45 protein-coding genes are annotated in these 57,671 nt (G+C 70.5%); 13 read left to right on the top strand and 32 right to left on the bottom strand.

From position 1 onward, the window contains the following. Positions 1–52: 52 nt before the first annotated feature. The 6 genes from leuA to CIK81_RS00200 all read right to left on the bottom strand — a co-directional run bounded on the left by leuA (position 53) and on the right by CIK81_RS00200 (position 6,355). Positions 53–1,867: a 2-isopropylmalate synthase gene (leuA, locus tag CIK81_RS00225; RefSeq protein ID WP_096166103.1), complete on the bottom strand. Its 1,815-nt coding sequence runs from the start codon at positions 1,865–1,867 to the stop codon at positions 53–55. 196 nt (positions 1,868–2,063) lie between these two features. Continuing rightward, complete coding sequence (gene era / locus CIK81_RS00220) at positions 2,064–3,077, bottom strand: GTPase Era (protein ID WP_158541862.1); 1,014 nt, start codon at positions 3,075–3,077, stop codon at positions 2,064–2,066. Continuing rightward, entirely contained in the window at positions 3,067–4,425 is a 1,359-nt protein-coding gene (locus CIK81_RS00215; protein WP_096166102.1) for a hemolysin family protein, read from the bottom strand. Before CIK81_RS00215 ends, era begins: the two co-directional genes overlap by 11 nt. 46 nt (positions 4,426–4,471) lie before the next feature. Continuing rightward, positions 4,472–4,933, bottom strand: a complete 462-nt coding sequence (ybeY, locus tag CIK81_RS00210; protein ID WP_096166101.1) for an rRNA maturation RNase YbeY — start codon at positions 4,931–4,933, stop codon at positions 4,472–4,474. 3 nt (positions 4,934–4,936) lie between these two features. Beyond that, on the bottom strand, positions 4,937–5,986 hold the full coding sequence (locus CIK81_RS00205; RefSeq protein ID WP_096166100.1) for a PhoH family protein: 1,050 nt from the start codon (positions 5,984–5,986) through the stop codon (positions 4,937–4,939). A 6-nt stretch (positions 5,987–5,992) separates the two neighbouring features. Continuing rightward, a complete protein-coding gene (locus tag CIK81_RS00200) occupies positions 5,993–6,355 on the bottom strand; it encodes a histidine triad nucleotide-binding protein (protein ID WP_096166099.1) in 363 nt (120 codons plus the stop codon). A gap of 78 nt (positions 6,356–6,433) precedes the next feature. On the opposite strand from CIK81_RS00200, the gene CIK81_RS00195 reads away from it, so the two are divergent. After that, on the top strand, positions 6,434–6,976 hold the full coding sequence (locus CIK81_RS00195; RefSeq protein ID WP_096166098.1) for an NADPH-dependent FMN reductase: 543 nt from the start codon (positions 6,434–6,436) through the stop codon (positions 6,974–6,976). Between the two features lie 104 nt (positions 6,977–7,080). On the opposite strand, the gene CIK81_RS00190 is transcribed toward CIK81_RS00195, so the two are convergent. From CIK81_RS00190 to hrcA, 6 genes are all read right to left on the bottom strand, one after another. Continuing rightward, positions 7,081–7,950, bottom strand: coding sequence for an ABC transporter permease (locus tag CIK81_RS00190; RefSeq protein ID WP_096166097.1), 870 nt, complete (start codon positions 7,948–7,950; stop codon positions 7,081–7,083). Beyond that, positions 7,943–8,770 (bottom strand): ABC-2 family transporter protein, encoded by an 828-nt coding sequence (locus CIK81_RS00185; RefSeq protein WP_096166096.1) that lies wholly within the window; start codon positions 8,768–8,770, stop codon positions 7,943–7,945. Before CIK81_RS00185 ends, CIK81_RS00190 begins: the two co-directional genes overlap by 8 nt. Then, positions 8,767–9,762 (bottom strand): ATP-binding cassette domain-containing protein, encoded by a 996-nt coding sequence (locus CIK81_RS00180; RefSeq protein WP_096166095.1) that lies wholly within the window; start codon positions 9,760–9,762, stop codon positions 8,767–8,769. The genes CIK81_RS00185 and CIK81_RS00180 overlap by 4 nt, the downstream gene beginning before the upstream one ends. A 328-nt stretch (positions 9,763–10,090) precedes the next feature. Continuing rightward, on the bottom strand, positions 10,091–10,879 hold the full coding sequence (locus CIK81_RS00175) for a 16S rRNA (uracil(1498)-N(3))-methyltransferase (protein WP_096197632.1): 789 nt from the start codon (positions 10,877–10,879) through the stop codon (positions 10,091–10,093). 37 nt (positions 10,880–10,916) lie between these two features. Then, complete coding sequence (gene dnaJ, locus CIK81_RS00170) at positions 10,917–12,047, bottom strand: molecular chaperone DnaJ (RefSeq protein WP_096166093.1); 1,131 nt, start codon at positions 12,045–12,047, stop codon at positions 10,917–10,919. A gap of 140 nt (positions 12,048–12,187) precedes the next feature. Further along, positions 12,188–13,198: a heat-inducible transcriptional repressor HrcA gene (hrcA, locus tag CIK81_RS00165; protein ID WP_096166092.1), complete on the bottom strand. Its 1,011-nt coding sequence runs from the start codon at positions 13,196–13,198 to the stop codon at positions 12,188–12,190. Positions 13,199–13,304: 106 nt separating this feature from the next. Between hrcA and CIK81_RS00160 the strand changes: the two genes are divergently transcribed. Next, entirely contained in the window at positions 13,305–14,195 is an 891-nt protein-coding gene (locus tag CIK81_RS00160) for a DUF3097 domain-containing protein (protein WP_241963852.1), read from the top strand. A 208-nt stretch (positions 14,196–14,403) separates the two neighbouring features. Further along, positions 14,404–15,420, top strand: a complete 1,017-nt coding sequence (locus tag CIK81_RS00155) for a DUF4870 domain-containing protein (protein WP_096166090.1) — start codon at positions 14,404–14,406, stop codon at positions 15,418–15,420. 328 nt (positions 15,421–15,748) lie between these two features. Here CIK81_RS00155 and hemW read toward each other — a convergent pair whose 3' ends face one another. The 6 genes from hemW to CIK81_RS00125 all read right to left on the bottom strand — a co-directional run bounded on the left by hemW (position 15,749) and on the right by CIK81_RS00125 (position 23,284). Then, positions 15,749–16,897 carry a radical SAM family heme chaperone HemW gene (gene hemW, locus CIK81_RS00150; protein WP_096166089.1) on the bottom strand — a complete coding sequence of 383 codons (1,149 nt, stop codon included), beginning with the start codon at positions 16,895–16,897 and terminating at the stop codon, positions 15,749–15,751. Continuing rightward, the gene (locus CIK81_RS00145) at positions 16,894–17,646 is read right to left on the bottom strand and encodes an MOSC domain-containing protein (RefSeq protein WP_096166088.1); all 753 of its coding nucleotides are present in this window, start codon (positions 17,644–17,646) and stop codon (positions 16,894–16,896) included. Before CIK81_RS00145 ends, hemW begins: the two co-directional genes overlap by 4 nt. Positions 17,647–17,712: 66 nt before the next feature. Continuing rightward, positions 17,713–19,587 (bottom strand): translation elongation factor 4, encoded by a 1,875-nt coding sequence (gene lepA, locus CIK81_RS00140; RefSeq protein ID WP_096166087.1) that lies wholly within the window; start codon positions 19,585–19,587, stop codon positions 17,713–17,715. Positions 19,588–19,713: 126 nt separating this feature from the next. Then, entirely contained in the window at positions 19,714–20,358 is a 645-nt protein-coding gene (locus CIK81_RS00135) for a M23 family metallopeptidase (protein ID WP_241963851.1), read from the bottom strand. 342 nt (positions 20,359–20,700) lie between these two features. Continuing rightward, entirely contained in the window at positions 20,701–21,618 is a 918-nt protein-coding gene (locus CIK81_RS00130; protein ID WP_241963850.1) for an alpha-E domain-containing protein, read from the bottom strand. After that, on the bottom strand, positions 21,596–23,284 hold the full coding sequence (locus CIK81_RS00125) for a circularly permuted type 2 ATP-grasp protein (RefSeq protein WP_158541879.1): 1,689 nt from the start codon (positions 23,282–23,284) through the stop codon (positions 21,596–21,598). The genes CIK81_RS00130 and CIK81_RS00125 overlap by 23 nt, the downstream gene beginning before the upstream one ends. A gap of 62 nt (positions 23,285–23,346) precedes the next feature. Here CIK81_RS00125 and CIK81_RS00120 point away from each other — a divergent pair, with 62 nt between their 5' ends. After that, positions 23,347–23,997 carry a type II toxin-antitoxin system PemK/MazF family toxin gene (locus CIK81_RS00120; RefSeq protein ID WP_114307289.1) on the top strand — a complete coding sequence of 217 codons (651 nt, stop codon included), beginning with the start codon at positions 23,347–23,349 and terminating at the stop codon, positions 23,995–23,997. Positions 23,998–24,414: 417 nt separating this feature from the next. Next, on the top strand, positions 24,415–24,681 hold the full coding sequence (gene rpsT, locus CIK81_RS00115) for a 30S ribosomal protein S20 (protein ID WP_096166083.1): 267 nt from the start codon (positions 24,415–24,417) through the stop codon (positions 24,679–24,681). Between the two features lie 98 nt (positions 24,682–24,779). Here the strand turns inward: rpsT and holA are convergent, their stop codons facing one another. The 8 genes from holA to CIK81_RS00075 all read right to left on the bottom strand — a co-directional run bounded on the left by holA (position 24,780) and on the right by CIK81_RS00075 (position 36,139). Beyond that, complete coding sequence (gene holA, locus CIK81_RS00110) at positions 24,780–25,766, bottom strand: DNA polymerase III subunit delta (protein ID WP_114307290.1); 987 nt, start codon at positions 25,764–25,766, stop codon at positions 24,780–24,782. A gap of 34 nt (positions 25,767–25,800) precedes the next feature. Further along, the gene (locus CIK81_RS00105) at positions 25,801–28,161 is read right to left on the bottom strand and encodes a ComEC/Rec2 family competence protein (RefSeq protein ID WP_114355258.1); all 2,361 of its coding nucleotides are present in this window, start codon (positions 28,159–28,161) and stop codon (positions 25,801–25,803) included. 36 nt (positions 28,162–28,197) lie between these two features. Continuing rightward, on the bottom strand, positions 28,198–29,106 hold the full coding sequence (locus CIK81_RS00100; protein ID WP_096166080.1) for a ComEA family DNA-binding protein: 909 nt from the start codon (positions 29,104–29,106) through the stop codon (positions 28,198–28,200). Positions 29,107–29,200: 94 nt separating this feature from the next. Then, entirely contained in the window at positions 29,201–30,031 is an 831-nt protein-coding gene (locus CIK81_RS00095) for a vitamin K epoxide reductase family protein (protein ID WP_114306322.1), read from the bottom strand. A gap of 51 nt (positions 30,032–30,082) precedes the next feature. After that, on the bottom strand, positions 30,083–31,078 hold the full coding sequence (locus tag CIK81_RS00090; protein ID WP_096166079.1) for an NAD(P)-dependent oxidoreductase: 996 nt from the start codon (positions 31,076–31,078) through the stop codon (positions 30,083–30,085). Then, positions 31,075–33,717 (bottom strand): alpha/beta fold hydrolase, encoded by a 2,643-nt coding sequence (locus tag CIK81_RS00085; protein WP_096166223.1) that lies wholly within the window; start codon positions 33,715–33,717, stop codon positions 31,075–31,077. Before CIK81_RS00085 ends, CIK81_RS00090 begins: the two co-directional genes overlap by 4 nt. Before the next feature lie 50 nt (positions 33,718–33,767). Continuing rightward, positions 33,768–34,805 carry a 3-oxoacyl-ACP synthase III gene (locus CIK81_RS00080; protein WP_096166078.1) on the bottom strand — a complete coding sequence of 346 codons (1,038 nt, stop codon included), beginning with the start codon at positions 34,803–34,805 and terminating at the stop codon, positions 33,768–33,770. 203 nt (positions 34,806–35,008) lie between these two features. Continuing rightward, a complete protein-coding gene (locus CIK81_RS00075; protein ID WP_096166077.1) occupies positions 35,009–36,139 on the bottom strand; it encodes a sugar phosphate isomerase/epimerase in 1,131 nt (376 codons plus the stop codon). 64 nt (positions 36,140–36,203) lie between these two features. Between CIK81_RS00075 and eis the strand changes: the two genes are divergently transcribed. Together eis and CIK81_RS00065 are read left to right on the top strand one after the other, a co-directional pair. Continuing rightward, positions 36,204–37,493: an enhanced intracellular survival protein Eis gene (gene eis / locus CIK81_RS00070; protein ID WP_096166076.1), complete on the top strand. Its 1,290-nt coding sequence runs from the start codon at positions 36,204–36,206 to the stop codon at positions 37,491–37,493. A gap of 222 nt (positions 37,494–37,715) precedes the next feature. After that, positions 37,716–38,327: a thymidine kinase gene (locus CIK81_RS00065; RefSeq protein WP_096166075.1), complete on the top strand. Its 612-nt coding sequence runs from the start codon at positions 37,716–37,718 to the stop codon at positions 38,325–38,327. Positions 38,328–38,503: 176 nt separating this feature from the next. On the opposite strand, the gene CIK81_RS00060 is transcribed toward CIK81_RS00065, so the two are convergent. Next, positions 38,504–38,887: a hypothetical protein gene (locus CIK81_RS00060; protein ID WP_096166074.1), complete on the bottom strand. Its 384-nt coding sequence runs from the start codon at positions 38,885–38,887 to the stop codon at positions 38,504–38,506. 329 nt (positions 38,888–39,216) lie between these two features. Between CIK81_RS00060 and CIK81_RS00055 the strand changes: the two genes are divergently transcribed. The 3 genes from CIK81_RS00055 (at position 39,217) to CIK81_RS00045 (ending at position 45,264) form a co-directional block, all read left to right on the top strand. Beyond that, positions 39,217–42,657: a bifunctional proline dehydrogenase/L-glutamate gamma-semialdehyde dehydrogenase gene (locus CIK81_RS00055; RefSeq protein ID WP_114355320.1), complete on the top strand. Its 3,441-nt coding sequence runs from the start codon at positions 39,217–39,219 to the stop codon at positions 42,655–42,657. 67 nt (positions 42,658–42,724) lie between these two features. Further along, positions 42,725–43,900, top strand: coding sequence for an acyltransferase family protein (locus tag CIK81_RS00050; protein ID WP_114355257.1), 1,176 nt, complete (start codon positions 42,725–42,727; stop codon positions 43,898–43,900). Between the two features lie 86 nt (positions 43,901–43,986). Further along, positions 43,987–45,264, top strand: coding sequence for a glycoside hydrolase family 76 protein (locus CIK81_RS00045; RefSeq protein WP_114355256.1), 1,278 nt, complete (start codon positions 43,987–43,989; stop codon positions 45,262–45,264). A gap of 196 nt (positions 45,265–45,460) precedes the next feature. On the opposite strand, the gene CIK81_RS00040 is transcribed toward CIK81_RS00045, so the two are convergent. Both CIK81_RS00040 and CIK81_RS00035 read right to left on the bottom strand, forming a co-directional pair. Beyond that, positions 45,461–46,846 (bottom strand): UTP--glucose-1-phosphate uridylyltransferase, encoded by a 1,386-nt coding sequence (locus tag CIK81_RS00040; RefSeq protein WP_096166071.1) that lies wholly within the window; start codon positions 46,844–46,846, stop codon positions 45,461–45,463. A gap of 62 nt (positions 46,847–46,908) precedes the next feature. Continuing rightward, positions 46,909–48,438 (bottom strand): ATP-binding cassette domain-containing protein, encoded by a 1,530-nt coding sequence (locus CIK81_RS00035; RefSeq protein ID WP_096166070.1) that lies wholly within the window; start codon positions 48,436–48,438, stop codon positions 46,909–46,911. Between the two features lie 277 nt (positions 48,439–48,715). Here CIK81_RS00035 and CIK81_RS00030 point away from each other — a divergent pair, with 277 nt between their 5' ends. The 3 genes from CIK81_RS00030 (at position 48,716) to CIK81_RS00020 (ending at position 53,148) form a co-directional block, all read left to right on the top strand. After that, entirely contained in the window at positions 48,716–49,363 is a 648-nt protein-coding gene (locus CIK81_RS00030) for an HAD family hydrolase (protein ID WP_096166069.1), read from the top strand. A 58-nt stretch (positions 49,364–49,421) separates the two neighbouring features. Then, positions 49,422–51,260 carry a methionine--tRNA ligase gene (gene metG / locus CIK81_RS00025; RefSeq protein WP_096166068.1) on the top strand — a complete coding sequence of 613 codons (1,839 nt, stop codon included), beginning with the start codon at positions 49,422–49,424 and terminating at the stop codon, positions 51,258–51,260. Between the two features lie 397 nt (positions 51,261–51,657). Next, entirely contained in the window at positions 51,658–53,148 is a 1,491-nt protein-coding gene (locus CIK81_RS00020; protein ID WP_096166067.1) for a sugar porter family MFS transporter, read from the top strand. 299 nt (positions 53,149–53,447) lie between these two features. Here CIK81_RS00020 and CIK81_RS00015 read toward each other — a convergent pair whose 3' ends face one another. From CIK81_RS00015 to CIK81_RS00005, 3 genes are all read right to left on the bottom strand, one after another. Then, positions 53,448–55,316: a transketolase gene (locus CIK81_RS00015; protein WP_096166066.1), complete on the bottom strand. Its 1,869-nt coding sequence runs from the start codon at positions 55,314–55,316 to the stop codon at positions 53,448–53,450. Between the two features lie 206 nt (positions 55,317–55,522). Further along, positions 55,523–56,311: a PIG-L deacetylase family protein gene (locus CIK81_RS00010; RefSeq protein WP_096166065.1), complete on the bottom strand. Its 789-nt coding sequence runs from the start codon at positions 56,309–56,311 to the stop codon at positions 55,523–55,525. A 34-nt stretch (positions 56,312–56,345) separates the two neighbouring features. Next, complete coding sequence (locus CIK81_RS00005; RefSeq protein WP_114355319.1) at positions 56,346–57,530, bottom strand: FAD-dependent oxidoreductase; 1,185 nt, start codon at positions 57,528–57,530, stop codon at positions 56,346–56,348. Positions 57,531–57,671: the final 141 nt, after the last annotated feature.

The raw sequence follows: 57,671 nt of genomic DNA, 5'->3' as shown, positions 1-57,671 counted from the left end.
CACCCCTGCACCCCCTGCACGGCAGCCTGCTGGCCAGGTGCGGGATCGCTGATCAGATCCGGGCGCGCTGCTCCCGATTCAGGGCCGAGATGATCGCCTCGAGCGAGGCCCGGGTGATCGAGCCGTCGATGCCGACGCCCCAGAAGATCCGGTCGCCGATCTCGCACTCGATGTACGAGGCGGCCAGAGAGTCATCGCCCTCGGTGAGGGCATGCTCGGCGTAGTCGAGGATCCGCACGTCGATCTTGCGCTCGGCCAGGGCCTTGACGAAGCCGTCCAGCGGCCCGTTGCCGATGCCCGTGACGATGTGCTGCTCGCCGTCGACCACGAGGGTCACGGTGATGCGGTCCGCACCCTCACCGGTGGACTCCTGATGGATGTCGGTGATCGCGAACCGACCCCACCGCCGGGAGTCGTCGGTGGCGGGCAGGTATTCGTCGGTGAAGGCGTCCCACAGCTTCTCGGGGCTGACCTCCCCGCCGTCGGCGTCCGTCTTCTGCTGGACGATGCCCGAGAACTCGATCTGCAGGCGACGCGGGAGATCCAGGCCGTGCTCGGTGCGCAGCAGGTAGGCCATGCCGCCCTTGCCGGACTGCGAGTTCACCCGGATCACCGCCTCGTAGGAGCGGCCGAGGTCCCTCGGGTCCACGGGCAGGTACGGAACCCGCCACACCAGATCATCGACGTCCTTGCCGACCTTCTCGGCGTCGGACTCCATCCGCTCCAGGCCCTTCTTGATGGCGTCCTGGTGGGATCCGGAGAAGGCGGTGAAGACGAGGTCGCCTCCGTAGGGGCTGCGCTCGGGCACCGGCATCTGATTGCAGTGCTCGACGGTGCGGCGCACCTCGTCGAGATCGGAGAAGTCGATCTGCGGGTCGATGCCCTGGCTGAACAGGTTCAGGCCCAGGGTCACCAGGTCCACGTTGCCGGTGCGCTCACCGTTGCCGAACAGGCAGCCCTCGATGCGGTCCGCGCCGGCGAGGTAGCCGAGCTCTGCCGCGGCCACGCCGGTGCCCCGGTCGTTGTGGGGGTGCAGCGAGAGCACCACGGAGTCCCGGCGATCCAGATTCCGGTGCATCCACTCGATCGAGTCGGCGTAGACGTTCGGGGTCGCCATCTCGACCGTGGCCGGGAGGTTGATGATCATCTTGTCCGTGGGCGTGGGCTTCACGACGTCGATGACCGCGTTGCACACGCGCACGGCGTACTCGAGCTCGGTGCCCGTGTAGGACTCGGGCGAGTACTGGTAGGTGACGCGCGTCTCCGGGATCGTCTCCTCGTACTTCTTGCACAGCAGAGCCCCCTGGACGGCGATGTCGAGCACCGCGTCCTCGTCGGCGCGGAAGACGACATCGCGCTGGACGACCGAGGTGGAGTTGTACAGGTGCACGACGGCGCGCTCTGCGCCGGCGATCGCCTGATACGTGCGCTCGATCAGATGCTCGCGGGACTGGGTGAGGACCTGGATGGAGACGTCGCTCGGGATCCGGTCCTCGTCGATCAGGGTGCGTACGAAGTCGTAGTCCGTGCCGGAGGCGGCCGGGAAGCCGACCTCGATCTCCTTGTAGCCCATCGCGACGAGCAGTTCGAACATCCGCAGCTTGCGCTCGGAGTTCATCGGGTCGATGAGGGCCTGGTTGCCGTCTCGCAGGTCCACCGCGCACCAGCGCGGGGCGCGGGTGATGCGGCGAGCGGGCCAGGTGCGATCCGGGAGATCCACGGTGATCTGCTGATCGAAGGGCAGGTACTTGTGGATCGGCATGCCGGAGGGCTGCTGCGGGGCGTCGCCGCTCGTGCCGACGACGGGCTCCGACGGGTCGCGCACGGCGGCGATGTCAGAAGCGGAGGTGATCGTGGAATCAGTCATCAGGGGAAATCCTTCTCGCTGGGGTACCGGTCGCCGGACACAACGTCAGCCGCGGCGGGGTCCCGGCGTTCAGGTCCCGTCGCGGCGGCTAAGCAGGAGCAGCGATCCACGCATGCCGCAACGTTAACACCGTCGCTCCGGCTCCTCGGGGCCGCTCACGATGCGAACAGTCCGGCCAGGAGACGCAGCTCGGCGCTCAGAAGCCGAGGCGGCCCAGCTGCTTGGGATCGCGCTGCCACTCCTTGGCGACCTTGACGCGCAGGTCGAGGTGCACCTTGCGGCCGATCAGGTGATTGATCTCGGCACGGGCCCGCGACCCGACCTCCTTGAGGCGGGAACCGCCCTTGCCGATGATGATGCCCTTCTGGCTGTCGCGTTCGACGAACAGCGTCGCCCGCACCACGAGCCGCCCTTCGCCGGGGGCGACGTCGGCGAACGGGTCGTCGGGATCCGTCTCCACGACCTCCTCGACGACCACGGCGATCGAGTGCGGGAGCTCCTCGCGGACGCCCTCGAGCGCGGCCTCCCGGATGAGCTCCGAGATCCGATCGTCGCGGGACTCCTCGGTCAGCTGGTCATCGGGGTACAGCTGCGGACCCTCGGGCAGCTGCTTCGCGATCACCTCGAGCAGCACGTCGATCTGGTCCCCGCGTACGGCGGAGATCGGCACGATCTCGTCGAAGTCCATCATCTGATCCACGGCCATCAGGTGCTCGGCCAGGCGATCACGGCTCACCAGGTCCGTCTTGGTGACGATCGCGACCACGCGGGGGCCGCGGCGGCCGGTGCGCATCTCGACCAGGTCCTCGCAGATGAAGCGGTCGCCGGGGCCGACCTTCTGGTCCGCCGGGAGGCAGAATCCCACCACGTCGACCTCGCCGAGGGTCTCTCGCACCAGGTCGTTCAGCCGCTCGCCGAGCAGCGTGCGCGGACGGTGCACTCCCGGGGTGTCCACGAGGATGATCTGGGAGTCCTCACCGGTGACGATGCCGCGGATCGCCCGACGGGTGGTCTGCGGCTTGCTCGAGGTGATCGCGACCTTCTCCCCCACCAGTGCATTGGTCAGCGTCGACTTGCCGACGTTGGGCCGGCCCACCAGGGCCACGAAGCCCGAGCGGTGGGCGGGGCGCTCGGCGCCTTCGCCGCCCCCCGCGGCTCCGGTCGACGGGTCGGGTGCGGCGGCGGTGGTGGGGTCGAGGTCATCGGTCATCGCGGGTCTCCTGGTCAGTGTCCTGCATGTCGTCGTGCTCATCCTGCGCGTCGTGTGCGTCCTGGACCCGCGACACGATCACGGTGGACAGTCGTCTGCGGCGCCCCGAGGTCGCCTCGCCCTCGAGCACCAGTCCGAACGCCTCGGCCCGGGATCCGACGATCGGCACGTGGCCGGTCACCTTGCCCAGCAGGCCTCCGACGCTGTCGATGTCGTCGTCCTCGAGGTCGAGGTCGAACAGCTCGCCCACCTCCGAGAGGCCTGCTCGGGCGGGTACCCGGAAGCGTCCGTCGCCGAGGTCCTCGGGTTCGGGCTCGACGGGATCGTGCTCGTCGGCGATCTCGCCGACGATCTCCTCGAGGATGTCCTCGATCGTGACGATCCCGGAGACCCCTCCGTATTCGTCGACCACCACGGTGATGTGCACGTGGCTGGTCTGCATCTGGCGCAGCACCTCGTCGGCCGTGACGAACTCCGGCACGAAACGAGCGGGACGGAGGATCTCGCCGACGGGGCGGTCCGGTCGCGGATCCCAGGGCGAGTGGATCGCCTTCATGAGGTCCTTCACGTACAGCATGCCGCGCAGGTCGTCGACGCTCTCCCCGATCACCGGGACCCGGGAGAAGCCGGAGCGGACGAACAGCTGGACCGCGTCGGCGGCGGTGGACTCCGCCGAGATCGCCACCATGTCGGTGCGGGGCACCATCAGCTCGCGCACCATCGTGCCGCGCAGATCGAAGACCCCCTGGATCATGTCCCGCTCGCCGTCGTGGACGTGCTCGTCCTCCAGGGCCCGGTCCACGTTCTGACGGGCCTTCTCCGCACCGTCATCGGTGCCGTCCTGGGACCCCGGGCGGGCCGCGAGATTCGCACCCACGCTGGTCAGCGCCGTCGTCGGCAGCCAGAGCACCACACGCACCGCGCCCACCAGGGCACGGCACGAGATCAGCACCGATTCGGGTCGGCTGAGCCCCATGGTGCGCGGAGAGATCACGAGGATCACCAGCAGCAGCAGGGCGGCGCCGACGACCGTCACCACGGTCGGGGCCAGCCAGCTGGCGCCGATGCCCAGCTGATCGGCGGCCATGAAGGCGACGCCGGCGATCGAGGTGACGGTCACCGCTTCGGCGAGCATGCGGCCCAGCGAGACGGACAGCAGCGTGCGAGCGGCGTCCGAGTGCTGGGCGAGCACCTGGGAGCGGACCGCCTCGGGCTGCTCGGCGAGGACCTTCTCGAGGGAGCCGCGGGAGACGGAGAGGTAGGCGCCGTCGACGGCCATCAGCACGCCCGCGACGACGAGCGCCACGAGGCCCAGCGGCACCAGGACGATCAGGGCTGTGCTCAGCATGATCGACCGTTCCGGTCAGGCCGCGCCGCAGGCATGGCGAGGGCGCTCAGCTCTTCCCCCGGGAGGCGAGGAAGGTCAGCAGCAGGGTGCGCTGGAGGTCGAACATGACCTTCCGCTCATCCTCCTCCATGTGGTCGTAGCCCAGGAGGTGGAGGATCGAATGGCAGGTCAGCAGCAGCATCTCCTCGATGGCGCTGTGACCGGCCTCGGCCGCCTGCTTCGCCGCGACGCTCGGGCACAGCACGACGTCGCCGAGCAGCCCCTCCGGCGCCGGGTGCTCGGCCGTGCCGGGGATGAGCTCGTCCATCGGGAAGCTCATGACATCGGTCGGGCCGGGCAGATCCAGCCACTGCACGTGCAGCTTCTCCATCGCGTCCTCGTCGACGAAGAGGATCGACATCTCGGTCGCAGGGTGCAGGTGCATCGCCTCGAACACGGAGCGCGCGCAGTCGACGAACTCGGTCTCGTCGACGGTGTAGGTGGTCTCGTTGCGGATCTCGATGGTCATGTGTCAGTTCCCCGTGGTGGTGGTGCGGTGGCGGGAGTCCCGGCTGCCTCCCGGGCGGATCTCCCAGCGTCCGTAGGCCTCGACGATGTCGGTGACCAGGCTGTGGCGCACGACGTCGCGGGAGGACAGGCGGCAGAACGAGATGTCGTCGATGCCCGAGAGCACCTGTTCGACGACCCGCAGTCCGCTCTTCTGGGAGCCCGGCAGGTCGACCTGGGTGACATCGCCCGTGACCACCATGGTGGAGTTGAAGCCGAGACGGGTGAGGAACATCTTCATCTGCTCGGGCGTGGTGTTCTGCGCCTCGTCGAGGATCACGAAAGCATCGTTCAGGGTGCGACCGCGCATGTAGGCGAGCGGCGCCACCTCGATGGTGCCGGCGCTCATCAGGCGCGGGATCGACTCGGGATCGAGCATGTCGTGCAGCGCGTCGTAGAGCGGTCGCAGGTACGGATCGATCTTGTCGTTGAGCGTTCCCGGGAGGAAGCCGAGCCGCTCCCCCGCTTCCACGGCGGGGCGCGTGAGGATGATCCGGTTCACCTCCTTGCTCAGCAGCTGCTGAACCGCCATCGCCACCGCGAGATACGTCTTGCCGGTGCCGGCGGGTCCGATCCCGAAGGTGATGGTCGAGGAATCGATCGCTTCGATGTACTTCTGCTGGCCGAGGGTCTTGGCCCGGATGCTGCGGCCGCGGGCGGACAGCACCGTGCGGGTGAGCACCTGTTCGAGCTTCTCGCCGGAGGCTCGCTCGTCACCATACAGGTTCGCGGCGCGCTGGACCGCCTCGGTGGTGACCGCCTGGCCGCTCCCGGCGAGCTCGATGAGGCTGCGCATGATGTGCACGCTGCGACGCAGAGCATCCTCGGTGCCGCGCAGGGTCACCTCGTGGCCCCGCACATGAACGTCTGTGTCCGGCACTGCATCCTCGAGCGCGGCCAGTGCCTGATCGTTCTCGCCGAGCACCTGGAAGGGGCTCAGATGCTCCGGGATCGCCAGCTTCCGCTCGAGCACCTGGGGGGCGCGTCCGGGCGGCGGGGTGAGGGCATCAGCCAAGATCAGTCACATTTCTCCTTCTGCGAGCGGCCCGCCCGCCAGGACGTGCGCATGCACGTGGAACACGGTCTGTCCGGCGCTCTCGCCGGTGTTGAAGATCAAACGGAAGTCACCATCGCCCAGATCAGAGGCGATGTCTCCGGCGACGGACGCGACATGGCCGAGCAGCTCCGGCCGCTCGGCGAGCTCGCGCACGTCCCGCCGGTGCTCCCGCGGCACCACGAGCACGTGGACCGCGGCCTGCGGATGCAGGTCCTTGAAGGCGATCACCTGGTCGTCCTCGTGGACGCGCTCGGAGGGGATCTCTCCCGCGACGATCCTGCAGAAGAGGCAGTCCGGGTCGCGGCTGTCGGTGGCGGTGTCTCCCATGCTCCGAAGTCTACGGGAGCGAGACTCGGCACAAGAGGGTTGGGAACTCCCCCAGAAGTATGAGAAGTTTCAGCCATCATGACAAAGCTTGGAATCATCCTCAGCAGTGCCCGCCCGAACCGCGTCGGCGAGAAGGTGGCCCGGTGGGTCGCCGCCTCCGCCTCGGACCAGTTCGAGATCGATCTCATCGACCTCCGCGAGGTCGCTCTGCCCAGCTTCGACGAGCCCAGCAGCCCGAAGTCCGGTGCGGACAAGACCACTGATCACGGTCGGACCTGGGGGGAGCGCATCGGCGCCCTGGACGCCGTGGTGATCCTGACCCCGCAGTACAACGGCGCCTACCCCGGCGCGCTCAAGAACGCGATCGACTTCCTCTACGCCGAATGGCAGAACCTGCCCACTGTGCTGGTCGGCTACGGCTGGGGCGCCGCGAACGAGGTGCTGCCGATGCTGGAACGTCTGATGCTGCGCCTGGATGCCGATGTGGTGGGCAGCGTGGGGCTCGGCTTCCGCGACGACCTCTCGGTCGAGGGCGAGCTGTTCGTCACCGAGGAGAAGGTCGCCGCGCTGCAGACCGCTCTGAAGACGATCGAGCAGAAGGTGCTCACCCCCGCCGCGTGACCACCCGATCCGGCGGACCTGCTGGTCCGTCCGTTGCCCGTGCGCTCCTCCAGGCGCTCTGGCCCGTGGTCCCCGCCGGCGAGCTGCCGACGGGGCCCACGCCGTCAGTGCCCCGGGCTCGCGTACCAGCGCGAGAGGTACCGGAACACGGCCACGCCGGCGACCAGGATCACGGGTCCTGCGAGCGGTGAGAGCTGAGCGAGCCACAACGGCACGACCAGGCCCTCGGTGTGTCCGAGCACGACGGTGGCCGGCAGGTAGGCCATGAAGGCCAACGGCAGCAGGAACGTGAGGAGCCAGGTGCCGACCGTCCCGAAGATCGTCATCGGATAGGCACCGAAATCGGTCAGCACGCGGTCGATGGTGTCCTTCACGCGGGTGGTGGGTCCCATCCGGAAGTCGAGCCCGGAGACCCCGATCTGCAGGCCTGCCTCGACCAATCCTCCGCCGATCGCCGCAAGCGCCACGTAGACCACGGACCACGCCGACCAGGTGATGTCCACCCGGGACGCGGCGGCGAGCAGGATCGCCGCACCGAGCACCAGATCGCCCAGGGTGCCGGGGTTGAAGAACCTGGTCAGCAGCTGCATCAACGGAGGTGCCGGGCGCAGCAGGTAGCGGTCCCAGTCCCCGTTGCGCACCGCGAGCGCGCTCGCGCGATGCTGGCCGAAGTTGATCGTGCACACCCCGTGGGCAGTGAGGCGCAGTCCGTACAGGAAGGCGACCTCTGCCACGTCCCAGCCGGCGATGGTGCCGAAAGCGTTCAGCAGCACGCCGATGAAGGCGAGCTGCGTGCCCTGGAGCGCGGCGCTGCCGAGGAAGGTGAGCACGAGATTCATCCGGTGCACGCGCATGCTCCGCCAGGTCGCCCCGAGCAGGATCGCGTAGGTGCGCCAGGACGGGACGGGCCGGGCGAGGGTGCCCTGCCGCGGGCTCCCCTGCGGGGCGGACGAGGGGGCGGAAGAGTCAGCCACCGAAGATCACCAGCCTCCGGATCGCCCGATGCCATACGAGCGTCGCGAGGGCGACCAGAACCGCGACCCACATGGCCTGCAGGCCGAGGGCCCTGACGGTGTGCCAGCCGGGATCCTGATCCACGTAGATCGACAGCGGCACGAACACCTGCGCGGAGAAGGGCAGCAGCGTCAGGGAATCCTGGAGCCAGGCGGGCATGAACCACAGCGGGATCAGCGCTCCTGACGAGAACTGGGCGAGCATCCGGTAGATGAGGAACGCTCCGCCCGTCTCGAGGGTCCAGAAGCCCACCAGGCCCACGGTGAAGTTCACGATCAGGGCGATGGTGAAGCCCAGCATGAGCGAGAGCAAGCAGGCGGCTCCCGAGAGCCAGGACCCCGGCTGAGAGATCGCCCCGAGCGCGAGACCCACCACCAGCGCTGCCCCGGCCGCCGGCAGCTGGGCGAGCGTGCCGCCCAGCTGGCGGGCCAGCGCCACCGGCACTGCGGAGATCGGCCGCATCACGTCGAACGCGATCGCTCCGGTGCGGAGCCTGCCCAACAGCGAATCGAAGATGAACGGTTGAAAGATCGTGGTGGTGAGCACGCCGAGCACCGCGTAGGTGACCGCATCGCCCTGGGCCACCCCGGAGACGACCGTCCGCTCCCCGTAGACGGCGGTCCACACGAGATGCACGAGAATCACCTGGAGCACGCAGCCGACGATCCCCGTCCAGGTCGACGCACGGAAAGCGAACTGGGAGCGTGCGGCGTGCCGCACAGAGGCCCGCAGCCCGGCGCGTACCCGCCGGGCGGGCAGCCGCGCCGTGGCGGTGCTCATGCCACCACGCCGCGGTCGGTGTAGATCTGGCGGATCACGTCCTCGACGTCGGGTTCCCGCGAGGAGAGGTCGGTGATCGCGAGTGACGAGGTCAGACGGCCGATCGCTGCGGGCGCCGAGAGGTCGGCGGGATCGAAGCGGAACGTCGCGCGCACCTCGTCCCCGGCGGCGACGGTGCGCGTCAGGGTCAGCCCGGGGACATCGGTGGAGTCCGGAATGCGCGGAGCGCTCACCACGATCTCGCGGAAGGGTGCATAGCGGTCGCGGAGACTCTCCAGGCCGCCGTCGTAGAGGATCCGCCCGTCGTCGATGATCACCACCCGCCGCGCGAGCTGCTCGATGTCGGAGATGTCGTGCGTGGTCAGCAGCACGGTGGTGCCCTCGGTGCGGTTCTGCTCCGCGATGAAGTCCCGAATCCGCGCCTTGGCGACCACGTCGAGGCCGACGGTCGGCTCGTCGAGGTACAGCACCGGCGGGCGGTAGAGCATCGCCGCGACGATGTCCCCGCGCATCCGCTGTCCGAGCGACAGTGAGCGCACGGCGGTGTCCAGGAAGGGGCCCATCTCCAACAGGTCCACGAATCCGTCGAGGGAACGCCGGTAGTCGACGGGATCCAGGCCGTACAGCGAGGCGATGAGGTCGAACGACTCCCGCAGCGGCAGATCGGTCCACAACTGGCTGCGCTGGCCGAAGACCGCACCGATGTTGCGCGCGTTGGCGCGGCGATCCTTCCAGGGGACGATCCCTTCGACCTCGACGTGCCCGGAGGTCGGCACGAGGACGCCCGTGAGCATCTTGATCGTGGTCGACTTGCCCGCGCCGTTGGGGCCCAGATAGCCGACGATCTCGCCGTCGTCGATGCGCAGGGAGACGTCATCGACGGCCCGTGTGGTGACGGTCCTGGTGCTGAGGAAGGAGCGCAGCCCGGAGAAGCGTCCCTGCACGCGCTGCGGGCGCGTGAACTCCTTGACGAGGGTCTCGGCCCGGATCATCGCCGCATCCCGACGCCGGGGCCCGCCAGTCCGAGAACGGGCAGGAAGGAGTCGGAGATCATGGTGGACGACTCTACAAGCAGGAGTGCCGCCGGTCACACGCTTTCACCGAGACAGTGCATCGCAGGGTGCCAGCCGGACTCGACGACTGGTCGGACCGCATCGTCCGTCAGCGGCCCGTCTCCGTCAGCGACCTCTGTCCGTCAGTCGCACGTCCCGCGGGGCCCGTGCCCCCACCCGAACCAGGTCCTGGTCAGCACGAGCGGCCGACCGACGGCCGACGCCGGAGGCCAGGCAGCCTCCAGGGCCGGTCAGCCTTCGGGGCCGGTCAACCCCAACGGCCGATCAGCGAGCTCAGCACCGCGATCGTGGCGGGTCCCGCGGTCGAGGTGCGCAGCACCTCCGGGCCCAGCAGCACGGAGCGCGCGCCCGCCCCTTGCAGGGCGGCGAGCTCGTCGGGGCTGATGCCGCCTTCGGGGCCGACGACCACGATGATCTCGGCGACATCGTCCGCGCTGGCTGTGCGCAGCTCGTCGCTGAGACTCATGAGGCCCACGTGCTCCTGCTCGTGCAGGACCAGCACGAGTGCGCCGTCGGCTGCGGCCTCCGCAAGCGCCCCGACGAGCTGCTTGCTCGTCGCTGCCGGGTCGACGGACGGGATGCCGGGCCGGCGGCACTGCTTCACGGCGGCGCGCACGGTGCCCTCCCAGCGGGCACGGCCCTTGGTGAGCTTCTCCCCGCGCCAGACGGAGACGGAGCGCTCGGCGATCCACGGCACCACGCGGTCCACCCCGAGCTCGGTCGCCGACTCCACGGCCTGCTCGTCGCGACCGCCGGTCGCCAGCGCCTGCACCAGCGTGAGCTTCGGCAGCCGCTGGATCGCCGCAGACGGGTCCGCCAGCAGCCGCAGGTCCAGCGCCTCCTTGCGGGCAGTGACCACCTCGGTGAGCACCTGGCGCCCGGGAGCGTCGGTGAGCTGGAGGTTCTCCCCCACACCGATCCGGGCGACCTTCGCCGCGTGGCGGCCCTCCTCCCCGTCCAGGGTGAGCAGATCGCCCTCGCGCGCCAAGCTCAGAGAATCGTCGAGGATCAGGAACCCGGGCGGGGTGGTGGGCATGTCGGCTCCAGTGCGGTCAGGGGATGCGGACGTCGGCTCAGAGGTCTCGCAGGCGGTCACGCAGCTTGGAGAACGGACCGTGACCCTTGCGGCGGGTGCTCTCGTCGCCGCGCAGGGCGGCGAACTGCTCGAGCAGCTCGCGCTCCTCGTCCGTCAGCGAGCTCGGCACGGCGACGTCGAGGACGACGCGGATGTCGCCCCGGCGCTCGCGGCGCAGCGGGGTCACACCGAGGCCCTTGAGAGTGATCTCGTCGCCGGGCTGGGCGCCCGGCTTCACGTCGATCTCCTGGGCGCCGTCGAAGGTCTCCAGCGGGATGGTCGCGCCGAGCGCAGCGGAGGTCATCGGGACCGCCATGGTCATCACCAGGTCGTCGCCGTCGCGCACGTAGACGTCGTGGTCGGCCACGGCCAGCTCGACGAACAGGTCGCCGGAGGGGCCGCCGGCCTCGCCGGTCTCGCCCTCGCCGCGCAGCTGGATGCGCGTGCCGTTCTCCACGCCGGAGGGGATGCGGACGGTGACGGAGCGGTCCGACGGGGTGCGGCCGTGGCCGGCGCAGCTCGTGCAGGGCGTCTCGATGACGTCGCCGTGGCCCTCGCAGGTGGGGCACGGCGCCATGGTCACCATCTGGCCCAGCAGCGACTGGGCGACGCGCTGGACGTGGCCGCTGCCGTTGCAGGCGGTGCAGCGCGTGGGGCTGGTGCCGGGCTCGGCGCAGGCGCCGCCGCAATGCTCGCACAGCACTGCGGTGCGGAAGTTGACCTCCTGCTCGGTGCCGAAGACGACGTCGCGCAGGTCGATCTTCACGCGACGCAGGACGTCCCCGCCGCGGCGCTGGCGGGGCACGGGGCCCTGGTTGCGCCCGCGCATCCCGGCGGCGCCGGCGAACATGTCGAAGATGTCGTTGACGTCGAAACCGGCGCCGCCGCTGAAGCCGCCGAAGCCGCCCCCGCCCATGCCGGGGCCGCCGCCCATGTCGTACTGACGGCGCTTGTCGGCATTGGAGAGCGTCTCGTAGGCCTGGGAGACCTTCTTGAACCGCTCCGCGGCTTCGGGGTCGGGGTTGACGTCCGGGTGGAGGCTGCGGGCGAGCTTCCGGTACGCCTTCTTGATCTCCTCGGTGGAGGCCTCTCGGGAGACGCCGAGGAGTTCGTAGTAGTCGTCGTTCACGGTGGAGGATCCTTACCGGTGAGTCGGGGCGTCAGGAGCCGTGGCGGGCGGACGCGGTGTGATGCTGACGGATGGGTGGGACGGTCCGAGAGGACCTGACGGTGCGGGCGCATGCGCGCAGCGGCGCGGTGCCCGCGGTGTCATTCGAGATATCGCGACACGTAGCGCGCGATGGCCTGCACGGTCGAGATGCCGGAGACGTAGTCCATGCGGCTGGGGCCGAGGATCGCCAGGTGCGATCCCGCACCGTACCCGGCGCCGACGAGCGCCGCCTGATGCAGCGCCTGATCCTGCAGCTCGGCGCCGATGCGCACCTCGACCGCGCCCGGGGAGGCATGCATCTCGGTGAACAGGCGCATGAGCACCAGCTGCTCCTCGAGCACGTCCAGCAGCGGCTCGACGTCGCGTGCGAAATCCTGCGCGGCGCGGGCGATGTTGGCGGTGCCGGCCAGCATGATCCGGTCCTCGGTGCGGGTCGCAGCGAGCGCGGAGAGAGCATCGACCACCTCGACGGCGGCCGGGCGCTCCGACAGCGGCAGGGTCTCGCAGAGATCCGCGAGAGGACGCCGCAGATCGGTGACCTCGCGGCCGGCGACAGCGCGGTTGAGCTGATCGCGCAGATCTGCGTAGAACTCGACCGGCTGGCCGGAGATCACCGGGACGGTGCGCTGGTCGACCCGACCCGATTCGGTGATCAGGACGACCAGGAGCAGGGACTCGGCGACCTTGACCAGTTCCACGTGGCGGATGCGCGCCTGCCGACGGGCCGGATACTGCACCATCGCGACCTGCTGGGTGAGCTGCGCCGTGAGACGCACGGTCCGGCCTAGCAGCTCCTCGACGTCACCGGAGTCCTCCAGCAGGGTCTGGATGGCGCGACGTTCGGGTGCCGACAGCGGTTTGACCGTCGCGACGTGGTCCACGAAGGCGCGGTAGCCCTTGTCCGTCGGGATGCGCCCGGCCGAGGTGTGGGGCTGATGGATCAGCCCTTCCTCCTCGAGCGAGGACATGTCGTTGCGAACGGTAGCGGCCGAGACGCCGAGCTCATGGCGATCCAGCAGCGATTTGGAGCCGACGGGCTCACGGGTGGAGACATAGTCCTCGACGATCGCACCGAGGATCTGCAGTTTCCGGGCGTCCGTGTCCCTCACCTCCTGCGTTGCGTGCGGCTGGCACTTACCCGTGCCGAGTGCCAATCCTACGCGCCCCCGGCGATGCTCGCAGGGAGGCGTTCGCCACGAGGGTATGGTGTCGCGCGTGCCTGCAGCATCCGGAAGCTTCCCCGACCGGTACGGCCATGACGTGCTGTCCTCCGGTCCTCCCGCCCATCACCGTCGCCGTCCCGCGGCCCGTGAGGTCCCCGCCCAGCGGGACCTGGTCGTCGAGGAGGCCTCCACCGGCTTCACCGGCGCCATCACGCGCGTGGAGAAGATCGCCGGAGAGCTGATCGTCGAGCTCGAGGACGGGCGCGGCAGGCGCCGCACCTTCCCGCTCGGCCCCGGCTACATGATCGACGGCAAGCCCGTGGTGCTCGTCCGCGCCACCGCCCCGGCTCCGCAGACGCCGGTGCGCAGACGCTCCGCGAGCGGATCGGTCTATGTCGAGGGCGCGAAAGCACGCACCGCCCGCGCCTCCCGCATCTGGGTGGAGGGCACCCACGATGCCGAGCTGGTCCAGAAGGTGTGGGGCCATGATCTGCGTATCGAGGGCATCGTGGTCGAGCAGCTGGAGGGCGCCGACAATCTCGTCGAACGCGTCCAGGACTTCTCCCCCGCCCCCGGCAGGCGGCTCGGAATCCTCGTGGACCACCTCGTCCCCGGTTCGAAGGAGTCCCGCATCGCGGCGGACGTGATGCGGCTGCCCGGCGCCCGCGGCAACGTGACCGTGCTCGGCCACCCGTACGTCGATGTCTGGCAGGCCGTGCGCCCGGCCCGGGTGGGCCTCGAGGCATGGCCGCACATCCCCAAGGGCACCGACATCAAGGTCGGCTCCCTCGCCGCGCTCGGCTGGCCTCACGAGGACCAGGCCGACATCGGGCTGGGATGGAAGCGGATCCTGTCGACCGTGCGCTCATATGCCGACGTCGAGCCCTCCCTCTCCGGCCGGATCGAGGAGCTCATCGACTTCGTGACCATGGACCCCGCCTGACCCTGCCCTGGACCTGCTCCGTCGCTTCCTCGTTCTCTCGCATCACTTGTCGCGTGCCCCCTGCGACGCTCCTGCACCGGACGGGCATGGGGGTAATCCCCCGCTCGAGTCTGCGGTTCCCCCTGGGGACCCGGCACGCCGGGCTGACTAGGCTGGTTGCATCAGCTGTCGTCGGCCCCTGCGGTCGGCCCGACCCGAAAGAGGAATCATGAGCCAGATCCCGCACCCGAACGATCCGTACGGCACCGAGCCGGGACACGGCGTCCCCGAGCAGCCGTCGGTCCCCGAGGCCCCTGCGGGCTCCATGCCCGCCGCCGGCGACCAGAACGCCGCGGCCGGCCAGAACCCCGTCGACCCCTATGGGCAGGATGCGTCCCGCGAGGGCTTCACCGCCTCTGCCGCGGACGAGGACCAGGCCAGCCCGACCTCCGATCCGGCCCTGCACCCGCATGATCCCTTCGCCTATTCCGCGAGCGCCCAGCCCGCCGGTGCGTCGGCCGATCCCGAGCAGGTCTCCGCTGCGTCCCCGTACGGCGCCTCCGCGGCGTCCGCCAGCGGGGCTGAGGACCCGTATGCGGCGAGCTCCGGTGCCGGCGCGGCGTGGCAGGCGCAGCCCGGCTCCTACGACCAGTCGGGCCAGGCGGGCCAGGCGGGCCAGGCGGGCCAGGCGGGCCAGGGTCAGTACAGCCAGCCCGTTCTGGCAGGCCCGCAGGGGCAGCACCAGCAGGGTCAGCCCGGGCAGCAGGGGCCGTACGCCCAGCAGCAGGCTCCCTATCCCGGCCCGGCCGGGGTCGATGCGCCGCCGCCCGGCACCGAGGGCGTGTATGAAGGCCCCCTGACCGGTCAGCCGGTCAACGACTCCGACGCTCGCCTCTGGGGAATGCTCTCCCAGCTCAGCGTGACCCTCGGCCACGTCATGACCTGGGGCTTCCTCGGCTGGGTGGGACCGCTGATCATCTTCCTGGTCTACAAGGACCGCAACCGCTTCGTGCGCTTCCACGCGGCGGAGGCCCTCAACGGAGCGATCAGCGTCGCGATCGCCACCGTCGTCCTTTGGGTCGCGATCGGCATATTCGGTATCCTGACTCTTAGTCTCGGATGGGCACTGTTCCCGCTCGCCGGTGTTCCAGTACTGGTTCAGCTGGTGTTCTCGATCATCGGCGCCGTCAAGGCGAACCAGGGTCAGTGGTGGAGCTACCCGCTGAACATCCGTCTGGTGAAGTGATCTGAGCTCCCCCGGGAGCACCTGGTCGACGAGGGCCCTGCGATCCGTGGATCGCAGGGCCCTCGTCCGTCCCCCTCCGGCGTTCGACGAGCCTCGATGCCGTCAGCGCCTCAGCTCCTCTCGACGCCGTCCGCTCCCTCGGGGGTGCACCTCTCCTCGGGAGCGCAGGGACGACAGCTGCCCGTGGCATCCACGTCACGCCGTCGTCCTCGCACTGCCGGATCCGGGGAGCGATCCTCCGCGGCAGCAGCTCGGTAGGGACCTCGATCCCCAGGGCAGCGTCACGCTGCCCTGGTCGGCCTCGGACGAGGCGAGCTCGTCGACGGGCTCAGGGCACGAGGTCGCGAATGACCGCATCAGCCAAGAGCCGGCCTTCCCGGGTCAGCACCGCGCGCCCGGCGTCCAGGGCGACCGCGTCCAGGTGGCCACGCTCGCGGTGCACGGCGAGCATCGAGCGGGTCTCCTCGGGCACCTCGTGCACGGGCAGACCGTCGGCGATGCGCAGCTCGAGCATGATCCTCTCGAGCAGACGGTCCTGAGCGCTCAGCCGCTCGGAATCTGCGACCGGGAGGCTGCCGTCGGTCATCGCGGCCGCGTACCGGCTGGGGTGCTTCACGTTCCAGGAGCGCAGGCCGTCGCGGTGACGGTGCGCCCCGGGTCCGATCCCCCACCAGTCGCCCCCGCGCCAATAGGCGAGGTTGTGCCGCGAGCGATGCTCCTCGGTGCGCGCCCAGTTGGAGACCTCGTACCAGGAGAGTCCGTCGGCCGCTGCGAGATCGTCGACCAGCTCGTACTTGTCTGCCATGTCGTCCGGGTCGGGAGCCTCGAGCTCGCCCCGACGCAACTGACGGGCCATCGCAGTGTTGCCCTCGATGATCAGGGAGTACGCGGACATATGGTCGACGCCGCAGGCCAGCGCGGCCTTCACCGAGGTCTCGACATCGGCGAGGGTCTCCCCCGGCGTGCCGTAGATCAGGTCCAGGCTCACCGCGAGTCCCGCCTCACGCGCCCAGGCGACGGCCTGTGGGACCCGCTCGGGATCATGAGTGCGATCCAGAGTGCGCAGGACCGAGCGCACTGCGGACTGCATGCCGAAGGAGACGCGGGTGATCCCGCCGTCTGCCAGCTGCTGCAGCGAGTCCTTCGTCACGGAGTCCGGGTTCGCCTCGGTGGTGACTTCGGCGCGTTCCGCGAGCGGGAGCAGGGTGCGCAGATGGGTGAGCATCGCGACGAGATCGTCGGCCGGCAGCAGCGTGGGAGTGCCGCCGCCGAAGAAGACGGTCGAGATCTGGTCGTAGTCGTAGCCCGCGGCGCGATCGGCGGCGAGGGTCAGATCCATCTCGCGCATCGCATTGGTGGGGTACTCCGCCTGGGATCCGCCGCCGCCGAGCTCTGTCGCGGTGTAGGTGTTGAAGTCGCAGTATCCGCAGCGCACCGCGCAGAACGGGACATGGACGTAGACGGAGAGGTCCTTCACAGCCCCATCCCCAGTCCGAGCCCGCGACCGGTCGACGCCAGGCGCTCAGGGAAGTCGTTCTGCTCCCCGGCGCGGGACAGCACGGTGCGAGCCGAGGCCACCAGCGAGTCGTACAGCACGGTCTCCGTTTCCTGCGCCCAGTCCAGCAGTGCGTGCGCCTGCTCCGCGGTGAGTCCGCGGAAGGCGTCCCCGATGCTCACCCCGTGCTCGGGCCGATGGAGGACCTCGATCTCGTCGCCGGCGGAGACCTCGCCCTCGTCCACGATGCGGAAGTAGGCCCCGGCCCGGCCGGCGGCCGTGAAGTGTCGACCCCAACGACGATCACCGATCCAGGCGGCGAAGGTGCCGCACGGATTGCGCGGTGTGGTCGCCTCGATCTGCGCCGAGCCGATCCGCCAGCGCTCTCCGATCACGGTCTCGTCGGTGTCATGGCCGAGGGTCACGAGATTCTCGCCGAAGGAACCGTCGGGCAGATCGAGCTCGCGTGCTGCGGCGTGGGCCTCGCGCACCTCGCGGGAGAAGGCGTAGACGGCTTTGAACAGTCCGCCGTGATGCTCGCGGTCGCCCTGGACATCCCCCAGGACGCCATGGGTGAGCAGACGGATCGGCTGATCGACGGGACGCTTGTCGATCCCGCTCATCAGGCCGCTGGCCTCGACGGGGAACAGCTGCGCGACGGTGCAGACGGCGGCGATGCGCCCCGGTGCGGTGCGGTCGATGTCGACGCTGAGGGTGGTGGGTGCGGTCATCTGTCCGGTCCTCCTCGAGGGTCGGTCCCGAGCGCGATCATGCGGCGGTCATGCCGCCGCGCGTCGTCACTTCTTCTTGGAGTCCTTGGGCATGTCGCCCTCGTCGGAGGAGAGCGCGGCGATGAAGGCTTCCTGCGGGACCTCGACGGACCCGATGTTCTTCATGCGCTTCTTGCCCTCCTTCTGCTTCTCGAGCAGCTTGCGCTTGCGCGAGATGTCACCGCCGTAGCACTTGGACAGCACGTCCTTGCGCATCGCGCGGATGTTCTCGCGAGCGATGATGCGCGCCCCGATGGCGGCCTGGATCGGCACCTCGAACTGCTGGCGAGGGATGAGCTTCTTGAGCTTCCCGGCCATCTCGACGCCGTAGTTGTAGGCCTTGTCGCGGTGCACGATGGCACTGAACGCATCGACCGGCTCGCCCTGCAGGAGCATGTCGACCTTCACCAGATCCGCGACCTGGGAGCCGGAGATGTCGTAATCCAGCGACGCGTAGCCGCGCGTCTTGGACTTCAGCTGGTCGAAGAAGTCGAAGACGATCTCTGCCAGGGGCAGCGTGTACCGCAGCTCGACGCGGTCCTCGCTGAGGTAGTCCATGCCGCCGAGCATGCCTCGCTTGGACTGGCACAGCTCCATGACGGCGCCGATGAACTCGCTGGGCACCAGGATGGTGGCCTTGGTGATCGGCTCACTGATCTCGTCGACCTTGCCCTCGGGGAAGTCGGAGGGGTTCATGACCTCGACCTCGGTGCCGTCCTCCATGATCACCTGATACACGACGGACGGGGCGGTCGAGATCAGCTCGAGGTTGAACTCGCGCTCGAGCCGCTCGCGGATGATCTCCAGGTGCAGCAGGCCCAGGAAGCCGACGCGGAAGCCGAAGCCGAGGGCGGTGGACGTCTCCGGCTCGTAGTTCAGCGCGGCATCGTTGAGCTTGAGCTTGTCCAGGGCGTCGCGCAGCACCGGGTAGTCGGAGCCGTCGATCGGGAACAGCCCGGAATACACCATCGGCTTCGGATCCGCGTAGCCCTCGAGGGGCTCCTCGGCTCCGCGGACGGAGGTGGTGATGGTGTCGCCGACCTTGGACTGGCGCACGTCCTTCACGCCGGTGATCAGGTACCCCACCTCGCCGGGGCCGATGCCCGGGGTGGGATGCGGCTCCGGGGAGCTCACGCCGATCTCGAGCAGCTCGTGGTGGGCTCCGGTGGACATCATGTCGATCCGGTCGCGGGACTTCAGGTAGCCATCGACCACCCGGATGTACGTGACCACGCCGCGGTAGGTGTCGTAGACGGAGTCGAAGATCATCGCACGGCACGGGGCATCCGACTCGCCCACCGGGGGCGGGAGCGTCTTGACGACATGATCGAGCAGGTCCTCGACGCCGAGGCCGGTCTTGCCGGAGACGCGCAGCACGTCATCGGGGTCGACGCCCACCAGCTGGCCGATCTCTGCGGCGTACTTCTCGGGCTCGGCGCCGGGCAGGTCGATCTTGTTGAGCACGGGGATGATGGTGAGGTCGTTCTCCATCGCGAGGTACAGGTTCGCGAGGGTCTGCGCCTCGATGCCCTGAGCGGCGTCGACCAGCAGGATCGCGCCTTCGCAGGCGGCCAGCGAGCGGGAGACCTCATAGGTGAAGTCGACATGCCCCGGCGTGTCGATCATGTTCAGCGCATAGTTCGTGCCGTCGACCTGCCACGGCATGCGCACGGCCTGGCTCTTCACAGTGATGCCGCGCTCGCGCTCGATGTCCATGCGGTCCAGGTACTGGGCGCGCATGGCGCGCTCCTCGACCACGCCGGTGATCTGGAGCATGCGGTCGGCGAGCGTCGACTTGCCGTGGTCGATGTGCGCGATGATGCAGAAGTTCCGCAGCCGCTCCTGGGGCGTCGACGCGGGAAGGATGTCCCGGGCCTGGTCGGCCGCGATCCTCGGGGTCACCGGCTTACGTCCTCTCGTCCGTGCGTATTCCGCTCCGCGGGCGCGCGGAGCATCGGCTCATCGTCTCATGGGGCCGCGATGCGTTCCTGCAACGCCGCCGTGCGGGGGCCGACGTCACACCGGGGGTCACGGCTCCCCGAGGAGCCCGCCGTCGCGGGGAAGCCCTCCGGGGAGGTCGAACGCGACGGGTGTCGCCGTGACCGGATCCGCGTGATCCATCAGCTGCAGGTGGAGATGGGGCTCCGTGCTGTTGCCCGAGTTCCCGCATCTCGCCAGCAGTCGACCCGTCTCGACCGTCTCCCCGGGCACGACCTCGATGCTGCCTCGGCGCAGATGGCACAGCGCGAGGAACACGCGGTCCTGCGGCGGGCCCAGTCGGATCAGGACGTGGTTGCCGGCCAGGGAGGCCCATCCCGCGGCCGCGCGCCGGGACTGCGTGAGGGCGTAGCGGAGCGATGGGAGGCCGCGGTGGGCAGGATGGTCCGCTTCCCCGTCGTGCACCGCGTGGACGATCCCCGGAGCTGGGGAGAGAACCTCCCGGCCGAACCCGGGGAACTCCTCGGGGCGCTGCGGGACGAGAAGCGCGCGGAGGCCGACGGGCGCGGTGCGCCCCCGGTCGTCGACCGGCACGAGGTCCAGGGCCTGCGCGGTGGCGAACAGCTCGGTGCCGTGACTGGGCACGCGGCTGGCAGGGCTGTTCCTGGCGACCATGAGCCCCCGCATGGGCAGCTGGAGACCGATGACGCGGGTCGGCTCGTCCGCCCCGGTCACGGAGGACCGTCAGGATGCGGAGCGCTGTTGAACCCGAGCAGCCGCTCCCCCATCACGGCCCAGGCCGAGAAGGCGACGACGCCGATCCCGAACGCCTCGCGCGCAGTTCCCGCCTCGGCGGACCGCCCTGAGGCCGCCCGCATCAGCACGAGCCCCGCGAGGAGATTCGTCGCCCCCCCCCCAGAGGGCGTTCACCGTTGCGGGCGAGTCACGACCCGCCAGAGGGGTGAGCATCGTCCGGCCTGCAGCGGCCGTCGCCAGGTGCGGCAGGGAGTTGGCGCAGAGCACTCCGGCCGCGGCAGCGGTGACCAGCGGTCCACGTCGCACGTCGTGCCTCCTGATCTAGGCGGCGGGGTTGAAGTAGGTCGTGCCGAGCGCTCGGGTCACCGCGCCGGTGACCTTCTGCAGCTGCTCCATCTCGTCCTCGAAGTCCGCGACGATGTCGTCCAGCGAGCGGAAGCGCAGGCTCGCGGCGGCGCGGCCGACGATCCGTCGGCCCGGTTCGGACGTGCCCATGCGGTCGAAGCTGCTGCCGTGGAGCTTGGCGAGCGTCTCGAGCGCTTCGTCGATCTCCAGCAGACAATAGGCGGCCGACCGCGGGAAGATCGAGTCCAGCAGCAGGAACTCGATCGCCTGTGCGGCACGCACCCGGCCCCGGTAGGAGCGGATGTACGCCTCGTGGGCGCTGCAGCTGCGCAGCAGCATCACGGTCGCTCCGTCGGACTTGTCCTCCAGATCGTGGGCCTGCAGGATCCGGGCGATCATGTCGACCCGCTCCAGGAGCATGCCGATGCGCAGGAACAGCCAGGCCTCGTCACGCGTCATCGACGCGTCCACCAGACCGCTCACCACGGCGCACCGGTCCTTGGCGAGCTGGAACGCGCCGTGCATGCGCGAGGGGCGCACGCCGCGCGGCATCCCCAGCGCGGTGGTGTTCAGGGATTCCCACACCTCGGTCGAGAGCACCTCACGGGCTCCGCGGGCGTTCTCGCGAGCGGTCTGCAGCGCTCCGGAGACCGACGAGGGGTTCTGGCGATCGGTCACCAGACGGTCGATGACGCCCTGGACGCTGAGGTCGGCGCTCGCGTCATCGGTGATGCCGAAGATCTCGTACACGCCGGCGCAGGCGAGCTCGACGTCCTCCGAGGCGTCCTCGGTGATCGACTGGAGCGTGACGTCGAGGATCCGGGCCGTCTGGTCCGCGCGCTCCACGTAGCGGCCGATCCAGAACATGGAATCAGCGATCCGGCTGAGCATCATCGGCCCCCTTCGTCGTGGCGGTGTCGTGCGTCTCGGGAACGTCGACGTCCTGATCATCCAGGATCCGGATCGCCGCGGTCACGGGATCGGGCTCCCGCGTGGGCTCCTCGGAATGGTCCTCGGGCAGGTCGTCGAACTCGTCGTAGTCGTCGTCCAGCGGATCCTCGATCCGCTCGTCCTCAGTCCCGGAGGTCTCCGCAGGCGCTGCAGCAGGTCCGGAACCCGCAGGACGCGCGAGCACCCACGTGTCCTTAGAACCGCCTCCGCGCGAGGAGTTCACGATCATCTCGCCCTCGGGGAGCGCCACGCGGGTGAGTCCGCCGGGAAGCACCCAGATGTCGTCGCCGCTGTTCAGCGCGAACGGCCGAAGATCCGCGTGGCGCGGCTCGGGCCCGGACTCGACCAGGGTGGGGATCGTGGACAGCTGCACCACCGGCTGGGCGATCCAACCGCGAGGATCGGCGAGCAGGCGATCCCGCAGCCCGTCGAGCTCTCGGCGAGAGGCCGACGGGCCGATCACGATGCCCTTGCCGCCGGAGCCGTCCACGGGCTTGACGACGAGCTCGTCGAGCCGGTCGAGCACCTCGGTGAGCGAATCCGGCTCCTCGAGACGCCAGGTGTCGACGTTGGGCAGCGCCGGCTCCTCGTTCATGTAGTACCGGATCAGATCGGGCATGTAGGTGTAGGTCAGCTTGTCGTCGCCGATCCCGTTGCCGATGGCGTTGGCGAGCACCACGTTGCCGGCGAGCACCGCGCGCACCAGACCCGGCACTCCCAGCATCGAATCGGGCCGGAACACCTCCGGGTCGATGAAATCGTCATCGGTGCGCTTGTAGATCACGTCGACCCGGCGCAGCCCGGCGGTGGTGCGCATGTAGATGCGCTCGTTGCGCTCGACCAGGTCGCCGGCCTCCACCAGGTCGACGCCCATGGTCCGTGCGAGCAGGGAGTGCTCGAAGTAGGCGCTGTTGTAGCGCCCGGGCGTCAGCACCACGACGGTGGGATCCTCGTCGGCGATCTCCGCAGCGGCGGCCTGGAGCGCGGCCAGCAGACGACCGGGATACTCGCCCACCCGCCGCACAGGACGGTCGCCGAAGAGCTCGGGGAAGGTCTGCGCCATCGCCCTGCGGTTCGAGAGCACGTAGCTGACCCCGCTGGGGGTACGCACGTTGTCCTCGAGCACCCGGAACTCACCGTCACCGTCGCGCACCAGATCGATCCCGGAGATGTGGATGCGCACGCCGTTGGGCGGCCGGTAGCCCCGCATCTCGTCCACGATGTAGGTGGAGGAGCTGATCAGCTCGGCAGGGATCACGCCGTCGGTGACGGCGGACTGCTCGGTGTAGAGGTCGTCCAGGAAGCACTCCAGTGCGCGCACCCGCTGGGCGATGCCGCATGAGACCCGGGACCACTCCTCGGCGGCGATGACGCGAGGGATCGCGTCGACGGGGAAGGGGCGCTCCTCTCCCGCGTAGTCGAAGGTGATGCCCTGGTCGAGATAGCTGCGGGCGAGAGACTCCGAGCGTGCTCGGAACTCCTCGTGGCCCAGTCCCGACAAGGCGTCGTGCAGCGCGGCATAGGTGGGACGTACCGAGCCATCGGGAGCGAACATCTCGTCGCCGGTCGATCCGGTCTCGGCGCGCTGGAACAGCGAGTTAGCGTGCATGCCTACCATCGATACACCGTACCCGCGCCGACGGGGTGTGCTGCATCCTGGAATCGAGAATCATGTCCCTGTCCTCCCGGTTGTCCTCCGTGCTGCGCTTCGCCGCCCGCTCTCCCGCAGTTCGTCGTGGGGCGCGCGACCTGGGTCGTGCCGCCGTCCGCGCGGTGTCGACCACCGGACGACGCGGCGAGTCCGGCACCCGGTCCCCCGCTGACGGGCACCGCTCCGACGCGCCCCGCTCCAGCGCTGCGGTCTCTGATCAGGTGCTCCAGGACCGGAAGCCCTCGAGCCCCGTCGCGATCAGCTACTCCCCGCACGCCGATGACCGCCCCGATCCGGGCGAGGTCGTGTGGGCGTGGGTCCACTACGAGGAGGACCTGGGCCAGGGCAAGGACCGACCCGTGCTCGTGCTCGCCGAGGAGGCGGCAGCCGCCGGGGGCGCCGACGGTTCCGGCCAGGTGCTGGTGGCGCTCATGCTCACCTCGCGGGACCGGGCGAGGGCCGGCGAGATCACGACCGATGAGTACGGCTCCACCTGGGTGGACATCGGTGCCGGTGACTGGGACCGTAAGGGACGGCCCTCCGAGGTGCGCGCGGACCGCCTGCTGCGGCTGGACCCTGCGACCGTGCGGCGGGAGGGCGGACGGCTGGAGCGGTCGCGCTTCGACCGGGTCGCCGACGCGGTGCGCTCCACGCACGGCTGGCCCGTCTGAGCTCGCCTGCGCTCACCTGCCAGGCCCGGCCTCGCCCCGCCTTGCCTCTCCTTGCCTCGCCTGACCAGGACTGACCGTGACTGACCTCGGCTGGTCATGGCTGACCTCGGCTTTCGCCCCTCCACGGCACACAGGAGAGGTCGGTCCGTACGACGACGAGACACGGCGCACACCGGGTGCGTGCGATGAAGCTGCTCTGGTAAGGTCTTGCCTCGTATGTGTGACATACCGTTCGGTGTGCGCATGCCGTGATCCCGTTGTGTCTCAGGGGGTGATGGCGGTGCGACCCGGGCGAGTACCCGTGGCAGCGACCCCGGTATCGACGTCTCCAGGCGAATCCCCACCGCCGTCCCCGTCGGTTCCGTTCCTCGGCCGCCATGGATGATCCACCTCAGCAGCACTAGAGAAGAGTCTTTCGTGGCAAACATCAAGTCCCAGATCAAGCGGAACAAGACGAACGAGAAGGCGCGTCTGCGCAACCGCACCGTCAAGTCCGAGCTGAAGACCTACATCCGCAAGGTCAAGGCCGCCGTCTCCACCGGTGACGCCGACGCTGCCGACAAGGCGCTCCAGGCCGCCTCGCGCAAGCTCGACAAGGCTGTCTCCAAGGGCGTCATCCACCAGAACCAGGCTGCGAACCGCAAGTCCGGTCTCGCGAAGCTGGTCGCCGGCTCCGCCAAGTGACGATGCTCGTCGGCGGCACCCCCGCCTGACAGCATGAGGAAGGGCCCGATGCGGAATGATCCGCGTCGGGCCCTTTGTCTATGCCTGCCCCCTTGGGCTCAGCGCGCGCGGCGCGCTCGGCAGATCTCCATCACCATGCGCTGCACGGACCAGCGCGGATCTCGACCTGCGCCCTTGACCTCGTGATCGGCGCGGGCCACTGCTTCGAGCGCGCGAGCCAAGGAGCGACTGCTCCAGTTCCGGGCCTCGCGCGAGAGATTCCGCAGCATCCAGTCGGGCATGCCGAGGGTGCGCGCATTCGCACCGGGAGCAGTCACTTTCGCGAGCGACCTCATCTTCGATGCGATGGCCGCGACGATCGGCACCGGATCGGCACCCGCGAGCTGGGCCTGCTGGAGCAGCTGGAGCGCCTCCTGCTCGCGCCCGGCGATCGCGGCGTCCGCCACGGCGAAGGCGGTGGACTCCACGCGACCCGCGGTCACCGAATGCACCTCGGAGGTGGTGATCGGAGTGGCCTGCTCCCCTTCGTCCGGCGTGGTGTCCTCGATGAGCTGACGGCTGATGGCGGCGAGCTCGGCCAGGTCCGTCCCGAAGGCGTCGACGAGCGCCGTCACCGCATCGGGCTGGATCCGACGCTCGGCGCGGGCGAACTCGGCGGCCACGAACGCCTGTTTGTCCCCCGCACGCTTGACCGGGCTGGCATCGACCCGTGGCACGCCGGCCTTCTTCAAGGCGTCCAGCAGCTTCTTGCCCCGGTTGCCGCCCCGGTGCACCAGGACCAGAGCCACCTCGGGTTCGGGGCTCTTCACGTACTCGAGCAGCTCGAGCACCAGGGCGTCCGGAGCGGACTGCAGATCGGGCACCAGCACGAAGCGCGGTTCTCCGAACAGGGACGGACTGGCGACCTGCGACAGCGCGCCGACACCGGCGGCATCGGCGGAGAGCTCATGGATCGCCACGGACGGATCCGCCGCCTTGGCCAGCTTTCGCAGTCGCTGCACGGCACGGTCGGCGATCAGCGCCTCGGTGCCGTGGACGAGCACGATCGGTGCGAGGGCGACACTGTGCCACTCGACATCGCTCACGGGAGCTCCTCACTGCTCGGGGACCTGCATGATCCTATCGGGCGGGGCCGACAGCGCGAGCCGCGGCTGGATCCGCCGAGGGAAGCACGACAGTGCCGTGCTGATCGGTGCGGATCACAGCGGTGCCGTCCTCCCGCAAGAGCTGCAGGACGTCGTCGGTGGGGTGCCCGAAGGTGTTGTCCTGCCCCACCGTGATCAGGGCCAGATCGGCGCCCAGCAGGTCGTAGAGCTCCTCGTGCTGGCGCCGCGAGCCGTGATGGGCGACCTTGACGACGTCGGCCCGTCCCGGACCCGCGGCAGCCACCTGCTCCTGCGCGGCGGGTTCGAGGTCCGCCAGGGAGATCATCCGGGTCCCGTCCGGCCAGGTCGCCGCGACCACGACGGAGCAGTCGTTGGCCGCGTCCCCCTCGCCGGATCCGTCCTCCCGGGCGGTCGCGACGATCGCATCCTGCGCGGACCCCGGCCAGAGCACCTCGAGCGCCAGCCCCTCGCGCTGCCAGGAGTGCCCCGTGGTGGCGACCGTGACGGGCACGTCCGGCACCACGGAGCGGGCCGCGTCGGGCAGCGGGCAGATCCACTGCTCATCCGGCGCCCTGCTCCCGGTCAGCGCCTCCCGACCCCCGGTGTGGTCGGCGTGGGGGTGCGTCAGCACGAGCAGATCGAGACGGTGCACGGAGAGTCGGTCCAGGCAGTCGCGCAGGGCCGCTGGGTCCGGGCCCGTGTCCAGCAGCACGGTGGTCTGCTCCGCGGTGCCGGCCGCCGACCGCAGCAGGATCGCGTCGCCCTGGCCGACAGCGCAGACGGCCATCGTCCACTCGGGCGCGCCGTGCGTGGGAAGGTGCCGCGCGAGTCCGGGAGCCAGTGCTGCGACCAGGACGGCGGCCGTCGCCCAGCGCACGAGCGGTGCTCGGCGCGCGGCGATCGCGATCGTGAGCGCGAGGATCGCCGAGATCGCCAGCAGAACGCCGGTGGCACCGGCCGGCACGGTGATCCGGGACCCGGGCAGGGCGTCAGCGGTACGGGCGATCAGGAGCACCAGATGGGCGCCTCCGGCGGCGACGGTGTCGAGCAGGCGGGCGGCAGCGGGCCAGAGCGTGCCGACGACGAGGGCGAGGAGCCCGACCACGGTGGAGGGCCCGACCAACGGGCCGACGAGCATGTTGACCGGCACCGCCCAGAGCGAGATCTCGGGGGTGAGCAGGATCAGCAGTGGGGTGCACGCGAGCTGGGCGACGAGCGGAACGGCGATGACCAGTGACAGCCCCTCCCCCAGCCGCTGCCCGCTCGCCTCCGCGATCGCGGAGGCGAGCGGCGGGGCCGCGATGAGGATGGCTGCGGTGGCGAGGGCGGAGAGCAGGAAGCCGACCGACGCCGCGGTCACCGGATCCAGGACCGACCACAGGGCCACCGTGAGCGCGAGCACTGCGACCGGCGAGGCACGCACTCCGGCGAACCGCGCAGCGAGCAGCGGAACGGCCATCGTGGCGGCGCGCTGCACGCTGGGCTCGTCCCCCACCAGCCAGACGTACCCGGCGACCACTGCCCCTGCGATCACGATCCGCGGGCGTCGGCGCACTCCGGCAAGCAGCAGCGGGCCGAGCACGGCGGCCAGGACGAGGGCGATGTTCGCGCCCGAGACCGCGACCAGGTGGGAGATCCCGGCGCGACGCATGATCTCCTCGGACTCCTCGCTGAGACCGGTGGTGTCGCCGCTGGTCATCCCGCGCACGAGGGCGGCTTCATCGGCGGGCAGGTGGTCGGTCGCGGCGCGGGCCTGCTGTCGCAGAGCATGCCGGGCGGTCTGGGCCCAGGCTCCCGGTCCGCTCCCGTGCAGCGGTGTCGCCTCAAAAGCGGACAGCACCACCAGCGAACCGCTGGTGCGGAGCACTCCTCGTATCCGGATCGGGTCGCCATCACGAGCGCGCGCGAGACCGGGTGCCGCCTCGCCCTGGGCGCGCACCAGGAGCGGCAACGAGGCGGGCAGCGTGACCTGCTCGCGACCGAGGCGTGCGGGCCCGCGCTCGGTACGAGCCATCACCTGGAGACCGCCCTGCGACCAGGCGGGGCCGGACGCAGGGGGCGAGGGGTCACCTCCTGCGATGACCGTGAGCTCCACGACCACGCCCTCGGCAGCGGCGTCCTCGAGAGTCTGTGCGGCGTCGCCGTGGCGCAGGAGGGCCGGGAACAGGAGCACCCCGGCGAGCACCACGATTCCCACATGGGCGAAGAGGGCCTGACGAGGCCCGTGGCCCGCCAGCACGATCACGGTGAGCGCGAGGGAGATCAGCAGCGCCCCTGCGGCGACAGCGGCAGCTGCGCCGGCGGCCACCCCGAGCACTGCGAGCGCCCAGATGCAGGCGGCAGCGGGGAGCAGCCGCAGATCAGCGCGCTGCACCGGGCGGTCCATCGAGTGGTGCGGAGGCTGCGAGGTTCATACCGTCGCCTGGTCCCGGATCTTCTCGAGGGTCGCTGCGCCGATGCCCGAGACCTCGAGCAGTCCATCGACCGACGTGAACGGGCCGTTCTTCTCTCGGTGCTCGAGGATCCGCTGGGCGATCGCCGGCCCCACCCCGGGCAGCTCCTCGAGCTGGGCGGCATCAGCGGTGTTGAGGTTGATCAGTGCGCCGTCGCCGCCGGTCGACGACGACGTCTCCGGTGCGCCCCCGGACGCGGGTGGTGGAGCGGCTCCGGGCGCAGGCGCCGCTCCGGCCGGCGGGTCCTCACCGGGCACCGCCACGTGGATCTGCTCGCCGTCGGCCAGTGGACGGGCGAGGTTCACCGACTCCAGATCAGCGTCGTCCCGAGGGCCGCCGGCAGCGCTCAGGGCGTCGTCCACGCGTGCGCCGGGGGGAAGGCGGACCACACCGGGGTCAGCGACCGCTCCGGAGACGTGCACGACGAGCTCCTCCGGTCCGTCGGCGTCACCCGGAGCACCTGCGCCGCCCGTATCGGGCGACGCGCCGGCGGAGGCGGAGCCGTTCGTTCCGGCCCCGTCCGCCCCGTCGGCGTCGTCATCGCTGCTGCCGATCGGCGCGCCGCCCGCGGCCTCCGCAGTCTCCGCGTCGGGCTCTCCGGAGGCACCGGACGGCACGGCGACGACGCTGCCCGGGTCATCGACCGGGACCGCCGATCCGGTGCTGGAGAGGTGGATGACGCCCACCGCGATCAGCACGAGCACGGCGATCCCCACCAATGCCGAGGGCGTTGGAGCCGGCAGCGCTAGGCGCCGGGACGGCTTCTGCGCCGTGTGATCGCGCCGCTCGATCAGCGCCTGTCCGGTGCGCCGATGGCGCGCCGCCGTGCCGCGCGGCGTTCTCGAGGACCCCTCGTGCTCTCCCATGCCCGCGACCCTAGGGAGCGGCCGGCGAACCGGTCACTCCCGGGCGGGCGAGTGGGGATGCAGGACCCCTGGGGAGGAAAGGTCCCGGCCGCTGTCAGCCGATCCCGATCATGGCCAGCCACTGGTGCCGGAACCGGGCCAGGATCGCGACGATCACCAGCAGGTACCAGACCACGGAGAGCACCACCCAGTGGCGCAGGACTGCCGCGACGCCGGCGGGCGGGCGCAGGTCGCCGCTCTCCACGGTGCGCGCGAGGGTCGCGAAGAACATCGGCGCACTGACCGTCCAGACGACCATGCACCATGGGCACAGCGCGCGGATGAAGAAGATCGCGGAGATCGCGAGGAAGTGGACGTAGCCGAAGGCGAAGGTCACCCCGCCCAGCCGAGCCCAGCGGAACCAGCCGGGCAGCTGCGTGCCGCTGAGCATGAGGGCCCCGACCACGCCCATGATCGCGAACCCGGCCAGTCCGATCGCCTGGTTGGGCAGCCCCAGCGCGGAGGCCTGCCAGGTCATCATCACGTTCCCGCAGGAGATGAACGGGTTGATGTCGCAGGAGAGCGAAGCTCCGGGGTTCTCCAGCAGCACCTCCTTGTCCAGCAGGAGTGCGAGTGCAGCGATCCATCCCAGGAGCGAGCCGATCAGCAGTACGGCCCCGGTGCGTCGGGGCCCGGCCCGGCGCACGGCCGCCCGTTCCGCGGCGAGCTCGGCGTCGATCTCCGCGAGGAGCTCGTCGTCCGTGGGTCCAGTCGTCCCCCCGGAGCCGGAGGATCCGGCGACTACGACGGATCCGTCGACTCCGTCAGCTCCGTCGGGTCCGGAGCTCGACCCACGCGACCCCCGGCCGGCGACGTGCTCCGTGCTGTCGTCGGGCAGGTCGTCACGGGTGCTGTCACGGTCGGAGGCGGCGTCGTGCTGGCTCATGTCGGTTCCCGAATCTTCCGTGCGGAGGGGTTCGTGCGGCGCCGCGAGTGCTCAGTCGGTGACCGGGTGCTCGCGGAACCAGGCGGCGAGATGCTCATTGCCCTCGTCCATCGTGACGCGGGGCGTCCACTGCAGGCGCTCGCGGGTACGGCGCTGATCGAACCAGTGCGCCGTGGACATCTGCTCGGCGAGGAACTCCGTCATCGGCGGCTCGTCGAAGCCGGGGCGCTTCTCCCAGATCTTCTCCACGACGCGGCCCGCGAAGCGGCCGACGGAACCGGGGACGCGCAGGGTGGGACGACGCACGCCGGCGGCGTCGCACCAGCCGTTGAACACGTCGCGCACCGTGCGCGGCTCACCGTTGGTGATCACGAAGCTCTCGCCGTGGACGTCCTCGATGCGGTCGTAGGCGGCGATGATCGCCTCGGCGGCATTGGTCACGTAGGTGGTGTCGATCAGGGCCATGCCCTCATCGAGGAGCGGCAGCCGGCCACTGCGGGCACGATCCACGATGCGCCCCACCAGCTGGGTGTCCCCCGGGCCCCACACGATGTGCGGGCGCACGGTGGTCACCAGCAGGTCGTCCTCGCCATCGGCCGCCATGGCCAGCAGCTCGGCCGAGGCCTTGGTGCGCGAGTAGGGGCCGCGAGCGCGCTCCGGGTCGGCCGGGGCGGCGTCGAGTCCCTCGATCGCCCGTCCGAGATGGGCGACGGACGGCGAGGAGACGTTCACGAGCGAGCCGCCGCCCTGGGCGCGCAGGGCGTCCAGGACGTTGGCGGTGCCGTCGATGTTGATCGCGCGGTATTCGTGCTCGGGTCCGGAGATCGACACCTTCGCCGCGAGATGGACGACGGCGTCGGCCCCCTCGACCGCGCGCCGCACCTCGTCGGGCGCGGTGAGGGAACCGGTGACGTCCTCGACGCCGGGGATCCCCGCGGGGCGGCGCTGGAAGGCGCGCACGCGGGCACCGCGGTCACGCAGGGTCGTCGCCACAGCGCCCCCGAGCATTCCGGAGGCGCCGGTGACCAGGATCGTCGGGGCGCTCACAGGGCGTCGGCCCTCTCGCCGCGCAGCGTCTGGCCCGCCCAGCGGGACAGCGCCGCCCGATCGATCTTCGAGTTGTGCCGGATGTCGGTGGGCAGAGCGCTGGTCGTGAACACGGCCACCACCTCGGCGCCGGAGCGCTCACGGACGCTGCGGCGCACGGCCTCCTGGAGGGACGTGGAGGCGGCGCGCGGCTTGCCGGGCCTGCCGGGCCTATAGCCCTCCTCGGTCTCGAGGACGACGACGACCTGCTGGGTGCCACGGGGCCCGACGGCGGCCGCGCCGGCACGCCGCACCGTCGGCACGGTCTCCGCGGCCTCCTCGATCTGCACCGGGGTGAACAGCCCGTCGGCCGTCGCGAGAACATGGTCCGCGCGGCCCTCCACCCAGAGCCGGCCCTCGGCGTCGAGATGGCCCACATCGCCGGTCGCGTGCCAGCCCTCGAAGCGCATCGAGTGGTGCGTGGTGCCCCAGAGCATCAGGTAGCGGTCGCGCACATGCGGTGCCCGCACGAGGATCTCCCCGCTGCGTCCGGGGACGTCGGAGAGTTCGCCGGTGGTGCGACCCTCCCCGTCCATCTCGGCGATGGCGATCTCGACGCGGGGAACGGGCCTGCCCACGCACACGCCGGAGCCTTCGCCGGCCGCCTCGATCCCCTCGAGATCGATGGCGGCCACGGCCAGGCACTCCGTCATCCCGTACGGCGTGAGCGCCCGGGCATGCGGCATGAGCGTGCGCAGCTCGCGCAGCAGGTGCGCGGGGATCGGGGCACCGGCGGAGAAGAAGCTGGCCGCGCTCGCGATGGCGGCGCGCCCGTACTCGTCCAGCTGGGCAGAGGTGTCCAGAATGTTGCGCAGCGCCGCAGGGGCGGTGAACACGGCGGGCTCGCCGAGAGCGTCGATCGCCTCGGCGAGAGCCGGGGCGGTGAGCTCACCGGGACGGGTGATGTCCATGTCCGGGACGACGGTGGGCGCGCCGAGGGCGGGGCCCAGCAGGGCGAAGGGCGCGAACCCGGCCACGAGGCCGCGCTCGGGGTCCAGCTGCAGGGTGTCGCCCACCGCGGTGAACATTGCGCTCATCTGCCGATGGGTGTACACGGCGCCTTTGGCGGGTCCGGTGGAGCCGGAGGTGAACAGGATCGCGGCATCCGCGTCGGCATCGGGCCAGGGGGCGTCCAGCGGTGCACCGAGGTCGCGCATCAGCGAGCCGGAGGTCGCCAGCTGCGCGATCGAGCTCTCCACACCGAGGGCGGCGCGGTCCACGGTGGGCAGCTGCTCGACGCTGAGGCGTCGGCCGGGCCAGCCCATGGCGCGGGCGCCCACCAGGGCGGTCTTGATGCCGATCAACCAGTCCGGATGGGACCCGACCACGGCGCGGGTGAGCCCGGGGATGCCGAGTCCGGCGTCCGCGATCACGGCGACGGCCCCGATGCGCAGGCAGGCGTAGAGCACGCCGGTGAGGTCGGCGCCCGGGGTGATCAGGATGCTCACGCGATCACCGGGACGCACGCCGTGGCCGAGCAGGCCGGCCGCGATGTCGTCCACGCGACGGTTCAGCAGCGACCACGAGATCTCGCGGCGTTCGCCGTCGGGCCCTGACATCTCGACCACGGCGGGCCGGTGCGCGTGGGCGGGGTCCGAGGCCAGGCGGGCGATCGGTGCGCCCACATGACGCTCCGGGACCTGCTCCGCAAACGACGAGACCGGGCGCGGGCTCGCGATCCGCTCGGCGGGTTCCTTCTGGGCGGCCGACGGGTCCAACCGCTCACGCAGCCAGTCGGAGACGAGTCCGGCGACGTCGGCATCTTCCCAGACGAGGTGGGAGGTCTTCTCGAAGCGATGCACGTCGGCGTGGGGGACGCGGGAGATCAGATCGCGCAGATAGCGGTCCGAGAAGGTGACGTCGCGCGGGCCCCAGGCCAGGAGCGTGGGGACCTGGAGATCGCCGATGCCGGCAGCGAGCCGCTCGAGCGTGGGGCGCGAGGGGTGCGTCGCCTCGGCCGGGATGTCGGCGACGAAGTGCTCGATGCCCTTGCGGCGCGCACGGGACCGGTACGGCGCGAGATAGGCGTCCTGGACCTCGCGGGGCAGCGGCGGCCGCGACAGCGCGAGAGTGGTGCGCAGGAACCCGTCGGTGAGCGAGGTCGAGGCGGGCAGGAAGGCAGGAGCCGTGGCCAGCTGGAGCGCCTTGGGGAGCTTCTCCCCCAGCTCCTGATGGATGCCCGTATTGGTGAGGATCATCCCGGCCAGGTCATGGCGGTTGTCCAGGGCCCAGCCGACGGAGACGATGCCGCCCCAGTCGTGGCCCACGGTCACCACCGGGCCGCGCACGGAGAGCGCGTCGGTGAGCAGCGACAGGTCGGTGATGCGGTCCTGCAGGCGACGGTTGGTGCCGGTGCGCTCGGACCAGCCCATCTCCAGCTGGTCCACCGCGATCAGGCGCCAGGGGATGTCCTCGCGCACCAGGGAGCGGAACAGGAAGGAGTACGTCGGGTTCCCGTGCACGGCCAGGAGCGTGCCCTGCGGGGTGATGCCCCGTTCGGCCAGCAGCGGACCGGAGTCCAGCAGGTGCCAGCGGCGCAGTTCGCCGGCGTGATCACGCACCTCCACGGTGCGGCTGATACGAGGGTCGACGCCGGGCATGCCGGGCACCTCGGGGGTGGCGGCGCGGCGGCGGCCCTTGGCGGCGGCGTTCACCACTCGACCTCCATCATCGCGGTGTTCAAGCCGGAGCCGACTCCCATCAGGAGCACGCGCTCACCCCGTTTCACGTCGTCCTGGATGCTGGCCAGGGTCATCGGGACCGCCTCGGCGGCCACGTTCCCCCAGTCGGGGAAGGTCACCGGGATGCGTTCCATGCCCACGCCGGTGATCTTCGAGAAGTTGCGGGTGTAGACCATCGACACCTGATGCGGGATCACGTGGTGGATGCTCTTGAAGTCGAGGCCGTCCTCGTTCGCGCCCTTCCAGGTGTCCAGGATCAGCTGGATCCCGTTCTCCAGCAGCCCGGCGGAGTCGGTGCGCATGTCCTGCATGTCCGCGACGCACAGCTCGTGATGCTCCGTTCCGGCACGGGACTGGGTGTGCTTCAGGCGGTGACCCTCGGGATGCTTGTCCGTCGGGCCGATGACCGCGGCGGCCGCCCCGGACCCCAGGGTCAGGGAGGCGAACTGGTTGTTGAAGTCGGCCCGGGTCGAGTTCTTCGCGTTGAGGCGGTCGATGGTCCCGCGCTGGACCTGCTCGACGTCCTCGGCACCCACGATCAGGGCGTACTGGATCTGGCCCGCATCGATCATGCCCGCCGCCATCGTCATCGCGTTGACGAAGCCCAGGCAGGCGTTGGTGATGTCGAAGTTCATGCAGCTGGAGGGCATGCCGAGCGAATGATGGATGCCGGTGGACACCGCCGGCTCGAGGTGCTGACGGGAGACGGAGGCGTTGATCAGCAGACCGACCTGGTCGCGCATGATCCCGGCCTTGGCCATCGCCCGCTCGGCGGCGAGCACCACGCCCTGCTTCCATCCGTTCTGGGGATCGCGCCACCAGCGGCGCTCGTAGACGCCGGCGACCCTCTGCAGCACTCCCTTGGGCAGCCGCAGTCGCTTGCGGGCCGGGGAGAGCATCTCATCGATCTCGTCAGAGGTGACCGTGACCTGCGGGAGGGTCATCTCGACCGAGAGCAAGGAGGCATTCCGGTGGACGAATCCTGTGTTCCCGTTCCCGTTCGCCATCTGCGTGCGCTACCTCGTTCATCGTGGACGTTTCGTGGTGGCATGACCGCTGGCCGAGGCCGTCGCGGGCTGCCTGGCTCCGAAGGTTCTCTCGAGTTCGGGGTCCGGCACATGCGGTCGCCATTGTCCCACCGGCACCTGAGGGCTGCCTGCTCGGGTGGCGGATCCCACGTCGGTCCAGCGCTCACCCAGGAACCAGCATCTCATGGGGCGGGGCGGTCGGCGTCTGCCGGCCCCTGGTCCCGCGACTCCGGGGATCCCGACGTCTGATCAGGGCCCGGTGCGTCGGAGACGGTGCCGCCGGCTCCGTCATCCACGTCGTCCACGTCGTCCACGGGACCCCCGGCGTCCCCGGCGTCCACGCGACCGCTGTCCAGGTCCGCACCCAGGTCGTCGTCGTCGAGGTGATGCCCCAGGTGGTGGCGGGCGAACAGGAGGCACTGACGCAGGGTCTGCTCACGGGTCTCGGCGCTCCCGCTCGTGCTCACCTCGAGCAGCACCGATCCCTGCCATCCGCGATTGGACAGCCGCCGCAGCACCTCCGCGCAGGGCTGGTTGCCCTCCCCCGGCGGCAGGTGCTCGTCCTTGGTGGTGCGGCCCGAGCCGTCCGCCAGATGCAGGTGGGTGAGCCGGTCCCCGAGCCGGTCGATCATCTCCAGCGCATCGTCGCCCGCGGTGGCCGCATGGGAGAGGTCGACGGTGACATGGGAGTAGTCCTCATCGGTGGGGTCGTGGTCGGGCAGGTAGTTGAGCAGCTCGCGCACGCCCAGCCGCCAGGGGTACATGTTCTCGACCGCGATCGCGACGCCGTACTTCTCCTCGAGCGCCGCCACCCCGTCGACGAAGCCGCGCGCATAGCTCCCCTGCCAGCGGAACGGCGGATGCGCGACGACGGTGGGAACACCGAGCTCCTGCGCGATCTGCACCGTCCGCTCGACCTTCACCCAGGCGTCGCGGCCCCACAGCCCCTGCAGGAAGAACAGCGTCGGCGCGTGTAGGGAGAGGATCGGCTGGTCGTACCGCTCGGAGTACTCGCGCAGGATCTCCGGGTCCTGGCTGTCCTTGGGATAGGACACCATCACCTCGATGCCGTCATACCCGATCAGATCCGCCAGCCGGAACGCCTCCTCGACCCCGGCGGGGAACACCGACGAGGTCGACAGACCCACCGGGATCCTCCGCTGAGGATGCTGCTCGCTGCGCGGGTCCCCGGCCGACAGGCGCCTGGAGAGCGTCTCCCGGCTGGTGCGCTGAGCACGGTTCGGGCGGGTCAGCGGCTTGCGCGCACCGCTGCGCGGCGCACTCGTCGACTGACGGTCACGGCGTGGCGTCACGGCATCTCCTCGGCATCGGATGGGCGGTGCCAGTATGCAACAGGGGCACCCTAGACTCTCGATCATGCGCGTCCGAGAACTCACCGTCGATGACAACGTGGCCTACCGATCCCTCAGCGCCGGAGCCTTCGGCGGCGGGTTCGAGGCGGTCGAGAGCAGACCGTTCTCCGCCGGGGAGACCGCCATCGGCATCGGCTCCGAGCAGCTGCCCGGCGGTGCCCCGGGTGTGGTCGCGGCCGGCGCCCGCATCCGCCATGACCGCATCACGCTCGGCGGCGGGGTCGTGGACTGCGGCGGGATCAGCGGGCTCGCGGTGCACCCCGCGCACCGCGGTGACGGCCTGTTCCGGGAACTGATCACCGCGACCATCGCGCGCTGCGCCCAGGAGCAGCTGCCGATGTCGATGCTGTATCCCTCGCACCCCGCGATCTATCGCCGCGCCGGGTACCAGGTGGTCGCCTCGGTGCAGCGGCTGCTCGTCCCGATCGTGGATCTGCAGCATCTGCCGAAGATGCCGGACCGTCGTCTGGTGCCCGTGACCGGGGCCTCGATGCCGCGCCTGCACGGCCTCTACCGCGAGCTGACCGCCGAGGACAACGGGATGCTCACGAGGGAGGGGCCGCTGTTCCCGGCCGGCCTGCCCTCCGGAGGATGGTCCGCGCTGCTGCTGGAGGATCATGACGGGATCGCGCACGGCTACGTGTCCTGGACCCGCACCGCTGGCGAGAACGGTGGAGCCGGCCTCGAGGTGCACGAGATCCTGGGTCGCACCCGCGAGGATCGCCTCGCCCTGCTGCGGTCGCTGGGCTCCTGGTCGACGGTGACCGAGAGCGTCGTGCTGCGGGTGCGCACCGAGGATCCCGTGCTCGATGTGCTTCCCGGGTCCGGCGCCCGGCCTGTCGACGGCCTGCCGCTGGTGATGATGCGGGTGATCGACACCGCTGCGGCTTTCGAGGCACGTCGTGCTCCGGCCGGGCTCGCCGGCGCGGTGCGCCTCGTCGTCGAGGACGACACCGTGCCCGAGGGCACCTGCCGGTCTGCGGGGTCGTGGCTGCTCTCGGCGGCCGACGGGAGGGTCGCCGCATCCCCCGATGAGGGGAGCGCTCCCGAGGACGGGAGCATCCCGGGTGACACGGGCGTCCCCGATGCGGCGAGCTCGCCGGGCGGGGAAGCCGCCGAGGTGCTCGGGACCGCCCGGTGGGACATCCACGCCGCCGGTCTGCTGCTGATGGGCGGGCGGACGCTGGCCGATGCGCGTCGTCTCGGGCTCTCCGCGATCGCCGACCCCGCCGCGGAGCAGTTCCTGGATGCGCTGCTGGCCGGCCCTCGACCGAGCGTGCTGGACGCCTTCTGAGGCGCGCTCTGCCGCACGGAGCGCACGAGGCCGTCCGCTCCGTCGGCATCTGCTGCGTCCGCGGCATCCGCAGCGTCTGCGGCGTCTGCGGCACCGGCGTTCGGCGCAGCCGCGGCTTCCGCAGCTTCCGTCTCCAGACACTCAGCATCGCCGCCGCAGGCCCCGTACCCTGGGGCGGCCGTCCCACCCGGCCCCAGCCCACCGACCTCGGAGTTCCCTCGCATGGCCAAGCTGCATTTCAAGTACGGAGCGATGAACTCCGGGAAGTCCGACACGCTCATCAAGACCGCGTACAACTATGACGAGCGGGGCCTGGCCACCCTCACCGTGAAGCCCGCCCTGGACACCAAGGGCGAGAGCTGGGTCGTCGCGCGGGGCGGTGCCCGGCGCCGGGTGGACGTGCTCGCCCACCCCGGGGAGGACCTCAGCGTTCGGATCCCCGCGATGGCCGACCAGCGAGACCTGCGCCCGCTGCACTGTGTGCTGGTCGACGAGGCGCAGTTCCTCGAGCCGCTCCAGATCGACCATCTCTTCACGATCGCCAAGCGCGACGGCATCTCGGTGATCTGCTACGGGCTGCGCACCGACTTCCGCACCGAGATGTTCCCCGGGGCACGGCGCCTGTTCGAGCTGGCGGACAACGTCGAGAAGCTGCCGACGATGTGCCGCTGCGGCTCGCAGGCCGAGTTCAACCGACGCGTCGTGGACGGTCGCCATGTGTTCGAGGGCGCTCAGGTCGCGATCGACGAGGTGGGGGATGTCAGCTATGTGTCGCTGTGCGGCCCCTGCTTCATGCAGGAGCAGGAGCACGCCGGGGTGAGCCTGCTCGGTTGAGGTGATCGTGCCGGGATCTTCCGTCGGCCGGCCCCGGCGCCTCAAGGCGCCCGGTGCGGATTACTCGACGAGCCGCGCCACCTGAACGGGCACCGCGCTCCCCGAGGGGAGGCACGGTGCCCGCTACGTCATGGGGTCCACGCGGTGGCGTTCACGCGCCGCGCGGCCCGCGGCTCTCAGGAGCTGAGGGGATGATCCTCGCCGACCGCGGCGTCGCCGCCGGTGCTCGCGGTGTCCTCGGACTTCCCGGCGAGGGCCGAGGCGTCCTCGTCGAGCTCGTCCTGGTCGCCGCTGAGACGGTCCTTGGCGTTCGAGGCCGCTCCGGCCACCGCGCCCTGCGCGGCGGAGGCGACCTCAGGGGCCTTCTCCTTCACGGTCGACGCCGTGTCACGAGCGGTCTGGCTCGCCTTCTCCTTCGCCTCGGAGGCGCGTCGCTGCACCTCGGGGTCATCGGCCACCTGCCGTGCGGTGCGCTCGAGCGACTCGTACGGCCCACGGCCTGCGCGAGAGCCGACCACGAAGCCGATCGCGAGTCCGGTCAGGAAAATGAGCTTCTTCATCACTGCCTCCAGGGAACGTCGGTGTCGTGGACGGCATCGTGTCACAGCCGCATCACGATCACCGGTTCTGCCTTACCGAGCGGTCCACCTCGCGGCACTGGCCGCAGGGTCGGCGCCCTCTCGCCTCGGTCGATCCTCCGTCGTCGGCGACCTCGGACCGTCCTCGGGTCCGACGCCGGACGAACCCCGGTTCGTGGGCTCCGCGGCGTCCCGCAGGCTCTACGATCAGGGAAGGGCGAAGAAGCCCGCACCGCCGTCACCGCCGTCCTGCACGGCGACCGAGGAGAAGACCTACGTTGTCCCCGTCGCAGTTCCCGCTCGATGAGCGCATGACCACCACGTTGTCCCTCGAGGACGTCTCCGCACAGGTGCACGCCTGGGTCGACGCGGCCGCGACCCGGCCCGTGCCGGGACCGGCGAAGATGCTGTCGGACCTGCTGCAGGATCCTCAGGGTCTGGACTTCACGCTGGGCTTCGTCGACCGGGTGGTCCGCCCCGAGGACCCGCACGCCGCCGCTGTCGAGCTGCGTCGCCTCGCGCAGGACCCGCCCGCCTTCCTCCCCCGCGCGCTGCGCCGCGTCGTCGCCCTCGGCGGCATGACCTCGCGGGTCGCCCCGTCCCTCGTGGTCCCGACTGCCCAGGCCGCGATGCGCAGGATGGTCTCCCACCTGATCCTCGATGCCCGCAGCGCACCGCTGACCGCGTCGATCAGCCGACTGACCGCGGACGGGACGACGCTGAACATCAATCTGCTGGGCGAAGCCGTGCTGGGTGCGCAGGAGGCGAGCCGTCGGCTCCAGGGAGTGCGGGAGATCGTGGCCCGCGACGATGTCGACTATGCCTCGATCAAGGTGTCCTCGATCGTGGACCATCTCCCGCTCTGGGCCGCTGCCCAGACCGTCGACCACATCGTGGAGACCCTGCTCCCGCTGTACCTGGACTCCGCCCGCTCGGACCGACCCACCTTCTTGAACATGGACATGGAGGAGTACCAGGATCTCGAGCTGACGCTGCAGGTCTTCGAGAAGCTCCTGGACCGTCCCGAGCTCGAGCAGCTCCACGCCGGCATCGTGCTGCAGGCCTACCTGCCCGACGCCCCTTCCGCGATGGCCCGGGTGCGCCGCTTCGCAGAACGACGCGTCGCCGCGGGCGGAGCGCCGGTGAAGGTGCGTCTGGTCAAGGGCGCGAACCTCGCCATGGAGCAGGTCGAGGCCTCTGTGCACGGCTGGACCCAGGCGCCGCTGATGAGCAAGGAGGAGACGGACGCGCAGTACAAGCGGATCCTGCTCGACGCCCTGCATCCCGAGCAGCTCGAGGCCGTGCACATGGGCGTGGCCGGCCACAACCTCTTCGATGTCGCCTTCGCGCACCTGCTGATGGGCGAGCGCGGAATCTCCGCGGGCGAGGGCAGCGGGGTCGAGTTCGAGATGCTCGCCGGCATGGCTCCCGGTCAGCAGGCCGTGGTGCGCGAGGCGACGGGCACGATGCGGCTGTACGTCCCGGTCGTCCATCCGCGTCACTTCGACGTCGCGGTCTCCTATCTCGTGCGCCGGCTCGAGGAGAACGCCTCCTCCGAGAACTTCCTCTCCGCAGCTTTCGAGCTCGAGACCGCCCCGGACCTTTTCGAGCGCGAGGAGCAGCGCTTCGCTCGCGCCCTGGACCGTGCCCTGCGCGAGAGCTCCGTGCCCACTCATCGCGATCAGGACCGGTCGACGGAGTCCCGCGGCGGCATGATCCCGCTGGGCAGCCCGGCCCTGCCCGCCGTGCCCGGCGCCTTCCGCAACACCCCGGACACCGACCTGTCCACCCCGGCGAACCAGGCCTGGGCCGAGCAGGTCACCCACCGGATCCGCGGCTCCGTGCTCGGCGAGGAGGAGATCCGCGCGGCCCGGGTCGACAGCGTCGAGGGCGTGGACGAGCTCATCACCGCCGCCCTGGACGCGCAGCCCGGCTGGGCCGGGCTCGGCGTGGAGAAGCGGGCACTGGTGCTGCGCCGGGTCGCCGGCACGCTCGCCGCGCACCGCGCCGAGATCCTCGAGGTGATGGCCTCGGAGACCGGCAAGACCCTCGAGCAGGGGGACCCCGAGGTCAGCGAGGCGATCGATTTCGCGCTGTACTACGCCGAGCAGGCCGAGCGCCTCGCATCGCTCGACGAGGTCTCCTTCACCCCACGGGCGCTCACTCTCGTCACCCCGCCCTGGAACTTCCCCGTCGCGATCCCCACCGGCGGCGCGCTGGCCGCGCTGGTCACCGGCAGCTCGGTGATCATGAAGCCCGCCCCGCAGGCTCGCCGCTGCGGCGCCTACATCGGCGGCCTCCTGCGGCAGGCCGGGGTGCCCGAGGGGGTCTTCACCCTGGTGGACGTGCCCGAGAACGAGGTGGGTCGGGCGCTCATCTCGGATCCGCGCGTGGACCAGCTGATCCTCACCGGCGCCTCGGACACCGCGGCCTTGTTCGCGTCCTGGAGGCCCGAGCTGCGGATCCTCGCGGAGACCAGCGGCAAGAACTCGATCATCGTCACCCCGCACGCGGATCTCGATCTCGCCGCCCGCGATGTCGCCGCCAGCGCCTTCGGCCATGCCGGCCAGAAGTGCTCGGCAGCCTCCCTCGTGATCACCGTCGGATCCGTCTCCCACTCGAGGCGGTTCTCCGCACAGCTCGCCGACGCCGTCCTCAGTCTCCATGTCGGCGAGCCGACAGATCCCACCGTCCAGATGGGTCCGGTGATCGAGCAGCCCGGCGAGAAGCTCACCGCGGGCCTCACGGAGCTCGGCGACGGGGAGTCCTGGCTGGCACGGCCGCATCAGCTCGACGAGGAGGGGCGTGTCTACTCCCCCGGCGTGCGCACCGGGGTCGCGGAGGGTTCCGCCTTCCACCTCACGGAGTACTTCGGCCCGGTGCTGGGCATGATGCACGCCGGCAGCCTCGAGGAGGCGATACGGATCCAGAACGGCACCGACTTCGGGCTCACTGCGGGCCTGCATTCCCTGGACCCGGAGGAGATCGCCTGCTGGACCGAGGGCGCCGAGGCGGGCAACCTCTACGTGAACCGCGGCATCACCGGTGCGATCGTGCAGCGCCAGCCCTTCGGCGGCTGGAAGCGCTCCGCGATCGGCCAGACCGCCAAGGCAGGCGGCCCGAACTACCTGGTGCATCTCATGGATGCCTCCGATCCCGAGGCCGAGGCCGTCGACCGCACCGCGGGCGCGGACGCGACGCAGGAGTGGCTGGCCGCCGCCCGGCACTCCGATCGCGAGCACTGGTCCTCGACCTTCGCGCCCCGCGACGTGCAGGACCTCCAGGGCGAGGTCAACGTGCTGCGGCACCTCCCGCTGCCGGTTCTGGTGCGTGCCGCTGCGGACGCCACCGCCGCCGAGCTGACCCGGGTGCTGCATGCGGCGGCCACGGTGGGTGCCGAGGTGGAGGTGTCCCTCGCCGACGCCGAGCTCATGGAGGCCGCGACCGCGAGCGGGTTCGAGGCGGGTGACGTGCAGATCGAGGACGCCGAGGAGTTCTCGAGCCGTGTTCCCCAGGTCGAGCAGGCCCGCATCCGTCTGATCGGTACGGCCGACGACGCCCTGCGACGCGCGATCGCGGACCGGATCGAGGTCGCCCTGTTCACCGGCGCTGTCGTGAGGAGCGGACGCGTGGAGCAGCTGGCCTTCCTGCATGAGCAGGCGATCAGCGCCACCGACCATCGCTACGGGAACCCGCTGCCCCACCCGATGGACCTCACCGGTGGACAGGGCTGGCTGCGCGGCACCGCCTGAGCGCTCGCCTCGGTCCGACGTCGTACTCTGCTCGGGTCCGCCCCCAGATCACGCTCGAAGGAGCCTCATGCACGACGGAGACTCGACGACCCGGCGGCGCGGCACCCCGCGCAGTCGCCGCCCCCGCTCCTCCGACTCCACCGGCTCCTCGGGGATCGCGGCCCCGTCGGGTGCGGGGTCAGGCGAGGCGACCCCCGAGGGTCCGCCCTCGACCGCACGTCGGCCCCGCGATCCGTTCCTCGACAACGCCCGCGGCATCCTCATCACCCTCGTGGTCGTCGCGCACACCATCGAGTGCTTCTTCCAGAGCTCCCAGGTCTTCCCCGACACCGTGTACACGTGGATCTATTCGTTCCACATGGGAGCGTTCGTCCTGATCTCGGGCTATCTCTCGCGCTCCTACCGCAACGAGCCGCGCCAGGTGCGCCGTCTGCTCACGGCGATGGTCGTGCCGTACCTGATCTTCCAGGTGATCCATGAGCTCGCCAAGATGCTGCTGCAGGGCCACGAGTTCCACCTCCAGCTCTTCCTGCCGGCATGGACCCTGTGGTTCCTCCTCGCGCTGCTGCTGTGGCGCCTGGCCACCCCGGTGCTGCGCCAGCTGCGCTACCCGCTGGTGTTCGCCGTCGCGATCGCGGTGATCTCTCCCCTGGATGCCGATCTGGACTCGACCTTCACCCTGGGCCGCCTGGTGGGGATGCTCCCGTTCTTCGTGCTCGGGCTCGTGACCACGCCGCAGGCCCTCGAACGGCTGAAGGCCTTCCGCCATCGCTGGGTGGGCGGCGTCGTGCTGCTGGCGGCGCTGGCGTGCGCCTTCCTCCTGCGCGAGGACTTCCGCACCTCGATCTTCTTCCTGCGCTCGGCCTACGGCGAGGACTCCGGCATCCTGATGAGCATGGCCCTGCGTGTGGCCGTGCTGGTCGTGGGCGTGATCGCCTCGGTCGCGCTGCTGCTCGTCTCGCCCCGCGGCCGCTCCCCGCTGACGGCCCTGGGCGAGCGCTCGCTGACCATCTATCTGCTGCATCCCCTTTTCCTGATGCCGTTCCGCTACGCCGATGAGGTGCCGGACGTGACGTCGACCTGGTGGGGAACGCTCGGCCTGATCGCCGCGGCCGTCGTGCTCACCGCTGTCCTGGGGAGCAGCATCGTCGGGAAGCTGACCCGCTGGCTGACCGATCCGCCGATCGGGAACCTCCTGGTCAAGCCGGAGGAGCCCAAGGCCTCCCGCCCGGTCGGGGCCTGAGCTCAGCGGAATGCCGTGCGCGGCCCGCCGACTGGGACTACCGTGAGGGCGGCCGACTCCCGAGTGCACATCGAGGTGCCCCCGTCATGACCGCTCCGCACAGTCCGTCCCGCCGCGGCGTCCTCGCCGCCACTGCCCTGGGAGGTGGCGGGCTGGCCGCATCGCCCGCCGTCGCCGCCCCCGGTGAGAGGACCGAACCCTCCATGACCGAGAACCAGCCCTCCCGCCCGCTCCCTGCCGACGAGGCGACCTCCCACGCCCTCGCCGCAGCGAAGGCGCTGCTGGAGAGCTTCCGGGCCGAGACCGATCCGGACATGCTCATCGAGCGCGTGCCGCGCCAGGAAGAGGACCCGGAGTTCACCTACGTCTGGCCGCTCTCCCAGGCGCGCGCCGCCGTGACCGAGCTGATCGCAGCGGTCAGCGGTTCCCGGGGCGAGCACGACTCAGGGGAGCTCGATCTGTCCGCCGCCGACGCCGCACTGATCCGGGCGCAGGAGCACTACTGGTACCCGCAGGGCGGCACCACCGGCCTGCCCGGCTACACCGCCGCCACCGACTCGGCACAGGGCGCCAACGGCGACTTCTTCTACGACGACAACGACTGGATCGCGCTGCTGGAGATCGAGCAGCACCTCCTCACCGGCGCCGACGCCGGCGATCTCGAGCGCGCCGGCACGCTGCTCCAGCTGTTCCGCTCCGGGGAGTCCACCGATCCGTCGCTCCCCTGCCCCGGCGGCATCTTCTGGACGCAGGGGGACTGGAACACCTGCCGCAACACCGTCTCCACCTTCCCCTCCGCCAAGGTCGCCCTGCGGCTGCACCAGATCACCGGCGAGGACCAGGCCCTCGAGGACGCCCTGCGCTGGATGGACTGGGGCCGCGACACCCTGCTCGATCCGGAGAAGGGCCTGTTCTGGGACAACATCGATCTCGACGGCACTGTCGACAAGACGTTCTGGACCTACAACCAGGGCGTGCCGCTGGGTTGCGAGGCACTCGCCTTCGAGATCACCGGCGATCCCGTCCACCGCGAGCGCGCCGCCGCCCTGGCCGACGCGGTCATCGCGCACTACTCGCCGTTCGTCGAGGACTCGGCGTTCGATGACCAGCCGATCCAGTTCAACGCGATCCTGCTGTCGAACCTGCTGATGGCGGAATCGATCCTGGGCGGGCACATCCCGGGCCGGAAGATCACGCAGTCCTACGCACAGCGTCTGTGGGAGAACCGACGGGATCCCGAGACCGATCTCATCAACGGATCCCGCGAGACCGACGAGGGAACCCACCTGCTCGACCAGGCCGGATTCGCCCGCACCCTCGCTCTGGCCGCCATGCCGCGAGCCCAGTGGACGCACCTGAGCTGACCGATCCGGCGAGCTCCCCGAACACTCCGTGATGTCCGGGTTCCCCGGGCTCCCGGGCTCCCCGGGAGGTCTCGCCCGCACAGAGCGCCGCCTCCCGCCCGACGCGTACAACGCCGAGCGGGAGGCAGCAGGCTGCGGGCGACGGGCTGCAGGCCACGGGCAGCGGGTTCAGCCCGCCCCACGACAGGTCAGCAGGTCAGGACGTGGCGGTCCCGACGCGGGCGCCCTCGGGCACCTCCCCGCCTTCTTCGCCGAGCACCGCATCGCCGACGACGGTGACGTCGGCGCCGAAGGTCCAGTCGCCCTGCACATCGAGGGTCGCGGCCTCGCGCAGGGACGGCACGCCGTGGGAGAACCGGGGCTCGAAGTCCTGGATGAGCTTGTAGGAGTTCGGGGCGAGCGATACGGCCGGCAGCGTGTCGACCTGCTGCACGAGCGCTCCCCGTCCATCGAGCGTGTAGGCGTCCGAGCGCACCAGCAGCAGGTCGCTCGTGGCCTTCACCGGGAGGAAGCGGTCGCGGCCCACGACGATCGCGGTGGCGCCGTCGAAGACCTCGATCGCCGCGCCCATCGCGGACTCGATCTGGTACACGGGCGTGCTGGCCTTGTCGGCCGGATCCACCGTCTTCTCGTTGCGGATCAGGGGCAGGCCCATGATGCCCTCGCGCTCCTTGAGCACCGCGTCGATCTGCTCGAGGTCGAACCACAGGTTGTTGGTGTGGAAGAACGGATGACGGTGCTCGTCGGTGAAGTAGTCCATCTCCTCGGCCGGGGTCTGCGCGGTGTCACGCAGGATGAGTCGGCCGTCGGACTTCCGCACGGCGAGGTGACCGCCCTTGCGATCCGCCGGGGTGCGGCGGCAGAGCTCCGCGGCGTACGGGGCGCCGGTGCTCGCGAACCACGAGGCGATCACCGGGTTCGGGACCGTGCCGAGGTTGTCCGAGTTGGAGACCGAGGCGTACTTGAAGCCGGCGTCCAGCAGCTGCCGGAGCAGACCGGAGGTCTGCAGCGCGGTGTAGATGTCGCCGTGGCCGGGCGGGCACCACTCCAGCGCCGGATCCTCGTCCCAGGTCACGGGGGTGAGGTCGTCCTGGCGGAGCTTGGGCTCCTTGTTCTGCAGGAAGTCCAGCGGCAGGTCGCCGACGGGCAGGTCCTCGTACTTCGAGAGCACCTCGAGGGTGTCCTCGCGGGTGCGGAAGGAGTTCATGAAGATCAGCGGCAGGCGCGACCCGGTGCCCCGACGGGCCGCGAGGACCTGTTCGACGATGATGTCCAGGAAGCTCTTGCCCTCACGCACCGGCAGCAGGGACTTCGCCTGGTCCAGCCCCATCGAGGTCCCCAGGCCGCCGTTGAGGTTGATGATCGCCAGCTGGTCGAAGACCTGCTTGGCGTGACCGGGATCGATCGAGACGTCCTCGAGCTTCGGCGGGTCGAGGTAGGGCTCGATGGTGTCCTCCGGGATGGACCCGGTGACGCCGTCCTCGAGCTGCCCGTAGTAGTGGGAGAAGACGTCGATCGCGGTCTGGGCCACCCCGTCATCGGCCATCTTCTGCTGCGCTGCGGCAAGTCCTTCAATGCTCATGCCACCAGGGTATCGGGACGGGCGCGTGCTCTGCTGCGTCCGTCCCGATCACCCGGCGAAGCTCAGCCGCCCAGCTCGAGCCGCGGCCAGTGTGCGAGCGCGCGCAGCACGGACCGATCGTGGGTGGCGAGCACCACGGCAGACGGCGTCCTCTCGAGCGCGTCGAGCAGGTCGTCGACGCCGCTGATCCCCAGGTGGTTGGTGGGTTCGTCGAGCAGGACGATGTCAGGCCGAGCGGTGAACACAGCGGCCAGCGCCCGCCGTCGCCGCTCCCCCGGGCTGCCCCGATGGGGTGACCTCGCCCGGTCGTCCTCCTGCTCGAGCAGTCCGATGCGCGCATCGCTCAGGCGCCGCACCGATCCGCTCATAGGGGCCAGGTCCCCGGCCAGGACGCGCAGGAGCGTCGTCTTGCCGGCGCCGTTCGGCCCCACCACCAGCAGGCGGTCGCCGCCCTCGAGGCGCAGGGAGGTCGCGGGCAGACGCGGCGGCAGCCCTGCTCCCCGCTCGATCTCCACCTCCTCGACGCGCAGCAGAGGTGCCCCCGCCCGGGTGTCGGAGGCGGGGAGCCGGAGCCGCGGAGGCGGCGTCGGCACATCGAGCCGATGTTCCTGAAGACGATCGATCCGATCGTTCAGCGCCCGCACCGCGCCCGGGGCACGGCTCTGCCGCTGATGCTTGCCGGTGCCCTTGTCGGGTCGCCATCCCGTGGAGAGACGGGAACGTGCTGCGTCGGCCTGGGACCGCAGCCGCTCGTGCTCCTCCTGCTGCGCGCGGTGCGCGTCCTCCCATGCGGCCCGATGACGGCGTCTGGCCTCCTGCCATTGCTCCAGGCCGCCGCTGACCAGCAGCGGTTCGCCGTCGCTGGTGGGGTCCAGATCCAGGAATGCGGTGGCGATCTCGGCGAGCAGAGCCCTGTCGTGGGAGATGATCGCGGCCGCCCCCGGATGCTCGCGCATCGCCTGGGTCAGGTGGTCGAGCGCCCGGGCGTCGAGATGGTTCGTCGGCTCGTCGAGCAGGAGCAGATCGGCCCGGGCGGCGATCACCCCGGCCAGGCGCACCCGGTAGCGCTGGCCCACGGACATCGTGTCGAGCCGGCGCCCCCGGTCGGTGATCGCGCCGACCTCCTCGAGAGCGACCTCGAGGCGGCGGGGCGCATCCCAGGCATCGATCGCGGTCGCCGCGGCGAGGGCGTCGTCGTAGCGCTGCGCCGCGGCGGCGCCGGTGTCCTCGCCGAGCGCTGCGGCGGCCTCGTCGAGGACGTGCAGCACGCCGAGCGGGTGCGCCAGGAGGACGTCGAGCAGCGCGCCGACGGTGCGCGGGCCCGAGTCGTCCACGGCCAGCTCCTGAGGCACGATGCCGAGGCTGCCGTGTCGTTCGATCGTCCCGGCATCGGGGTCGAGGTCGCCGCCGAGCGCCGCGAGGAGAGTGGTCTTGCCGCGTCCGTTCTCGCCGACCACGGCGAGGCGGTCGCCCGGAGCGAGGGTGAGATCCACCCCGCGCAGCAGCACGCGGCCGCCGCGGGCGAGGTGGAGGCCCCGGGCGCGCAGGTGCGCGGTGCCGGTGGTGGTGCGGACAGAGATGTGCGAAGTCATGTCGTGCCTTCCGGTGGGAGGTCACCGGGCATGGCGGGGCGCCGCCCGGTCGGGTTCCGGACGACGGCGCGAGAAAGGGTGCTGTGGCGCCGCCGTCAGCGGCGGGCGCGGGGGCGCGGCGCGATGGTCGCGAAGCACAGGCAGGAGAACGACATGCCGCCGACCGTAGAGCACCCGCGGCGTGGCGTCACGCGAATACTCCAGTGCCACCATCGCGCCGCATCGTCTGCTCAGCGCCGCTCCCGCTCCTCGGCGCCGCCCTCCGTACGATGGCGCGATGAGCACCTCCCTGACTCAGCTGCGCGGTCTCGTGCACGATCACGACCTCCGAGCGGTGGTGTCGGACCTCGACGGGGTGCTGCGGCGCTTCGACCCGTCCCTGTGGGGCGAGCTCGATGCGGTCGCCGAGGTCCCCGACGGCACGGTCTACGAGGCGGTGCTCGGTCACCCTTTCCTCGACGAGGTGGTGCGAGGCCGCGGCACTCACCGCCAATGGCGCGAGCAGGCTGCGTCCGCGCTGGTGGCGGCAGGCAGCACCCCGGAGGGCGCCGACGCCGTGATCCGCGGTTGGCTGTCCTCCCCCGCCCGGATCGATCGAGAGGTCCTGGACGAGCTGGAGTCACTGCGCGGCGCGGGGATCCCGGTGTTCATCCTGACCAACGGCACCGACCGGGTGCCTGAGGAGCTCGACGACCTGGGGATCACGCCCTTCCTCGGTCCGGGCCGACGCTTCCTGCTGAACACGGCGGATCTCGGCGCAGCCAAACCGGACCGCGAGGCCTATGCCCTCGCGCATGCGCGGATCGAGCACGAGCTGGGCGAGGACCTGCGCGCCGAGCAGGTCGCGTTCCTCGACGACTCCCCGCGGCACGTGCGCGGTGCCGCTGCCTACGGGTGGCATGCGGTGCTCCACCACACCGAGTGAGAACGCGAAACCCGGTCCCGTCGGAGAACACGCCCGCTCTCCCCTAGAATCGACTCCCATGAGCACAGTCCTGTCCGCGGTCGCCTGGCCGTACGCCAATGGTCCCCGCCATATCGGTCATGTCGCCGGTTTCGGCGTCCCCTCCGACGTCTTCTCCCGGTACATGCGCATGGCCGGCCACGACGTGCTCATGGTCTCCGGCACCGACGAGCACGGCACCCCGATCCTGGTGGAGGCCGACTCCGAGGGCATCACCGCCCGAGAGCTCGCCGACCGCAACAACCGCCTCATCGTCGAGGACCTCGTCGCGCTCGGACTCTCCTACGATCTCTTCACCCGCACCACGACCCGCAACCACTACCAGGTGGTGCAGGACATGTTCGTCTCCGTGCGGGACAACGGCTACATGGTGGAGCAGACGACCTCCGGCGCGATCTCGCCGTCGACCGGTCGTACCCTGCCGGACCGTTACATCGAGGGCACCTGTCCGATCTGCGGCGCCGGCGGCGCCCGCGGCGATCAGTGCGACAACTGCGGCAACCAGCTGGACCCCACGGATCTCCTCGATCCCATCTCCCGCATCAACGGTGAGACTCCGCAGTTCGTCGAGACGTCCCACTGGTTCCTGGACCTCCCGGCCCTGGCGGGCGAGCTGGGCCGCTGGCTCGACGAGCGGGAGGCCACCGGACTGTGGCGCCCCAACGTCATCCGCTTCAGCCAGAACATCCTCGACGACATCAAGCCGCGCGCGATGACCCGCGACATCGACTGGGGCATCCCGGTGCCGGGCTGGGAGGACCAGCCCAACAAGCGCCTGTACGTCTGGTTCGACGCGGTGATCGGCTATCTCTCCGCCTCCATCGAGTGGGCGCGGCGCAGTGGCGACCCGGACGCGTGGCGCGCATGGTGGAACGACCCGGACGCCCTCGCCTACTACTTCATGGGCAAGGACAACATCGTCTTCCACTCCCAGATCTGGCCGGCGGAGATGATCGCCCAGAACGGCAAGGGCGACAAGGGCGGCGAGCCCGGGAAGTTCGGCGAGCTGCACCTGCCCACCGAAGTGGTCTCCAGCGAGTTCCTCACCATGGAGGGCAAGAAGTTCTCCTCCTCCAAGAAGGTCGTCATCTACGTGCGGGACATGCTGGAGCGCTACCAGCCCGACGCGCTGCGCTACTACATCTCGGCCGCCGGCCCGGAGACCCAGGACGCCGACTTCACCTGGAGCGATTTCATCTCGCGCACCAACAACGAGCTGGTGGCCGGCTGGGGAAACCTCGTCAACCGCACCGCCGCCATGATCGCCAAGAACGTCGGCGAGATCCCGGAGGCCGGCGAGCTCGAGCCGGTCGACGAGAAGCTCTTGAGCGCCATCCGCGACGGCTTCGGCGTGGTCGGATCCCTGATCGAGGCGCACCGCCAGCGCGCGGCGATCGCCGAGGTCATGCACCTGGTGGGCGAGGCGAACCGATACGTCTCCGAGACCGAGCCCTTCAAGCTGAAGGCCGAGGAGCAGCGTCCGCGGCTGCTGACCGTGCTGCATGTGCTCGCGCAGGCCGTCACCGACCTCAACACGATGATGGCGCCCTTCCTCCCCGAGTCCTCGAACGCCGTGGAGAAGGCTCTCGGCGGCGACCTGATGATTGCCCCGATGCCGCGCATCGACGAGGTCGAGGATCTCGACGGCGGCCCCGGCTACCCGGTCATCACCGGTGACTACACGGGAGTCCCTGCCTGGGAGCACCGTCCGGTCCCGGTGGGCCAGACCGTCGTCAAGCCCACCCCGATCTTCGTGAAGCTCGACCCCGAGGTCGCCGAGCAGGAGCTCGAGCGGCTGGAGGCCGAGGCGGAAGCTGCTGCCGCAGCGGCCGACGCCGACGCCGTGGCCGACGACTGAGGCGGACTTCGCTCCGACGGCTCCTGACGTGCCTGCTCCGGCACGATGCGCGCCGCGTTGCCCGCGCCCCGCTCTCCGCGCCCGGCATCCTTCAGGATACGACCGGGCGGTCGGGACGACCGGACGGTCGCGCCACCGGGTGCGGCAGCATTCCGGGATCCTCCGCGTGCGGGACGGCTGTGCGGCCTCGAGGCGTAGCGACGGCGTAGCCTGCTCGTCGAGGCCGACGCTGCTGGTCGAGAGGGATCTTGCCGGGGAGACGAGCGCGGCGCGTGAATGCTCGGACGCGTCGGCCCCGATGAGATCCACTGTTGGGGTGACTGCGCGGTAATGCCCGCCTGGCGGACCAGGTATAGCGTGGCAGGAGTTCCCGTCCCTCAACGAAGGCGAGCTTCCCATGTCCTCGTCCGCGACGCCCGCCGACGCCTCGGCCCACCAGATCCAACGTCTGAACCCGAAAGTCCTGGTCATCAGCATCGCTGCTGCTATCGGCGGGTTCCTGTTCGGCTTCGACACCTCCGTCATCAACGGCGCCGTCAACGCACTGTCGGACGAGTTCGCCCTCGGCGCCGGGCTGACCGGCTTCGCCGTCTCCTCCGCGCTGATCGGCTGCGCCGTCGGCGCCTGGTTCGCCGGCGCCCTGTCCAACCGCTACGGCCGCATCCCGGTCATGGTGATCGCCGCCATCCTGTTCTTCGCCTCCGCGATCGGCTCCGGCCTGGCCTTCGGCGTGTGGGACCTCATCATCTGGCGCGTGGTGGGCGGGCTCGGCGTGGGCGCCGCGAGCGTCATCGCCCCGGCCTACATCGCCGAGGTCGCCCCGGCGAAGTTCCGCGGTCGCCTGGGCTCGCTCCAGCAGCTCGCGATCGTGCTGGGGATCTTCACCGCGCTGCTGTCCAACGCTCTGCTGGCCAACACCGCCGGCGGCGCCGCTGAATCCCTGTGGTTCGGCGTGGACGCCTGGCGCTGGATGTTCATGATCGAGGCGGTGCCCGCCGCCGTCTACGGGATCATGGCCCTGTTCCTGCCGGAGTCGCCCCGCTATCTGATCGGCAAGGGAGACCTCGACAAGGCGTCGCGCGTGCTCTACGACTTCACCGGTGAGGTTGACGTCAACCTGAAGATCCAACAGATCCGCCGCACTCTCGAGCGCGAGGACAAGGGGAGCCTGCGGGACCTGCTGGGCGGCCGATTCGGGCTGAAGCCGATCGTGTGGATCGGCGTGCTGCTGTCCCTGTTCCAGCAGCTCGTCGGCATCAACGTCATCTTCTACTACTCGACCACGCTGTGGCAGTCCGTCGGCTTCGACGAGTCCCAGGCGCTGCTCACCAGCACGATCACCTCGGTGATGAACATCGTCGCGACGATCATCGCGATCCTGCTGGTGGACAAGGTCGGTCGCCGGCTGATGCTGCTGGTCGGCTCGGCCGGAATGACCGTCTCCCTGGGTCTGATGGCGCTCGCGTTCTCCTTCGGCGAGATCGCCCCGGGCGCCGATTCCATCACCCTCCCGGATCCGTGGTCCACCGTCGCGCTGGTCGCCGCGAACGCCTTCGTGATGTTCTTCGGAACCACCTGGGGTCCGCTGGTCTGGGTGCTGCTGGGAGAGATGTTCCCCAACCGGATCCGTGCCTCGGCGCTCGCGGTCGCGGCCGCCGCGCAGTGGGCCGCGAACTGGGCGGTCTCCGCAACCTTCCCCGCGCTGTCCAACATCGGTCTGAGCTTCGCGTACGGACTGTACGCGGCCTTCGCACTGATCAGTCTGCTGTTCGTCTTCCTCTGGGTCCCCGAGACGAAGAACCGCGAGCTCGAAGACATGGACGACCTGCAGCTGGGTCATCGCAAGAAGGACGCCGAGAAGACGGCACCGAGCACGGACGGCGCCTGACACCTCTCCAGCTCTTGAACTCTTGAGCTCTTGAGCTCACGCGAGCTTCATGCAGACGTCCGCCCCGGAACCATGATCCGGGGCGGACGTCTGCATGATGCGGCCCGTCAGCTCTGCGGCCCGTCGGCTCTGCGGTGCGGTCGATCAGCTTTGCCGCCGATCGGCTCTGCGGCCCGTCGGCTCTGTGGTGCGGCCGGTCGGTTCTTCTGCGGAGGCAGCGACGGACGGCAGGGTCCGCTGCGGATGGCCCTGCCGCAGCGGGAGGGCCGGGCTCTCAGGGCCCGGCCCTCCCGACGGCGTCAGCCCTCCAGCAGGCTGCGCGCCGCCGACGCGATGTGCGCAGCATCGATCCCGGCCCAGTCGAGCAGCTCGGCGCTGGTTCCCGAACCGGGCACTCCGTCGACCGCGAGATGCGCCAGGTGCAGGTCCGTGATCGGCGCGGAGGCGAGGCCCGCGAGCACGGCGGCCCCGAGTCCGCCCTCGGCATGATGGTCCTCGGCGACGACGACTCGACCGCCGGTGGCCTCGACGGCCGCGCTGATGCCCTCGACATCGATCGGCTTGATCGAGTAGGCGTCGATCACGCGTGCGCGGGTGCCCTGCTCGGCCAGCGTGGCCGCCGCGGAGAGCGCCTCGTGGAGCGTGACGCCGGCACCGATCAGGGTGACGTCGTCGTTCTCGGACGAGACCAGGGTCTTGGAGCCGCCGAGCGGGAACTCCTCCCCGGCCTCGTAGAGCCCCGGGTACTCACCGCGGGTGGTGCGCATGTAGCTCACACCGGACGTCTCGGCCATCTGCTGCACGAGGGCTGCGGTCGAGGTGCCGTCCGCCGGGTAGAGCACGGTGGAGCCCTGCGTGGCGGCGAACAGGGCGAGATCCTCCAGGCCCATCTGCGAGGGACCGTCGGCCCCGATCTCGACGCCCGCATGGGAGCCGACCATCCGCAGGTCGACGCGGGAGACGGGCGCCATGCGAATGAAGTCCGCTGCGCGGGTCAGGAAGGCCGCGAACGACGAGGCGAAGGCGATGTGGCCGCGAGTGGAGAGCCCGGTGGCGGCGGCGACCATCTGCTGCTCCGCGATGAACATCTCGAAGAAGCGCTCCGGATGCCCGTCGACGAAGGTGCCGGTCCCGGTGGAGTTGGAGACCTCGCCGTCCAGCGCCACCACGCGCGGATCGGCGTCGCCGAGGGCGGCGAGCGCGGCACCGTAGGCCTTGCGGGTGGCGACCCCCTCGCCCTTCTCGAAGGTCGGCATGGACGCGGTGCCCACCGTCGGCTCGGGGCGATCGATCTGGGGAGCGGCCGGCCCGCGGACCAGCAGGTTGCTCTCGCCCCCGAGCTCGGCGATGGCCTTCTCCGCCTTGTCCTGCGGCAGCGGCTTGCCGTGCCAGCCGTCGGCGTCCTCGACCTCGGAGAAGCCCTTGCCCTTCACGGTCTTCGCGAGGATCACCAGGGGCTTGTCCAGGTCGCCGTCGGCCTCGGCCAGCGCGTGATCGATCTGTGCGATGTCGTGCCCGTCGATGACGACGGCACGTGCGCCGAACGCCTCGACGCGGCGCTGGTAGGACTCCAGGTCCCAGCCGAGGTCGGTCGGGCCGCGCTGGCCCAACCGGTTCACGTCGACGATCGTGACCAGGTTCGTCAGCCCGTAGTGGGAGGCCTTGTCCAGTGCCTCCCACATCGAGCCCTCGGCCATCTCGCTGTCGCCGCAGAGCACCCACACCCGGTACGGGGCCTTCTCGAGGTACTTGCCCGACAGTGCGATGCCCACGGCGTCGGGCAGACCCTGGCCGAGGGAGCCGGTGGCGACATCCACCCACGGCAGCACCGGGGTGGGGTGACCCTCGAGGCGCTCGTCGAATCGGCGGTAGCCGTTCATCAGCTCCTGGTCGGAGACGACGCCGGCGGCCTTGTACACGGCGTACAGCAGCGGCGAGGCGTGTCCCTTGGAGAAGACCAGATGGTCGTTGCCGGGGGCTTCCGGGGAGTCCCAGTCGTAGCGCAGGTGACGGCTCATCAACGTGGCCAGGAGGTCCGCTGCGGACATGCTGGAGGTGGGGTGGCCGGATCCGGCGCTCGTGGACGAGCGGATCGAGTCGACCCGGAGCTGCGCGGCGAGCCCGGGGATCTGGGAGAGGTCGAAACCCTCGTGCTGGGTGGTGGACATGGACTGCTCCTTCCGTGGGCCCTCGTGCGCGCTGCTGGGCGCGCCGGGGCACCGTGGTATGTCGTCCTGTACACCTCCACACTAGGAGGCTCCGGGGTCGGCGTACATGCCACGGACGACCAAGCGGTCCGATTGCTCTCGGGCGCGCGCCGCGTGCGAGCGGGAGCTGCCGGGGCCGGCGGGGCGCGGTTCCTCGTCGCCGGGTGCTACTCCTCGGAGCCGCTCAGCCCGCCGAGGTCGACCACGCGGAGGGTGACGGCGTGAGCGGTGCCCGCCGCCTCGCCGCCGTGGCGAAGGATCTCCGGGATGAACTCCTCCGGCGCGGGGTGGCCGGTGACGTGCTCGAGGTAGGCCTCATGGGCCTTGAGGGACTCCACCGCCGCCTGCACCTGGTCCGCGTCCACCTGCTTGGCGTGGGTGGGGTCGGGATGCCCGGCGATGAGCATCGCGCGGGCGCTCCAGGGCTCGAGCCCCTCCTGCTCGAGCAGTTCACGGAACACCCACGGGTTCGCGGCATCGCGGGCGGCGTCCACGGCGCTGAGCCCTGCGGCCCGATGATCGGCCTGGTTGTAGGAGCCGTAGGCCTCCAGGTCGAAGTTCGCGGTGAGGACCAGGTGCGGCCGCACCCGGCGCATGACGCGCGCGATGTCCCGTCGCAGGGGCAGGCCCGCCTCGAGCATGCCGTCGGGGTGGTCGAGGTAGAGCAGGTCCCTGACGCCGACGAGGTCGCAGGCGCGGCGCTGCTCGAGGGCACGCAGCGGACCGACCACCTCCGGGGCCTCGGCCATGCCCGCCTCGCCGCGGGTGAGCAGCAGATAGGTGACCTCGACCCCCGCCTGGGTCCACGCCCGCACCGCGGCGGAGGTCCCGTACTCCATGTCGTCGGGGTGGGCGACCACGCACAGCACCCGCTGGACGCCGTCCTCGGGCAGCGCCGGCAGCGCGGGCAGATCAGAATGCGCAGCCTGATCAGAGGACGTGAGGCTGTCGGACATGACGCTCCTTCGCGAGGGGACCGGGCCTCTCACTCTAGGCGGCGCTGGTGCTGCGGCGGGCGGGGGTGCCCTCGCGCTCGAGGTCGAACGTCCTCAGCAGCGTGTTCACGGCCGCGCGACCGGCGCGATTGGCACCGATGGTGGAGGCGCTGGGTCCATAGCCGAGCAGGTGGATCCGGGGGTCCGCAGCGGCGGCGGTGCCGTCGATCCTGATGCCGCCGAGGTCGCTCCTCAGCCCGAGCGGTCGCAGGTGCCGCAGCTCGTGACGGAATCCGGTGGCCCAGAGGAGCGTGTCGAGCTCGGTGAGCGTGCCGTCGGCCTCCACCACGCCCTGCGGGGTGAGGCGGGTGAACATCGGCCGACGCTCCAGGATGCCGCGCCGCTGGGCCTCGCGCAGTGCGGGGGTCCACACCAGTCCCGTGTTCGAGACGACGGATCCGACGGGCAGCCCTCGGCGCACGCGGTCCTCGACCCCTGCGATCGCGGCCCGCCCGGCCTCTCGATCGAAGGAGCGCTCCGAGAGCTCGACCTCGCGCCGGGTGTACCAGAAGGTCTCAGCGACCTCGGAGAGCTCCTGCAGGAAGCCGAGTGCGCTGATGCCGCCGCCTACGATCCCGACCCGCTGGCCGGCGAAGTCCTCGGCGCGCACGTAGTCGACCGTGTGCAGCTGCCGGCCGCGGAACTCATCGGCTCCGGGCAGTGCGGGCAGGAACGGCCTGGTCCAGGTTCCCGTCGCGTTGAGGATCGCGCGGGTGAGGATCGGGGGCAGGCGCTCACCGTCGGCATCGATCGAGTGCACGAGCAGCGGTGGCAGAGCTCCCGCATCGGCCTCGGCCGGAGCACTCGGAGGGGGCGCGGCATCGGTGTGGGCCCCAGATGCTGCCGACGGCTCGTCCTCGACGAGGGTGACCCGCACCGGCCGTTCGATCTGCAGGTCGAAGCGCTGCTCGAACGCGGCGAAGTAGTCCGGCACGGCCCGCCGGGCGGGTTCCTGGGGTTCCGCCTCCACGGCGGGCATGTCCGGCAGCTCGCGGATGCCGTTGACCGTGGCCATGGTGAGGCTGTCCCAGCGATGCCGCCAGGCCCCGCCCGGCCCGGCCTCGGCGTCGAGCACCACGACCGAGGACACTCCACGTCGCTGCAGGTGGTAGGCGGCGGAGAGGCCGGCCTGGCCGGCGCCGATCACGACGACGTCCGCGGTGCGCAGGGCTCCCTCCATGCTCACTCGAACTCGCGGCCGGGCCAGGATGTTCCGCTGGGCGAGCGGGATCACCCCTGCCGAGCGAGCAGCGCGTCCGGGGAGGCTGTGGCGGTCGGCGCGGCGTCCGGTGCCGCGGAGGCGGCTGCCGACGCGCCACCG

It is taken from the genome of Brachybacterium sp. JB7 (genome assembly GCF_003335205.1).
GTDB lineage: Bacteria > Actinomycetota > Actinomycetes > Actinomycetales > Dermabacteraceae > Brachybacterium > Brachybacterium alimentarium.
Note: the sequence above shows the minus strand (reverse complement) of the source record. Positions and strands in the feature narration are given on the sequence as shown.

Coding starts and splice junctions, on each gene's coding strand:
- leuA (WP_096166103.1), bottom strand. CDS start 1,867: ATGACTGATTCCACGATCACCTCCGCTTCTGACATCGCCGCCGTGCGC.
- CIK81_RS00130 (WP_241963850.1), bottom strand. CDS start 21,618: ATGATGCTCAGCCGGATCGCTGATTCCATGTTCTGGATCGGCCGCTAC.
- CIK81_RS00175 (WP_096197632.1), bottom strand. CDS start 10,879: ATGCCCACCACCCCGCCCGGGTTCCTGATCCTCGACGATTCTCTGAGC.
- metG (WP_096166068.1), top strand. CDS start 49,422: ATGAGCACAGTCCTGTCCGCGGTCGCCTGGCCGTACGCCAATGGTCCC.
- CIK81_RS00145 (WP_096166088.1), bottom strand. CDS start 17,646: ATGACCGCACCCACCACCCTCAGCGTCGACATCGACCGCACCGCACCG.
- ybeY (WP_096166101.1), bottom strand. CDS start 4,933: ATGACCATCGAGATCCGCAACGAGACCACCTACACCGTCGACGAGACC.
- CIK81_RS00020 (WP_096166067.1), top strand. CDS start 51,658: ATGTCCTCGTCCGCGACGCCCGCCGACGCCTCGGCCCACCAGATCCAA.
- era (WP_158541862.1), bottom strand. CDS start 3,077: ATGACCGATGACCTCGACCCCACCACCGCCGCCGCACCCGACCCGTCG.
- CIK81_RS00085 (WP_096166223.1), bottom strand. CDS start 33,717: ATGCCCGGCGTCGACCCTCGTATCAGCCGCACCGTGGAGGTGCGTGAT.
- CIK81_RS00065 (WP_096166075.1), top strand. CDS start 37,716: ATGGCCAAGCTGCATTTCAAGTACGGAGCGATGAACTCCGGGAAGTCC.
- CIK81_RS00060 (WP_096166074.1), bottom strand. CDS start 38,887: ATGAAGAAGCTCATTTTCCTGACCGGACTCGCGATCGGCTTCGTGGTC.
- CIK81_RS00080 (WP_096166078.1), bottom strand. CDS start 34,805: ATGGCGAACGGGAACGGGAACACAGGATTCGTCCACCGGAATGCCTCC.
- CIK81_RS00045 (WP_114355256.1), top strand. CDS start 43,987: ATGACCGCTCCGCACAGTCCGTCCCGCCGCGGCGTCCTCGCCGCCACT.
- CIK81_RS00185 (WP_096166096.1), bottom strand. CDS start 8,770: ATGAGCACCGCCACGGCGCGGCTGCCCGCCCGGCGGGTACGCGCCGGG.
- CIK81_RS00035 (WP_096166070.1), bottom strand. CDS start 48,438: ATGACTTCGCACATCTCTGTCCGCACCACCACCGGCACCGCGCACCTG.
- eis (WP_096166076.1), top strand. CDS start 36,204: ATGCGCGTCCGAGAACTCACCGTCGATGACAACGTGGCCTACCGATCC.
- CIK81_RS00180 (WP_096166095.1), bottom strand. CDS start 9,762: ATGATCCGGGCCGAGACCCTCGTCAAGGAGTTCACGCGCCCGCAGCGC.
- CIK81_RS00100 (WP_096166080.1), bottom strand. CDS start 29,106: ATGGGAGAGCACGAGGGGTCCTCGAGAACGCCGCGCGGCACGGCGGCG.
- CIK81_RS00095 (WP_114306322.1), bottom strand. CDS start 30,031: ATGAGCCAGCACGACGCCGCCTCCGACCGTGACAGCACCCGTGACGAC.
- CIK81_RS00120 (WP_114307289.1), top strand. CDS start 23,347: ATGTCCCTGTCCTCCCGGTTGTCCTCCGTGCTGCGCTTCGCCGCCCGC.
- CIK81_RS00040 (WP_096166071.1), bottom strand. CDS start 46,846: ATGAGCATTGAAGGACTTGCCGCAGCGCAGCAGAAGATGGCCGATGAC.
- CIK81_RS00010 (WP_096166065.1), bottom strand. CDS start 56,311: ATGTCCGACAGCCTCACGTCCTCTGATCAGGCTGCGCATTCTGATCTG.
- CIK81_RS00005 (WP_114355319.1), bottom strand. CDS start 57,530: ATGGAGGGAGCCCTGCGCACCGCGGACGTCGTCGTGATCGGCGCCGGC.
- CIK81_RS00215 (WP_096166102.1), bottom strand. CDS start 4,425: ATGCTGAGCACAGCCCTGATCGTCCTGGTGCCGCTGGGCCTCGTGGCG.
- CIK81_RS00155 (WP_096166090.1), top strand. CDS start 14,404: ATGAGCCAGATCCCGCACCCGAACGATCCGTACGGCACCGAGCCGGGA.
- CIK81_RS00015 (WP_096166066.1), bottom strand. CDS start 55,316: ATGTCCACCACCCAGCACGAGGGTTTCGACCTCTCCCAGATCCCCGGG.
- CIK81_RS00195 (WP_096166098.1), top strand. CDS start 6,434: ATGACAAAGCTTGGAATCATCCTCAGCAGTGCCCGCCCGAACCGCGTC.
- CIK81_RS00055 (WP_114355320.1), top strand. CDS start 39,217: ATGACCACCACGTTGTCCCTCGAGGACGTCTCCGCACAGGTGCACGCC.
- CIK81_RS00030 (WP_096166069.1), top strand. CDS start 48,716: ATGAGCACCTCCCTGACTCAGCTGCGCGGTCTCGTGCACGATCACGAC.
- CIK81_RS00200 (WP_096166099.1), bottom strand. CDS start 6,355: ATGGGAGACACCGCCACCGACAGCCGCGACCCGGACTGCCTCTTCTGC.
- CIK81_RS00050 (WP_114355257.1), top strand. CDS start 42,725: ATGCACGACGGAGACTCGACGACCCGGCGGCGCGGCACCCCGCGCAGT.
- CIK81_RS00125 (WP_158541879.1), bottom strand. CDS start 23,284: ATGCACGCTAACTCGCTGTTCCAGCGCGCCGAGACCGGATCGACCGGC.